The organism is Aureimonas sp. AU12 (assembly GCF_001463705.1).
Classification (GTDB): domain Bacteria; phylum Pseudomonadota; class Alphaproteobacteria; order Rhizobiales; family Rhizobiaceae; genus Aureimonas.
On record NZ_BBWH01000036.1, the window covers coordinates 1 to 56,440 of the forward strand.

Genomic DNA, 56,440 nt, shown 5'->3' on the forward strand with positions numbered 1-56,440 from the left:
GGTTGTTGGTCGTCGTGTTGCTGTCGAAGAGCGAAGCGTCCGTCGTATCCACCGCGATCGTGCCGATCGAGACGGCGCCGCTGGCGTCACGGGCGAAGGAGGCGACGATGCTCTTGGCGGACGAATAGTCGGACACGCCGGAATTGACCGACAGCCAGTTCTCGCCGGAGAAGACCGAGGAGGAGGCGATCGACTTGAGCTGCTTCTGCAGTTCGCCGATTTCCTGCTGGATCGTGTCGCGGTTGACGCCGTCCTGCGTGGCGGCGGTCAGCTTCGCCTTGATCTCGTCGAGGACGTCCTTCGCCTTGCTCAGGCCCTGATAGGCGACGTCGACGGTCGAGGCGCCGAGGTTGAGCGCGTCCTTGACGGTGGAGAGCGACTTGTTGTCGGACTTCAGCGTCGTGGAGATCGCCCAATACGCCGCGTTGTCCTTGGCTTCGCCGATCTTCAGCCCGGTCGAGATCCGGTTCTGCGTCATGTCGAGCGAATTGTTGGTCTGCTGGAGAGTGCGCAGCGCGGTAATCGCCGCTGCATTGGTGTTCACGCTTGCCATTGGCTATGTCCCATGAAGTCGTCGAGGGGGACATGCCGGGTCGTGCCGGCGCAGCGGGGCGGCCTCATGCCTTTGATCACCAGCGTGTGTCGATCAATCCGCTATGCACTCTTCTTTACGCGAAGGTGCTTAACGATCTGTAAAACGGATCAACTTCGCGCGATTGAACTTGTGGGTTGTCAAAGGCGTCAAAGAAACGACCGCACCAACGACCCCGTCAACATGTTCCAGCCGTCGATCAGGACGAAGAAGAGGATCTTGAACGGCAGTGAAATGATCGTCGGCGGCAGCATCATCATGCCCATCGACATGGTCAGCGTCGCCACGATCAAATCGATCACCAGAAACGGCAGGACGATGAGGAAGCCGATTTCGAAACCACGGCGCAGTTCGGAGATCATGAAGGCGGGAACGAGGATGCGGAAGTCAACGACCTGATCGTCGCCCGATCCCTGCTCGACTTCCGGCAGCCGGTCGCGGATCGAGGCCTCGTTGATGTTGTTGAAGAGCGCGAGATCCTGCTCGCGGACCTGATCGAGCATGAAGCCGCGGAACGGCTCGGCGATGCGCGGCAGCGCCTCTTCTTCCGTGATCTCGTTCTTCATCAGCGGCTGCAGGCCGTCGCGCCAGGCCTGGTCGAAGGTCGGCATCATCACGAAGAAGGTGATGAAGAGCGACAGCGAGATGAGGATCAGGTTGGCCGGGGTCGACTGCAGGCCGAGGCCGGTGCGCAGGATCGACAGCGCGATCACGACGCGGGTGAAGGCCGTGACCATGACGAGGAGGCCGGGCGCTACCGAGAGCACCGTGACGATGCCGAAGATCTGGACGATGCGCCCGGACACGGCGGCGTCGCCCGCGGGAATGAGGGAGGCGAGGTTGTTCGCCGCGCTGGACACGGCGTCCTGCGCCGAGGCGGGCGCGGCAAGCGTGAGAAGCGCAAGCGCGGCGACGGCGGCCAGGGATGCGCCGACCGGAAAGGCGGGCCGCATCACTTCACGACCAGCGAACGGACCATGATGTCGATCACGCCGGGCGAGCGCATCTTGGCGCGCTCCAGAAGATCCTCGCGAAGATGCAGCAGCCCCCGCGATCCCTCGACCTGCGCCAGTTCCAGCGTGCGCACGAAGACGATCATGTCGGCCTGGACCTGCGAGGCGAGCTGCGCCTGATCGCCGGCCTGTTCGGGCTTGACGATGAGGCTGGCCTCGAGCCGCAGCTGCGTGCCGGGCGGCGAGGCGATGTCGGTGAGAACGGGCTCGAGCGCCAGCACGACGTCGGCCGGAGCGTCGGGATTGGCGCTTTTGGCCAGCGGCGCCTCACTGTTCACGACGGGCGCCGGGGCGGGTTCGGCGGCGGGCGCAGCGGGCTGGGGCTTGCCCAGCATCATGCCGAGTGCGGTGCCGCCCGCGGCCGCGATGAGCGTCAGGCCGACCACCACGGCGACCGTCTGGACGAGACCGCCCTTCTTGGGCTTCGCGTCGGCGCCGGCCAGGATGGCGAGGGCCTCGGGGGTGAGGTCGGTCATGCGGCGGCGCTCCGGACGGGCCTTTGAAAAAGCTGTCGGGCCGCCGGCCGCTCATGCGAGCGCCGGGGCAGGCCCTGACGCTGAAGTGTTAAGAAATCGTGCTGTTCCGAGCCTGACGTCGCTGCCGCAGTGCAGGTGCCCGGACACGGCCAAGCCGCGCGGCACCTCCTGTCGGGAGCGCCACGCGGCCTTCGTGTCGTCGGGGTTCGCCGGCCGGCAGGCGTGCCGGTCGGCCCAGATCACTTGGCCAAGATCAGGTGGCCAAGATCAGTAGGGCAGCGCGTTGTCGAGCACCTGCTGGCCCCAGCCGGGCTGCTGCACTTCCGTGAGGCGGCCGCGGCCGCCGTAAGAGATGCGGGCTTCGGCGATCTTCTCGTAGGAGATCGTGTTGTTGGGCAGGATGTCGCCGGGCCGGATGATGCCGGCGATGGAGAGGACGCGCACCTCGAAATTGACGCGGATCTCCTGCTGGCCGGCAATGTAGAGATTGCCGTTCGGCAGGACCTGCGTGACCACGGCGGCGATCGAGACGTTGATCTCCTCCTGCCGGTCGACCGTGCCCTTGCCCGTCGTCTTCGTGCCGTTCTTGAGGCCGAGCGTCGCGCCGAGCGTGCCGAGCGAGAAGTCGCTGACGGCGCCCTCGAAGTCGGCGCCGACGCTGACGCCCGAATCGCGCGAGCGCTTGGTGTTGTTGTCGAGCTTGGCCTTGTCGTCGATCTTGATCTTCACCGTGACGATGTCGCCGACATTGAGAGCGCGCGTGTCGCGGAAGAAGTCTGCGTTGCGCCCGGTCCAGAGCGAGTTGACGTGGCGCACCGGCTCCTCGGCATAGGTCGCCGGCTGGACGATCGGCGGGTTCTGGGCAAGGCCCGTTCCCACCGGCGTCAGGATCGGCTCCTTCATCAGGTCCTCGCGCGTCGTGGTGCAGCCGGCCAGAAGCACGAGAGAGAGGATCGAGGCGATGGTTCTCACAGGCTTTGTCCCGTCGGGGCCGCGCCGGCCACGGCCGCGCGGTCGGTCTTCTGAACGATGAGGCGGCCGATCTCGGCGGCGACGGGCGCCGGCATCTCGGAGAGGATGGCGCTCGCCTGGCGCGACTTCAGCCGTGCCAGAAGCGCGGCGGCCACCGGGCGATCGAGCCCGGCGAGTTGCGCGGCCGCGGCATCCGGCTTCATCGCGGCGTAGATGTCGATCATCACCGAGGAGGTGGAATCCATGAAGGCCTTGCGCTCGACGAGCCAGTCTTGCACCTCGCGGCGCTTGGTCTCGAGCTCGTCGATCTTGGCGGTCACGAGGCCCTCGGCCTCCTTCAGCTTGACCATCTGCAGCGCGTTGCGCTGGTCGAGTGCGGGATCGGCGATGTTGCGGCAGTAGTTCTCGACGTCGGTCGCCGGCACTGCGGCCACCACCGGCGCCTGCCCGTCGGGACCGACGACGCGCACGGTCTGCGGCGGGAGCACCGGAGGGGCCTCCCCGCCCGGCTTCTCCTCGGCGCGTGCAGGGAACGCGGCGGCGAGCGCCAGGAGGGAGGCCGCCGCGAGGGCGAGAGGGAAACGCGGGATCGTCGTCATGGGATCTCTCACTGCACCACGAGGTCGGCCTGGAGGGCGCCGGCGGTCTTGATGGCCTGAAGGATAGCGATGATGCCGGTGGGCTTGAGGCCGAGGCGGTTGAGACCGCGCACCACGGCGTCGAGACTGGCGCCCTGGACGATAGCGAGATTGCCGCCGCCCTGCTCGGCGTTCACGACCGTGTCCTTCGTCACCACCGTCTGCCCGTCGCTGAAGGGCGCCGGCTGCGAAACGTTGGGAATGTCGGTGATGCGCACCGTCAGCGAGCCGTGCGTCACCGCCACCGTCGAGATCTGGACGTCCTGGCCGATCACGACGGTGCCCGTGCGCTCGTCGATCACCACCTTGGCGGCCTGGTCGGGCTGGATCTGGAGATCGCCGACGTCGGCGAGAAAGCGGGTCGAGGATATCTTGGCGGGCCGGGTCAGCGTGATGTTGCGGAAGTCCTGCTCGCGCGCCACCGGCTTGCCCCAGGTCTGGACGGCATAGGCGTTGATCGCGTCGACGACGCGGATCGCGGTGCGATAGTCGGGATTGCGCAGTTCCACGGTGATCGTCGGCGTGTCGACGGTGGCGCGCGGAACCTCGCGCTCGATGATCGCGCCGCCGGCGATGCGACCGGTGGTGGGGGTGCCCTGCGTCAGGCTCTCGTTCGTGCCCTCCGAGGAGAAGCCGGAGACGGCGAGCGCCCCCTGCCCGACCGCGTAGATCTCGCCGTCCGGCCCGTAGAGCGGGGTCATGACGAGCGTGCCGCCCATCAGCGAGGAGGCATCGCCCAGCGAGGAGACGGAAATGTCGATGCGCGCGCCGATGCCGGAAAAGGCCGGCAGGTCCGCCGTCACCACCACCGCGGCGACGTTGCGGGTGCGCGGGTTGGCCGAGCGCACGTTGACGCCCATGCGGTCGAGCATCGACTGCAGCGACTGTTCGGTGAAGGGCGAGTTGCGCAAACTGTCGCCGGTGCCCTGCAGGCCGATCACGAGACCGTAGCCGACGAGCTGGTTGTCGCGCACGCCCTTGACGGTGGTGACGTCCTTGATGCGCACGCCGCCCGAGGAGCGAACGCGCGGCACCACGGTGTTGAAGTTTTCGCGCGCGCCGATGCCGGCCTGGACGGCGCCGCCGCCCCCGCCATAGCCGGAATAGTCGGCCGCGCGGGCCGGCGCGAATGCGCCACCGAAGATCGTTGCGGCCAGGACCAGCGCCAGAATGCGGCTCATTTCGACGAAACCTCGATCGTGCCGTCCTCGGAGGCGATGCCGCTGATCGTCACGCCGCTGTCGACATTGCGAACCCGCACGGCCTGGCCCGGGCCGGCCGACTGGAGCGGCGTGCCCATGCCGGTGATGATCAGGCCGGACTCGCGATAGATCAGCGTCGTGGGAACGCCGGCCGTCACGGCGTCCGGCGACTTCAGGTCGGTGAGGAGGATCGGCTGGTTGGGCAGGAGCGTGCGGCGCGCGATCCGGTTCTCGAGCATTCCGTCTTCGACGACATAGGCCGCGAGCCGGTCGCCCGGCACGGTGAAGCGCATCTGCATCACGCCGCGGTCGAGGACGTTTTGGCCGGGATAGACCACGGCGGTCGGCACCGGCAGGTTGAGATCGGCGGCCAGCGCCGGGACCGGCGCGAGCGAGAGCAGCGCACCGAGGGCGAGAAGGACGGCCGGACCCGCCGCACGCAAGGCCGTACGGGTCCGTGGGCGACGGGAGGGGCGTGTCATGGCTTAGCGGATGCCCTTCGAGACGACGCTCGACATCTCGTCGGCGGCCTGGATCACCTTCGAGTTCATCTCGTAGGCGCGCTGCGCGGAGATCAGCTCGGAGATCTCCTTCACCGGATCGACGTTGGAGTTTTCGAGATAGCCCTGCTTGATGACGCCGTAGCCGGGATCGCCGGGCACGCCGGCGATCGGCGCGCCGGAGGCGGCGGTCTCGCGGAACAGGTTGCCGCCCTCGGCCGAGAGGCCGGGCTCGTTGGCGAAGTTGACGAGGGTCAGCTGGCCGACGAGCTGGTCGGCGCCGTCGACCTTGGCGTAGACCTCGCCGGTGTCGTTGACGGTGACCTGCGTGGTGTTCTGCGGGATGGTCAGGCCGGGATCGACGGTGAAGCCGTCGAGCGTCACGATCTGCCCGGTGTCGTTCTTGTTGAAGGCGCCGTCGCGCGTGTAGAGCGTCTCGCCGCCCGGCCCCTGAATCTGGAAGTAGCCCTGGCCGTTGATGGCGACGTCGAGATCGTTGCTGGTCTGCTCCAGCGCGCCCTGGATGTGGACGGAGCGGATGGCGGCGGTGCGCACGCCGAGGCCGATCTGCGCGCCCTCGGGCACGACGTTCTCGCCGCCGCGCGCCGGCACGCCGCCGGCCCGCTCGACCTGGTAGAGCAGGTCGGTGAACTCGGCGCGCGAGCGCTTGAAGCCGGTGGTGTTGATGTTCGCGATGTTGTTCGCGATGACTTCAACGTTGGTCTGCTGGGCGTTCATGCCGGTGGCGGCGATCGCAAGGGCTCGCATCGGTGTGGTTCCTTAGATCGACATGCGGGAAAGTTCGAGATAGGCGGAGACCACCTTGTCGCGCACGGCGATGGCGGTCTGCAGGGTGCGCTCGGCGCCCATCACGGCGTCCACGACGGCCTGCGTCGAGGTCTGGCCGTTGATGCCCTGGATCGAGGTGGTCTCGGCGCCCTTCAGCGTCTGCGCGGCGTCGCGCGCGGCGTCCGCCATGGCGGCCGCGAAGCTCTGGCCGCCGGCCGTGCCGGCCGATGCCGAGGCGGCGGTGCCGGCTGCGGGAGAGAGGGAGACGCCGTCGAGCTTGAGGGCGTCGAAGCGCGGCATCGCGGTTCCGATGGCGGGGATCATGGGCTCAGCCTCTCATGAGATCGATGGTGAGATTGATCAGCTCGCGCGCCTGCTTGATCACCTGCAGGTTGGCCTCGTAGGACCGGTTGGCTTCGCGCATGTCCGCCATCTCGACGAGCGAGTTGACGTTGGGCATCTTGACGTACCCGTCGGCATCGGCGGCGGGGTTGCCGGGATCGTGCTCGATCTTGAAGGCGGCGCGGTCGACGCCGACGTTCTTCACCTGCACGAGATCGGCGCCGGTCAACCGGTCGACCTCGCTGGTGAAGGAGACGGTCTTGCGCCGGTAGGGATCGGAGCCCGGCGTCTCGCCGGTGGAGCGGGCGTTGGCGACGTTCTCGGAGACGACGCGCAGGCGGGTGGACTGGGCCTCGAGGCCGCTGGCGGCGATCTTGAGCGCGGAGGAAATGGGGTCCAGCATCGGCTCAGCCCTTCAGCGTCGAGAGGTACATGCGGTGGAAGGCCTTGGCGATCGAGGTGTCGAGCGCGAAGTCGCGGGAGATCTCGCCCGACTTCATCATCTCCTGCTCGAGCGACACCGAATTGCCGGAATGGGTGACGTCCCAAGGCGTCTGGCGGCCCTCGTCGACCCCGAACTCGCGACCCGCCGACGCCACGAGATGACTCGGCGAGGAGCCGGTCATCTGCAGGCTCGTCGTGTCGAGGATTTCGGTGAAGGCCGAGACGTCCTTGGCGCGATAGCCGGGCGTGTTGGCGTTGGCGACGTTCTCGGCCACCACCGCCTGGCGCTGCGACAGCCATTCCGCGCGGTTGGAGCTGAGGCCGAAAAGGTAGAGCTGGCTCACGGGGGGTTCTTCCTCGAGATGGGGTCTCGCTGGACCACTCTTAGGAAGACGCACTTGTCCGAAACTGACTGAAAGATGAATGCTAAAGTATTAATGACTCGTTAGCACTGGTTAACGCTCGTTAATACTTGGAGGGTCGACAAGAAAAAGGCCCCGCTGGAGAGCGGGGCCTTCATGGCTCGAAGCACTGCGCGGGACCGGGCGCGGGATCGGCGCGCCCTTTCGGGGCCGCCCTCCGCGTTGTCTTCAGGCCCGCGGCGCGGTGCGAAGGCGCGCGTCGGCGACCGCGCCGGCCAGCCGTGCGGTGTTGATGTCGGGATCGGTGTCGGGCTCGGCGAAAGCGATGTAGTTGATGTGGACCGCAGCGGTGGTCGCCGACAGGGCGAGGCGGAAGTGGACGGTCACCTCCGGCGCGCGGAACTCCATGTCGAGATCGATCGTGGGCACCGTGCCCCAGCCCAGATGCACGTCGCCGCCATCGGCAAAGCGCAGCGCGCCGGGCCGCAGATACAGCTGCGCCGAGGATTCCACGAGATCGGCGATGTTGCCGAGCGCGTCCATGCGCAGGAAAGCCACGTAGTCCGCCACCTCGACGAGGCGAAGTTCCGCGACCACCTCCTTGATGCCGTCCGCCAGGACCTTTTCCCGGTCCGCTGCGTGCTTGTTGCGAACGTTGAGCATGACGTGCGAACCCATGAAGAACCTTTAGGCGGGAGAATGAACGGGTGCGCACGCAAGAGGCGAACGCGCTCGGAGCCGAAGCCGCCGTATCAGGCGGTCCCGATCTCCATCCGCGATCCGTTGCGCGAGTGGAGGTAGTAGATGAGTTCCGCCACCGCCTTGAAGAACTGCGGGGGAATCATCTGGTCGACCTCGACATGATCGTACATCGACCTTGCCAAGAGCTTGTCCTCGACGATGGGGATGTCGTGGGCCTCGCCGATTTCGCGGATCTTCAGCGCCACGAGATCGACGCCCTTGGCCACGACGACCGGCGCGCCGCCGTCCTCGCGCACGTAGCGCAGCGCGATGGCGTAGTGGGTGGGGTTGGCGATGATCACGGTGGCGCGCGGCACCGAGGCCATCATCCGCTTGCGATTGCGCTCGCGGGCGATCTGGCGCTGGCGCGCCTTGATCGCGGGATCGCCCTCGCTCTGCTTCATCTCGTCCTTGATCTCCTGCTTCGACATGCGCAGGTCGCGCCGCCACAGGATGCGCGAGAACAGGAGGTCGGCCGCGACCAGCACGATCGTGGCGATCGACACGGCCGCGAGCAGCCGCATCGACAGCCCGAGAATGGTTTCCGGAAGGAGGAGCGGATCGGAGAACATCGTCTTCAACAAAAGAGGCAGTTCGCTGGAAAGAATCCAGCCGACGATGATCGTAACAGCAAAGAACTTGAACAAGGCTTTACCGAATTCCGTGAATCCGCGCTTGCCGAACATCCGTCCCCAACCTTGCGACAGAGAGACGTTCGAAGCCTTGGGACGAATGCGCTCGAGATTGATCTGGGGCGGGTTCTGCAGCAGCGAGGCCAGGATGCCGGCCAGGAGGAAGAAGCCGGTCGCCGGCAGCACGAACCGGGCGCTCTGCAGCGTCACCACATGCAGGTACTGCAGGGCGTCGATGCCGTTGGCGAGCGACCACTGCGTCGGGTTCTCGAAATTGATCCGCAGGTTCTCGGCGAGCTCGGAGACGTTGGCGCGGGCCTGGAAGACCACGACGCCCATCGCGGCGAGGAGGGAGGCGAGGATCGGCGCTTCACGCGAGGCGGGCAGGTTGCCCTTCTCGATCGTGTCGCGGATCTTCTTCTCCGTCGGTTCCTCGGTTTGGGATTCCTTATCCGCGCCTTCCGACATCAGACGTGCCTCCCCCGGCCGCTCGCGGCGCGCGATCCCGCCGCACCCGGCCTGCCGGTGCGGCGCTGTCCATCATGGACTGACGTCCGGCAGCGCCCGCGAGGGGCCATGCTGCCGACTTGGGCGGCCCGAGCATCGGGCGGGCGATCGACGATCGGTCGATCGCGATCCCCCGCCGTCGCGGCGCCCGCAAGAGGACGCCGCAGCTTGGCTCAGGCCTCTTCCTTCTCCGCAAGGTCGAGCCGACCTTCGGCCGAGAGCCGGAGCGCGGCGGCGGCGATCTGGCGCCGCGCTGCGGTGACGACGTCGGCGGCGACGGCCTCGCCGCGCGCCAGTTCCGCCTCCACCATGCGGCGCGAGCGGGCGCCGAGGGCGGCGAGCACGGCTTCCTTCAACTCGTCCGAGGCGCCCGAGAGCGCCTGCGTGACCGTCTCGGTCGGGATCGCATCGAAGAGCAGCAGGCGCGACTTCTTCGGCAGGCCGGTGATGTCGTCGAAGGCGAAGAGCAGCTTGCGCAGCGCCACCGCCTCGTCCGGCTCGCTCTCCTCGATCGAGAGAAGCAGCTCGTCGGTCTGGCGCTTCTCCATCCGGTTGACGATCTCGGCGAGCGTCGCGTGACGCGCCTTGCGCTCGGCGCCGTTCGAACCGGCGACGAAGGCCTCGCGGAAACGGCCCTCGATCATCCGCGCCATCTGCTCGGTCGGCGGCTTGGCCGAGAGCATGCGGCGAACGACGTCGTTGCGCATGGGTGCCTCGAGCGAGGCGACGACGGCCGCGGCGAGCTCGGCCTTCAGGCGCTGGAGGGTATAGGCGATGACCTGCGGATGCTCCTTGAGGAGCAGCGCGGTCAGCGGCTGCGCGCCGAGCTGCTCGATCTCGTACCAGACCGGCAGCGCGTCGGCGTCCTCGGGGACGTCCTCGCCCTCGAAGACGAGCGCGAGCTCATCGGAGGACAGCGAGACGCGCAGCAGCTTGTTCAGCTCGCTGTCGAGCCCGGCCAGGCCCGGCCCGGCGCGGAAGGCGTCCTGGAACTCGGCGACGATCTCGTCGAGCTCCAGCGCCGTGACCGGCTGCTGCAGCGCGGCGCCCTGGCGGAGAACCTTGATCTCCTCGGCGCTGAAATGCTTGAGGAGCTTGGCAGCCCCCTCCCCGCCCATGGCGAGAAGCAGGATCGCGGCCCGGGCGGCGCCCGATTTCGGCGGCCCTTCGAGTTCCAGCGTTGAGTAGGATCCGAGCATCATGAGGCGTCAGACGGCTGCGGTCTTCGACCGGGGCTGGCGGGCGGTCGGGGAGACGATCTCGGTGAGGGTGATGCCGAAGCGCGAGTCCTCGTTCTCGAGGACGACCACCTCGCCGCGCGCCACGATCCGGCCATTGACGATGAGATCGACGGGGTCCGAAATGTTCGTGTCGAGCTTCACCACGGCGCCGCGGCCGAGCTTCATCAGGTTGGCGACCGGCATCACCGTCGAGCCCAGGACCACCTGCATGGTGACGGGGATGTTCATGATGACGTCGAGATTGGGGGTCACGTCGGCGGCGGGCGCGTCGGTGAACGCCTCGAAAGCCTGATGGGGCTCCTCGTCGGCAAAGCTCGTGTCCATGGCGCCGAAGTCGGCGGAGAAGGCGGTCTCGGTCTCGAGTTCCATCGTTTCGTCTTGCATCGGGCAGTCCTCAAGGGGGGCGGGTCCGGGAGGCCCCTGGTGTTAACGAATAGCGGCCGAGACTGTCGCGAAGCGGGAGTTCTCGTTGTCGACGCTGATCGGAGCGGTGCGGCGGCGCTCGTAGCTGTCGAGGAGGACGTCGAGGCGCTCGGTCAGTTCCTGCGCTTCGGCCGTGCGCTCTTCCAGGGCCTGCAGCGTGCGGATGCCCTCGCTCTTCAGGAGCACCACGGCGTTGGCGGCCCGGTTGATCGAGGCGTCGGCCTCTTCCAGAACCGTGCGCAGCGTCGACTCGTCGGAGCGCAGGCGCCGCAGTTCCTTGTACATCGCCCCGGTGCGCCAGCTCGTGAAGGCGAGCGCGCCGATGAGGATGGCGTCAATCAGCCAGGATGTCATCGATGAACTCCTCCGTCGGGTCGACGTTTTCCTCGATCTTGATCATGTAGCTGTCGCGCGAGCGGCCCATGTGGCCGCGGAACAGTCGCTGCCCCTCGCATTCCACGAGGACGAGGCTGTCCATCGTCACGTCGAGGGCAATCGTCTGGCCGATCTGGAAGGTGGCGAGCGCGCCCAGCGTCGTCTGCTGCTCGGCGAGAATGGCGCTGACCTTCATGTCGGCCTTCTGGAAGCCGGCCTCGAGGTCTCGCGCCCAGCTCTCGTCGACGATCGAGGGCGCTTCTTCCGGCAGCACCGAGAGCGCCCGCTTGTGCGGCGCCAGAACCTGCTCGGGGAAGGCGACCCGCAGCGCGGCCTCGCAGCGCCCGATCGTCACTTGGAAGCGGAACTCGACGAAGGCGCGCGCGTCCTCGTGGATCAGCGCGTCCAGCTTCTCGCCGATCGCCTCGGTGAGGAGGCGGTCGGTGGTCATCATCAGCGGCACGACGTCGGCGAAGGCGGCGTTGCCGGTCTCGACGAAGGCGCGCAGCGCGTTGTCGGAGAAGAACTTCCCGACGCTCGACAGCGGTCGGCCCGGCTCGATCAGGCCGCGCCCGTCGCCGCCGAAGGCCGCTTCCGCCACCGTGTCGGCAAAGCGCGCGTCGGCGGTGAGGAGCACGGTCTCGCGCCACTTGGGCGAGCGCGCGGTGAGCGCGATCTGGGTCTGCGAGGCCTCGAGCGCGCTGGCGCTGTAGGCGAAGGCCGAGATCGCGGCGAACTCGATGCGCAGCGGCGAGGCGTAGGTGGCGTTGAGCTTGGCGGCGACCGCCTCGGCCCATTTGGTGCCGATCAGCTTCAGCCGGGGGAAGCGGTCGGGGTCGAGGCGAGCGGCGGAGCGGAGGCGCTCGCCGATATTGCCGGGCTTGCGTTCGGTGATCACGTCCATCGCGTCCTCCTCAAGCCGCGGCCGGCGCCGGGCCGCCGATCGTCTCGGCCTCGACCTGGTCGATCGTCGGACGGTCGTAGGCGGAGATCGCCTTGCGGCCGTATTCGAGGGCGACCTGCGGCAGGGCGCCGTTCATGTAGGCGATGAGCGTCTGCTTCATGATGATGTACATGCGCATCTTCTTCTCGCGCACGCCCTTGATCTTCGTGGCCAGCGGCGCGAACACGCCGTAGGAGAAGAAGATGCCGGCAAACGTGCCGACCAGCGCGGCGCCGATGAGGTGGCCGAGGACTTCCGGGGACTGGTCGAGCGCGCCCATGGCGTGGACGATGCCCAGAACCGCCGCGACGATGCCGAGCGCGGGCAGGCCGTCGGCGACGTCCTGGATCGCATGCTTGGGCTTCAGCTGGTCACGCGCGACGGTCTGGATCTCCTCCTCCATCAGCGCCTCGATCTCGTGCGGCCGGGCGTTGCCGATGATGATGAGGCGGCAATAGTCGCAGATGAAGTTCGTCATCGCGGTGTTCTTCAGGATGTTCGGGAACGCGCTGAAGATCGCCGACTCCGACGGGTTGTCGACATGCGCCTCGACCTCGGAGCGCGACTTGGAGCGCATCTCGCGCATCAGCGAGTGGAGAAGGCTGAGGAGGTCGAGATAGTCCCGCTGCTTGGGCACCGAGTTCTTGAAGGCTTCGCCGATCGCCTTGCCCGTGTCCTTCACCACCTTCATGTTGTTGGACACGAGGAAGGTGCCGAGCGAGGCACCGAGGATGATGATGAGTTCGTAGGGCTGCCAGAGGACGTAGAGATGGCCGCCGCCCGCGACGTAGCCGCCGAGGACGCAGCCGATCGTCACCATGAGGCCGAGAAGAATACCCATCGCAAGTCCCTATCGATGCTGAAGTCGAGGTCGATGATTAGGGGGGTCGACTTGCGTGAGACTGTGCGCTGCCGCAGCGCGAAACCGGCCATGCCGGGTCAGCTTCGATCCATATGCGTCCGTCAGAATGGGGGCATCGGAGCTCCGTTCCCGCTTCCCGGGCACGGGCGGCTCCCGGCGGCTTCCCCGCCGCCGTCATGCCCCCGAACGCCCGGACCCCTCCCCCATGCAGACTTCGCTTCCCGTCGCCCTCTCCGCGCAGCTTGCGATGGAGAAGCGTCTCGACACGATCGCCAACAACCTCGCCAACACGCGCACGGCGGGCTTCCGCTCCGAGGAGGTGAAGTTCGAGACCTACATCTCGAACGCCGCCGCCCGGCCGGTGGCCTTCACCTCCGAGGGCGCCAGCTACATCTCGACCCGCTCGGGCGAGCTGACGCAGACCGGCAACTCGCTCGACCTCGCCGTCGCCGGCAACGCCTTCCTGGCCATCCAGGGCGCCAAGGGTACGGTCTACACGCGCGACGGGCGCATGCAGATGAAGGACACGGGCGAACTCCAGACGCTGAACGGCGAGCCGGTGCTCGACGTCGGCGGGGCGCCGATCCTGCTCGATCCCAATGGCGGCCCGATGAGCGTGGCGCGCGACGGCATGATCACGCAGAACGGCGTGCAGCTGGGCGCCGTCGGCCTCTTCACCATGCCGGCGGGTGCCAACCTGACGCGCGCCGGCACCTCCGGCGTGATCCCCGACAAGGCGGCGCAGCCGGTGGTCGAGTTCGAGGGCGTGCAGGTGGCGCAGGGCTATGTCGAGGGCTCCAACGTCAACCCGATTCTCGAGATGACCCGCCTCATCGCCGTGCAGCGCGCCTTCGAGCAGGCCGCGAACCTGACGCAGACCACCGAGTCCTCCCTGTCCAACGCGATCAGCATGCTGGGAGCGCCCAAGTGATCGCAGGCCCGCTGGCCGCGATCCGGCGCCTGAGCGCGATCCCCGGAGCGCCCGATGCGTAGTCCCGTGGTGGTGGCGACGTCGAACCGGGACGCGCCCGCGCGCCGACCCGTGGCCGATCTCTCGGCGCTCGCCGAACCGCGCATCCGCATCAGCGGCCACGTCGTCGATGTCGCGCCGCAGTCCTTCCGCGTTGCGGGACTCAGCCCCTTCGTGCGGCTCGGCGACTGCATCGTCTGCGACGGGCCGCAGGGCGAGGAGCTCGGCGAGGTCGTGCGCGTCGAGGAGCATGCCGCCACGGTGAAGCCCTTCGCGGTGCGCTTCCAGAGCGGCGTGCGCACGCTCGCGTGGAAGACCGGCCCGGTCACGGTGTCGCCGGCGCGAAGCTGGAAGGGCCGCACGATCGACGCGTTCGGGCGCCCCTGCGACGATCTCGGACCGATCGAGACCGGCCCCGTCGCCTATCTCACCGACACGTTGCCGGAGGCCGCGATGCGACGCGGCCGGATAAAGGATCCGGTGGCGACGCAGGTGAAGGCGATCGACATCTTCACGCCGCTGGTGCGCGGCCAGCGCATGGGCATCTTCGCGGGCTCGGGCGTCGGCAAGTCGACGCTGATGGGCATGCTGGCGCGTGCCGAAGGTTTCGACACGGTGGTGGTGGCGCTCGTCGGCGAGCGCGGCCGCGAGGTGCGCGAGTTCCTGGAAGAAACGATGCGCGGCGAGCTTTCGCGCGTCGTCACGGTGGTGGCGACCGGCGACGAGAGCGCCATGATGCGCCGGCTGGCGCCCAAGACGGCGATGACCGTCGCCGAGTATTTCCGCGACCAGGGCGACCACGTGCTCCTCATCGTCGATTCGGTGACGCGCCTTGCCCACGCCGCCCGCGACGTGGCGCTCGCTGCCGGCGAGCCGCCGGTGGCGCGCGGCTATCCGCCGTCGGTCTTTTCCGAACTGCCGAGGCTTCTGGAGCGCGCGGGTCCGGGCGCGGAGGGCGCGGGCACGATCACCGGCCTCTTCGCCGTGCTCGTCGACGGAGACGACCACAACGAGCCGGTGGCCGACGCCATCCGCGGCACGCTGGACGGGCATATCGTGCTCGACCGCGCGATCGCCGAGGAAGGCCGCTTCCCCGCGATCGACGTGCTGAAATCCATCTCGCGCCTCGCCGACCTCGCCTGGACGCCGGAGGAGCGCGAGCTCGTCACCCGCCTTCGCTCGATGATCGCGCGTTTCGAGGACACGCGCGATCTGCGCCTCCTGGGCGGCTACGGCCGCGGCGCCGACGCCACGCTCGACCAGGCGGTGGACCTCGTGCCCCATGTCTACGGCTGCCTCATCCAGCACCCCGGCGACGAGCCGGTGCCCAAGCCCTTCGACGAACTGTCGCGGCGCCTGAAGGCGGGGATGTCGGGAGGCTGAACGCGGAACGGGGTGGGGTCTGGGTCGAAGCGTGCGGGGAGGCTCGGGAAGCGAGCTTCTGGCTTCTGGCTTCTGGCTTCTGGCTTCTGGCTTCTGGCTTCTGGCTTCTGGCTTCTGGCTTCTGGCTTCTGGCTTCTGGCTTCTGGCTTCTGGCTTGAACTGCAGACTGAGACCGAAGCTTACAACACGTTGGACGATATGTCCCGCGGTGCCCCAACCAACTGCCTGCGGCACCCATCCCACGCAACAACGTTCGTCATCCCGGCCTTGAGCCGGGATCCATGCCAAAGCGGCTGGACCAGCGAACACCGGGGGAGGACTGTCCCTCGGGCGTGGCGGCATGGATCCCGGGTCCCAGCCCGGGATGACGAGCGCATGAAGGGTTTGCGTCTGTGCGGTGCGACGGCCTGACGGCCAGTCGATTCGACGGTCCCAAAGCCCGACAAACCGATGGTCTGGATGGCTGGGTGGCTGAGTTCCCGACAGAACACCGCCCATGCGCTGGCAGCCCGCGCTGTCCCGCCAGACTGGGCGCCGTCCATCCACACCGTCTGGCATGCGCACCCTCAAGCCGGAAGGCGTATGGGCGGGATCTTCACCCCGCCCGCCACGCTTCCGCCCGCCACGCACCTGCCGACGCCAACATTGCCGACGATGACAATGTTGCCGCCACCGGCAATGCCGTCGCCTTTCCCGCTTACGGCAACGTCTTCATCTTGTCCGTCACCGCGCTCGTCCAGGCGCCGGCCGGGGTCTTGGTGATCACCGGGTCGGACCCGCCGCCCATCAGCACCGCCACCGTGCTCTCGGCCGCCTTCGTGTCGAGCGTCCCGTCGCTGTCGCCGACGAGCTTGACGACCTCGCCGACCATGCGCTTCTGGTGCTCTTCGGTCTGGGCGCCCGTCGTGTCGTTGTCGAGGACGATGGCGGCGGCTTCGTCCGGGTTGGCGGCGGCGTATTGCCAGCCCTTCATCGAGGCCTTCACGAAGCGTGCGAGCTTGTCCACCATCGCGGGGTCGGCGAGCTTGGCCTCGGTCGTGTAGAGCCCGTCCTCCAAGGTCGCGACGCCCTGGTCCTCGTACTTGAAGACCGTCAGCTGGTCGGCGGGGAGCCCGGCGTCGATCACCTGCCAGTATTCGTTGTAGGTCATGGTCGAGATGCAGTCGGCCTGCTTCTGGATCAGCGGATCGACGTTGAAGCCCTGCTTGATCACGGTGACGCCGTCCGCGCCGCCCTCGGTGGAGAGCTTCAGCTTCGACATCCAGGAGAGGAACGGATACTCGTTGCCCGAGAACCAGACGCCGAGCGTCTTGCCCTTGAAGTCGGCGGGCGCGGCGATGCCGGTTTCCTTGCGACAGGTCAGTTCCATGCCCGAGGCCTTGAACGGCTGGGCGATGTTGACGAGGGCTAAGCCCTTTTCGCGCGCGGCGAGCGCGGCGGGCATCCAGTCGACGATGACGTCGGCGCCCCCGCCCGCGATCACCTGCTCGGGTGCGACGTCCGGGCCGCCCGGCTTGATCGTCACGTCGAGGTCGGCCTCGTCGTAATAGCCCTTTTCCTTCGCGACGTAGTAGCCGGCGAACTGGCCCTGCGTGACCCATTTCAGCTGCAGCGTCAGCGCGTCGGCCGCGCCGGCGATGCCGGTGGAGGCGCCAAGCGCGATGAGGGCGCCGGCAAGGATGGTGGTCTTCATGCGCTGGGGTCTCCTGTTGGGGTGGACGATCATGGGTTCAGGCGCCCCGCATCGAGGGGTGCCAGAAGGTGACGAGGCGCTCGATCGCGGCAACGCCCGCGTAGAACAGCGAGCCGGCGATGGCGGCCACCACGATCTCGGCCCACACCATGTCGGTGTTCAGCCGGCCGATCTCGGCGGAGATGCGAAAGCCCATGCCGACGATCGGCGTGCCGAAGAACTCGGCGACGATTGCCCCGATCAGCGCCAGCGTCGAGTTGATCTTGAGGGCGTTGAAGACGAAGGGCATGGCGGCGGGCAGGCGCAGCTTGAGGAGCGTCGCCCCCGGCGAGGCGCCGTAGGTGCGCATCAGGTCGCGCTCCATGGCGCCGGCCGCCGCCAGCCCCGCCACGGTGTTCACCAGCATCGGGAAGAAGGTCATGACCACCACCACCGCCGCCTTCGACGGCCAGTCGAAGCCGAACCACATGACCATGATCGGCGCGACGCCGATGATCGGCAGGGCCGACACGAGATGGCCGATCGGCAGCAGGCCGCGCTGCAAGAAGCGTGAGCGGTCGATGAGGATGGCCGCGAGAAACCCCGCGCCGCAGCCCATCACATAGCCCGCGATCACGGCCTTCAGGAAGGTCTGCCGGAAGTCGGCCCAGAGGATCGGCAGCGATGCCATGAACCGCCCGGCGATCATCGAGGGCGCGGGCAGCAGCACCACGGGCACGTCGAGCCCGCGCACGGCGAGTTCCCAGAGCGCCAGAAGCGTCAGCCCGAACAGCGCGGGAACGGCGATCCCGAGCGCGCGGCGGGCGGCCGACCCAGCGGGATCGAGGGCGGCGAGCGTGGCGGTGAGCCGCCACGCGGCCAGCCAGAAGAGGAACGCCGCCAGCGCGACGAGAAGACCGGACGCTCCCGCTCCGATCAGCGCGAAGGCCGCAGCCAGCGCGACCAGAGCCAGGCCGGTGGTCAGCACGATCCTCGATCCGGCCTGTCGGTCTGGGAGCGATGCGACGCGGCTCATCGCCGCTCCCCCATGCGCCGGCGGGCCGCGGTCTCGGCCAAGCCGATGAGCGCCACGAGGATCGCCGCGAGCGCGGAGGCCATGACCAGCGCCGACCAGATCTGGATCGTCTGGCCGTAGTAGGAGCCGGCGAGGAGCCGCGCGCCGAGGCCCGCCACCGCACCGGTCGGCAGTTCCCCGACGATGGCGCCGACGAGCGCGGCGGCCACCGCGATCTTCATCGAAGCGAACAGGAAGGGCAGCGAGGCCGGCAGCCGCAGCTTGGCGAGGACCTGGGGCCCCGTCGCGCCATAGGTGCGCATGAGGTCGAGATGCATGCCGTCGGGCGAGCGCAGACCCTTCACCATGCCGACCGCGACGGGGAAGAACGACAGATAGGTCGAGATGATCGCCTTCGGCACGAGGCCGGAGACGCCCACTGCATTGAGCACGACGATGATCATCGGTGCGATGGCGAGGATCGGGATCGTCTGCGAGGCGATCACCCAGGGCATCAGCGAGCGGTCGAGAGTGCGCGAATGGAGGATGCCGACGGCGATGGCGATGCCGAGGAGCGAGCCCATCGCGAAGCCGAGCAGCGTCGAGGCGAGCGTCACCTGCGCGTGGAAGATCAGCGAGCGCGGCGAGGTCGGCCGCACCTCGACGGTGGTCTTCCAGATCTCGGCCACGATCTGGTGCGGCGCCGGCAGGATCGGCCGCTCGGCGCTCCAGGTGGCGGCGATGTGCGCTCCCAGGCCGAAGGACTGGCCGGCCCGCACCAGCTTGTCGCCCTCGGTCTGCCAGTTCATGACGACGGCGGCGCCATACCAGAGCGCGAGGATGGCGAGAACGACGGTGAGGACCGGCACACCGCGGGCCTGCCCCAGCCGCGCGCGAAGGCGGATGGGTGCCGAGAGCCCGATGCCGGCGCCGGGCTCGGCCAGTGGGGCGGCGCTCATGGCTGCCCCCTCATGCGCCCCGTCGGCGCAACGTCGCTTCGCAGAGGCGTGGGAGAGCCCGCGTTCGTCCACGAACCGGCTCCGCCGCCAACCGAACAGGGCATCGCCCCTCGATTCTTCGGGGAGGGCGTGGCCGCGAGCGCCAGCGCGCGGCCGGATGAGGGGCCCGCCGCCGCGTCAGTCATAGGAATGCCCCGCCTTCAGCCCCTCGCGCACCCGGTGGGCGATTTTGAGGAAGCGCGGCGTCTCGCGGATCTCCAGCGGGCGGTCGGGACCGAGGTCGCAGTCGACGATGTCGTGGATGCGGCCCGGGCGCGGGCTCATCACCACGATGCATGTCGACAGGAACACGGCCTCGGGAATGGAATGGGTGACGAAGACCACGGTCTTGCGGGTCTTGGCCCAGAGCTTCAGCAGCTCCTCGTTCAGCCGGTCACGCACGATCTCGTCGAGCGCGCCGAAGGGCTCGTCCATGAGGAGCAGATCGGGATCGAAGGAGAGCGCCCGCGCGATCGAGGCGCGCTGCTGCATGCCGCCCGAAAGCTGCCAGGGAAACTTGCGCCCGAACCCGGTGAGGCCGACGAGGTCGAGGTTGCGAGCGACCCGCTCCCCGCGCTCGGCCTTCGGCACGTCCATCACCTCGAGCGGCAGCGCGACGTTCTTCTCGATCGTGCGCCATGGATAGAGCGCGGCGGCCTGGAACACGTAGCCATAGGCCCGCCCGAGGCGCGCCGCCTCCGGCGTCAGTCCATTGACGGTGATGGTGCCCGCCGTCGGCCGTTCGAGATCGGCGATCACCCGCAGCAGCGTCGTCTTCCCGCAGCCGGACGGCCCGATGAAGGACACGAACTCGCCGCGCCCGATCGTCAGGTCGATGTCCTTCAGCGCATGGACGGGCCCGTCGCCGGTCGCGAAGGTCAGCGAGAGATGGCGCGCCTCGATCACCGCGCTCGACGGGGTCATCAAAGTCGACGGCGGAGCGAGCGGTGCAGGGCCAAGCGACATCTGGGGATCACACCCCCGCCGGAATACCGGAGCGCTCGACGCGGCGCGGGGCCGTCAGTTCCTTCCACTCCGAAAGCGCCCTGGCGACCGGCGGGTTGGCGGGGCGCTCGACGAAACGGCCCTCGCCCGTGCCGGCGACGACCTGCCCGTCGCGATAGGCGACCTTGCCGCGCGAGAGCGTGACGGCGGGCAGGCCCGTCACCTCGAAGCCTTCGAAGACGTTGTAGTCGATCGCCGATTTCTGCCCCTTGGCCGAGATCGTCTTGGTGGCGGCGGGGTCCCACACCACGAGATCGGCGTCGGCGCCGGGCAGGATCGCGCCCTTGCGCGGATAGACGTTGAGGATCTTGGCGATGTTGGTGGAGGTGGCCGCGACGAACTCGTTCATCGTCAGGCGACCGGTGCGCACGCCCTTCGTCCAGAGGACGGCGAGCCGGTCTTCGAGCCCGCCGGTTCCGTTGGGGATCTTGGTGAAATCGCCGAGCCCGGTGCGCTTCTGCTGCGTGGTGAAGGCGCAGTGGTCGGTCGCCACGACCTGCAGCGAGCCCGACTGAAGGCCGGCCCAGAGCGAATCCTGATGCAGCCTGTTGCGGAAGGGCGGGCTCATGACGCGGCGCGCCGCGTAGTCCCAGTCGGGGTTCAGGTACTCGCCCTCGTCCAGCGTCAGGTGCTGGATCAGCGGCTCGCCGAAGACCCGCATCCCCTTGGCGCGCGCCCGGCGGATGGCCTCGTGGCTCTGTTCGCAGGAAACGTGGACGACGTAGAGCGGCACGCCGGCCTGGTCGGCGATCATGATGGCGCGGTTCGTCGCCTCGCCCTCGACCTCCGGTGGGCGCGAATAGCCGTGCGCCTCCGGTCCGGTGTTGCCCTCGGCCATGAGCTTGGCCTGCAGGAAGGCCACAACGTCGCCGTTCTCGGCATGGACGAGCGGCATCGCGCCGATCTCGGCGCAGCGCGAGAACGAGGCGAACATCTCGTCGTCGTTTACCATCAGGGCGCCCTTGTAGGCCATGAAGTGCTTGAACGTGTTGATGCCCTCGGCCACCACCTTGGGCATTTCGGCGAAGACGCGTTCGCCCCACCAGGTGATCGCCATGTGGAAGGAGTAGTCGGTGCGCGCCTTGCCGGCCTTCTGGTGCCATTCCTGCAGCGCCTCGATCAGCCCCTGGTTCGGCGCCGGCAGGCAGAAATCCACCACCATCGTCGTGCCGCCCGCGAGCGCGGCGGCGGTGCCGGTGTCGAAATCGTCGGCCGAATGGGTGCCCATGAACGGCATTTCGAGATGCGTGTGCGGGTCGATCCCGCCCGGCATGACGAAGGCGCCGGACGCATCGATCGTCTCGTCGCCGGACAGATCCGGCCCGATCTCCGCGATCCGGCCGCCCTTGATCAGGATGTCGGCGCGGGTGGTCAGATCGGCGGTAACGATCGTGCCGCCCTTGATCGCGATGGTCATGACTGAAAGCCTTCCCTTGTCTGCGGCACCACGCCGTCGAATCCCGCCTCGGCGATGACGCCGCCTACCCCTCGCCCCTCCGGGGAGAGGGTGGCCGGAGCGAAGCGAAGGCCGGGTGAGGGGCTGCGGATCGCACCGCCGAGAACGGCGAGGATCGTGTCGAGGACCGCGCGGCGCTCGCGAAAGATGTCGTCGTTCCAGAAGCGAAGCACGGAGAAGCCGACAGCGTTCAACGCGCGTGTCCGCTCGGCATCGCGGCGCATCGCCGGCACCGAACCATGTTGCCCGCCGTCCAGTTCGACGACGAGCCGCTGCGGCCGACAAGCGAAATCGGCGATGAAGCCCTCGATCGGGAACTGGCGCACGAACTTGTGGCCGTTCAGCCGGCGATTTCGCAGATCGCTCCAGAGACGTGCTTCAGCATCGGTTTCGGCGAGCCGGAGTTGGCGCGCGTGTCGAGTGGCGTCGCTGGTGGTCATGATCGCGCCAAGACCCCTCACCCGCCGCTTCGCGGCACCCTCTCCCCGGAGGGGCGAGGGATCACGGACCTCTGCCCCCGTGAGATCGGCAAGACCTGAGTGTCGCGTATCATAAGATGAGGACACGAACGCATCATCACTAACCCACCACCCCCGCCGTCTCCACCACCGCCTGCAGCAGCACGTCGGCGCCGGCCTTGGCCCAGTCCCTGGTGATCGCCTCGGCCTCGTTGTGCGAAAGACCGCCCTCGCAGGGGCAGAAGATCATCGCGGTGGGGGCGACGCGGTTGATCCAGCAGGCGTCGTGGCCGGCGCCCGAGACGATGTCGCGGTGCGGGTAGCCGAGGCGTGTCGCCGCGCCCCGCACCGCCGCGACGCAAGAGGCGTCGAAGGCGACGGGATCGAAATGGCCGACGACCTCGATCGCCGCCTCCAGCCCGGTGGCATGGGCGATGTCGGCGATGCCGGTCTCGATGCGCGCCTTCATGCGGTCGAGCACCGCCTTGTCGGGCGAGCGGATGTCGATGGTGAAGACGACCTGTCCGGCGATGATGTTGCGCGAGTTCGGCGAGACCTCGACATGGCCGATCGCGCCGACCGCGTTCGGCTGGTAGCCCATCGCCACCGTGTGCACGAGCTCCGTGATGCGCCCGAGGCCGAGGACGGCGTCGCGGCGCTTGGGCATCGGCGTCGAACCGGTGTGGCTCTCGCGCCCGGTCAGCGTCACCTGCAGCCAGTAGAGCCCCTGCCCGTGGGTCACGACGCCGATCGTCTTCCCCTCGTCCTCGAGGATAGGCCCCTGTTCGATATGGAGTTCGAAGAAGGCCTTCATCGGCCGGCCGCCGACCGGCTCCTCGCCCTCCCAGCCGATGCGCTTCAACTCGTCGCCGAAGCGAAGCCCCTTCATGTCCTGGCGATCCTTCGCCCAGGCCTCGTCGAGGACGCCGGCGAAGACGCCGGAGGCGAGCATCGCCGGTGCGAAGCGGGCGCCCTCCTCGTTCGTCCAGTTGACGACGACGATCGGATGCCTCGTACGGATGTCGAGATCGTTCAGCGTGCGCACCACCTCCAGGGCACCGAGAACGCCGAGAACGCCGTCGTACTTGCCCCCCGTCGGCTGCGTATCGAGATGCGAGCCCATGTAGACCGGCGGCAGGTCCGGCTCGGTGCCCTCGCGCCGGAAGAACATCGTGCCCATCGTGTCCACCGACATCGTGGTGCCCGCGTCTTCTGCCCAGCGCCGGAAGAGATGACGCCCCTCGCCATCGGCATCGCTCAAGGTCTGCCGGTTGTTGCCCCCCGCGATGCCCGGGCCGATCTGGGCCATCTCTTCCAGCGCCTCCCAGAGCCGGTCGCCGTCGATCTGGAGATTGGAGATCAGGCTCATGCGATGCGGACCTTCGAAAGAACGGAGCGACGAAGAGGCCTTGGGCAGCCGGCTTCAGGCCAGGCGGCGGATCACGGCGCGAAGCCCGTCGACGATCTCGCCGATCTGGGCCTCCGAGACGATCAGCGGCGGCGACAGGGCGATGATGTCGCCGGTGGTGCGGATGAGGAGGTTGTGGTCGAAGGCGTCGAGGAAGGCGGCGAAGGCGCGCGCCGTCGGCTTGCCCGGGATCGGCTCCAGTTCCACCGCCCCGATGAGGCCGATGGTGCGGATGTCGATGACGTGCGGCTCGCCCTTCAGCGAATGGAGCGCGTCGGCGAAGACCGGCTCCAGCGCCTTGGCGCGCTCGAACAGGCCCTCTTCCTTGTAGGTCTCGAGCGTCGCCAGCCCCGCGGCGGCGGCGATCGGATTGCCCGAATAGGTGTAGCCGTGGGCGAACTCGATGAGGTTCTCGCCGCCGCCCATGAAGGCGTCGTAGATGGTGTCGCGCACATAGACCGCGCCCATCGGGATGACGCCGTTCGTCAAGCCCTTGGCGGTCACCATGATGTCGGGCGTCACGCCGAAATAGTCGGCGCCGAAGGCGGTGCCCATGCGCCCGTAGCCGGTGATCACCTCGTCGAAGATGAGGAGAATGCCGTGCTGGTCGCAGATCTCGCGCAGCCGCTGGAGATAGCCCACCGGCGGCGGCAGCACGCCCGTCGAGCCCGACACCGGCTCGACGATGACCGCGGCGATCGTCGAGGGGTCGTGGAGCGTGGCGATGCGCAGGAGATCGTCGGCGAGGTCCGCGCCGTGCTCGATGGCGCCGCGCGTGTAGCTGTTCTTCGAAAGATCGTGCGTGTGCCGCATGTGGTCGACGCCGGTCAGCAGCGTACCGAACATCTTGCGGTTGCCGACGATGCCGCCGACCGAGATGCCGCCGAAATTGACGCCGTGATAGCCGCGCTCGCGCCCGATCAGCCGGAAGCGCGACCCGTCACCCTTGGCCCGGTGATAGGCGAGCGCGATCTTCAGCGCGGTCTCGACCGACTCGGAGCCGGAATTGGTGAAGAAGACGTGGTCGAGCCCGGTCGGCGCGATTGCGGCGAGCTTGGCCGCGAGTTCGAACGCCTTCGGATGGCCCATCTGGAAGGCCGGGGCGTAGTCGAGCTCGCCCGCCTGGGTGGCGATCGCCTCGGTGATCTTCGGCCGGCAGTGCCCGGCATTGACGCACCAGAGGCCGGCGGTGGCGTCGAGCACCTGCCGCCCGTCGTCGGTCGTATAGTGCATGTCCTTGGCGCGCACGAACATGCGCGGCGCCTTCTTGAACTGCCGGTTGGCGGTGAAGGGCATCCAGAAGGCTTCGAGATTGTTCGTCTGGATCGGGGCGTTCTCGTTCATTAGCGGCCGTGTCTCGCGAGCCGGTCGAAACCGGGCTTCCGCGCCTTTCCCCGAATTCTTGACTGCGTGGTCAAAACCGAGGCTAAAAGGTCGGCGGGAACCGGTCAAGGCGATTTGCATGGTTCTAAAGCAGCATGCTGCAGCGCAAGATTTTCGGGCAGGGGGCTTGGCGATGGATGCGAAGGTGCCGCGGGACCCTGTCGACGAGCGCCAGCCGACGCGCATCCAAACCCGCAATCGCGAGATCATCCTCGAAGCCGCCCTCCCCGTCTTCTCGGCCTACGGCTTCCGAGGCTCGACGATCGACCAGATCGCCCGGCGGGCCGGCATGTCGAAGCCGAACCTCCTCTATTATTTCCGGCGCAAGGACGACATCTACGAGGCCGTGCTCGAGCGCACGCTGGCGCAATGGCTGGCGCCGCTGGAGGAGGTCGATCCCGCCGGCGACCCGGTGGAGGAGCTGCGCCGCTACATCACGCTGAAGCTGCAGATGTCGCGCGACAACCCGGACGCCTCCCGCCTCTTCGCCAACGAGGTGCTAAACGGGGCGCCGATCATCAAGCCCTTCCTCGAGACGCGGCTGCGCGAACTCGTGCAGGAGAAGGCGGCGGTCATTCGGGGCTGGGTGTCGCAGGGGCGGCTGGCCCCGGTGGATCCCGTGCACCTGATCTTCGTGATCTGGGCGACGACGCAGCATTACGCCGACTTCGCGGTGCAGATCCGCGCCATTCTCGGTGATCAGGTCGACAAGGCGGGCTTTGCCGAACAGACGGCTCAGGCGATCCTCAGCGTGGTGCTCAACGGCATCCGCCCGCGCGAGGGCGCGCACGCCCCGCCGGCCTGACGTCGCTCATCCGGCGCGGGCACTCTGCTCGGCCACCGCCGCGGCCGGCCGGAAGCGGCCTTCCGCAAAGCCGTTGCGCACCTGGACGAGCATCTTGGCGAGATCGGAGGCGGGGCGCGGGCGCGAGAAGAGGAAGCCCTGCATCTCGAAGCAGCCCTCGGCTTCCAGCACCGCCATCTGCTCGGGCGTCTCGACGCCCTCGGCGATGACCTTCATCGTCAGCGCGGTGCCGAGCCCCATCACGGCGCGCACGATCGCCATGTTCTCGGAGCGATCCATGTCGCGCACGAAGGACTGGTCGATCTTGATCTTGTCGAAGGGAAAGCGGCTGAGATAGCCGAGCGAGGAATAGCCGGTTCCGAAATCGTCCATCGAGATCACCGTGCCGAGGTCGCGCAGCTGCGTCAGCGTGTCGAGAACGGTGTTGGCATCGTCGAGGAAGAGCGACTCGGTGACCTCGAGCTGGAGCCGCGAGGGCTTGAGGCCGGACTTCAGCAGCGCCTGGCGGACATCGGGCACGAGCGTCGCGCTCTTCACCTGGATCGGCGAGAGATTGAGCGACAGCGCCAGATCGCCCGGCCAGCGCGCCGCATGCCGGCAGGCCTCCTGCATCACGAAGCGCCCGAGCTTCACGATGAGGCCGTTCTCCTCCATCACCGGAATGAAGAGCCCGGGGCTGACGAGGCCGCGCGTCGGCGAGTTCCAGCGCACCAGCGCCTCGAAGCCGGACACCGCCTCGCGCCGCAGGTCGACGATCGGCTGGAAGTAGAGCTCGAACTCGTCGCGATCGAGCGCATCGCGCAGGTCCGCCACCAGCCGCCGCCGGGCCTGCAGCTCCTCGCGGATCTCCGGCACGTAAAGCTTCACCTTGTTCAGTGGGTCGGACTTGGCCTGCTGCAGCGCCATCTCGCAATCCTGCATCACCGCATGGGCGTCCACCGCCGACTTGCGATCGGCCTGCAGCATCGGCACCATGCCGATGGCGACGCGCACCGCGAGCGGGCGTCCGGCCACCAGGACCGGCCGCTGCTGCAGATCGTCCTGGATGGCGCGGCAGAGCAGGAGGCCGGCGTCGGGCTGGCCGTTCAGCCGCTGGACGATGCCGAACTCGTCGCCATCGAGGCGGGCGATGAGATCGGCGGGCCCGAGAAGCGAGCCGAGGCGATCGCCGAGCTGGCGCAGGAGATCGTCGCCGGCCGCATGGCCGAGCGTCGTGTTGACGCTGTTGAAGCCCTCGACGTCGAGCGCGAGAATGGCGATGTCGGTCTCGCCGGTCGGATCGTTCAGCGCCTCGTCCAGCCGCTCGTAAAAGACGGTGCGGTTGGCGAGACCGGTGAGGAGATCCTGGCGCGACAGGCGCTCCAGCTCGCGATGGGCCAGCATCTGGTCGGTGATGTCGTCGAAGATGACGATCGTGCCGCCTTCGCGCCCGCCGTCGTGGCGGCGCATCTGCACGGAGCGTCCGTTCTGCATCTGGAACGTGGAACTGCCCTGCGCCGCCGCCGAGCCGAACAGCACGCAGAGATCGGCATGCTGGCGCAGCTTTTCGGCCCGCGCGCTGCTGCCGATGCCGGGAAACAGCTTGAAGAAGGGATCGTTGGCGGCGACGAGATTGCCGTCCTCGTCGAGCAGGCAGAAGGCCTGCGACATGTTGTTGAGCGCGGCGTCGAAGCGCCGGCGCTGGCGGTGTAGTTCGCTCTCGAAGCGCTTCTTCGTCTCCTTCGCATGGCGGCTGGAGGCCATGTCCTTCTGCTCGATTGCGGTCTCGACGAAACGGATCGCGGCGGCCAGATCCTTCATCGTGTCGCCGGTGGGCGGCAACGGTTCGGCCGGGGCGCCCCCGACCTCGCGCAGCGAGGCCGCGGCGCGGCGGATGGAATGGCCGATGCTGCGGCCGAGCAGCAGCATGACGAGCGCGCCGACGAGAAGCCCCGTCGCCAGACCGATCCAGGCGACGCGCTCGACCTCGTGGTTCTCGCCCGCCGCCACGCCCTTCATCGCAACGATGTCGGCGCGCAGCGAATTCAGGGCGTCGTCGAACTCGTCGACGATCGCCGACAGCTCCCGCCGCACGAGGCGATGCGAGACGTCGCCCTCGGCGACACGCAGGCGGTTGAGTCCGTAGGCCAGCGCTTCCAGCTTCGTCGCGGAGGTGCCGTCGGGAACGGAGATGGCGGCGGCCCGCAGGTCCGACAGAACGCCGGCGAGACCCGTCAGGAGTTCGGCACCGTCGGCGCTGCCGATCGGGCGGTCGGCGCCCTGGTCGACCGATTTTTCGAGAAAGCGCTGCTCCAGTTCATCGGCCCGCTGCGCGGCGATCTCCAGCCGGTCGAGCGGATCGACACCGCGCTCGAAGATCGCGGTCGTGGCGTCGAAGGCCAGATGGTTGCGATAGTGTAAGGCGAACGCGAAGGTTGCCCCCACGAATGCCAGCATGATCCCGCTGAGAAGAAGCTTGGCATTGATCGACATCGCTGATGCAAAGTCCCGGCGGGCGAGTGCGGTCCGGTACGGCCCGCGCCCATAGTTTTCTCACCCTCGGGACTGACCATCCCATGACCGTCTTATTGTTCCGTTACTGAAAGGCTGCGTGTGCTGCTGCAATTGTCGGCAAGGGCTGCCTCATTGTGCGGGTTCAGGCAGGCGAACGGGCTCGGGCGCGAACTGCATCGTTTCGCGGCGCATCGGGTTGTTGGCGTGGACCGTCCAGTTCGAGTATTCGGCGGGGATCGAACGGCCGGTGCGCGCATCAACACCCTGGACCCGTTCCATCGTGATGCAGCTCTCCACCGGACAGACATTGACGCAGAGATTGCAGCCGACGCACTCCTCGTCGATCACCTCGAACTTGCGGCGTCCGTCGACCATGGCGGTGATCGCCTGGTGCGAGGTGTCCTCGCAGGCGATGTGGCAGCGCCCGCAGGAGATGCAGAGATCCTGGTCGATCCGCGCCTTGGTGACGTAGGAGAGGTTGAGATACTGCCAGTCGGTGACGTTCGGCACGGCGCGCCCGCGGAAGTCCTCGATGCCCGCATAGCCCTTCTCGTCCATCCAGTCCGAGAGGCCCGAGGCCATCTCCTTCACCACCTTGAACCCGTAGGTCATCGCCGCCGTGCAGACCTGCACCGTGCCGCAGCCGAGCGCGATGAATTCGGCGGCGTCGCGCCAAGTCGTGATGCCGCCGATGCCCGACATGGGCATCCCCCGCGTCTCGGCGTCGCGCGCGATCTCGGCCACCATGTTGAGCGCGATCGGCTTCACCGCCGGGCCGCAATAGCCGCCATGCGAGCCCTTGCCGTCGATCGTCGGGGTGGGCGCGAAATTGTCGAGGTCGATCGAGACGATCGAGGAGATCGTGTTGATGAGCGACACCGCGTCCGCCCCGCCGCGGCGCGCGGCGCGGGCGGGATAGCGGATGTCGGTGATGTTGGGCGTCAGCTTGACGATGACGGGCAGGCGCGAGTGCTGCTTGCACCAGCGCGCCACCATCTCGATGTATTCGGGCACCTGCCCCACGGCCGAGCCCATGCCGCGCTCGCTCATGCCGTGCGGGCAGCCGAAGTTCAGCTCGACGCCGTCGGCGCCGGTCTGTTCCACGACCTTTAGGATGTCCTGCCAGCTCTTCTCCTCGCAGGGCACCATCAGCGAGACGATCATCGCGCGGTCGGGCCAGTTGCGCTTGACCCGCGCGATCTCCTCCAGGTTGATGTCGAGCGAGCGGTCGGTGATCAGCTCGATATTGTTGAGGCCGAGCAGCCGCCGGTCCGGCCCGTGGATGGCGCCGTAGCGCGGGCCGTTGACGTTGACGACGGGATCGCCCTCGCCGAGCGTCTTCCAGACGACGCCGCCCCAGCCCTGCTCGAAGGCGCGCTGGACATTGTACTCCTTGTCGGTCGGCGGCGCGGAGGCCAGCCAGAACGGGTTGGGGGACGAGATCCCGAGAAACTGCGTCGTGAGGTCGGCCATGTCCGTCGTCTCCCCTATCGAACCCATCCGGCGACGGCATCCGCCGCGCGGGCGAGAAGGCCGGGCGCGACGCCCAGCGCCTCGTGGATGCTCATCGCCGCGAGCTTGCCGTCCTCGACCGCGACCACGGTGAGGTCGGAGCCGTCGGCGATGCAGTCGCCGCCGGCCCAGACGCCGGACAGGCTGGTGCGGCGCTCGGCATCGACGCGGATGCGGCCGCGCTCCATCGCGATCCCCTGGCCCTCGCTCGCCAGCCCTTCACCGAGGGCCAGCCCCTCACCGAGGAAGGTCTGCCCGATCGCCTTGAACACTTGGTCGGCCTCGATCGTCACGGTCTCGCCGGTGAGTTCGAGCCGCCCGTCGACGCTGCGCGTGCGCTCAAGTTCGACCCCTGAGACATGGCCGCCGTCGGCGAGGATGCGCCTGGGCTGGAGATTGCAGCGGATGTGGACGCCGCGCGTCTGCGCGATCTCCTGCTCGTAGCGCGAGGCGTTCATCGCCTCGCGGCCGCGCCGGTAGACGAGCGTCACTTCCTCGGCGCCGAGCGCCTTGGCCTGCACCGCCGCATCCACCGCCGTCATGCCGCCGCCGACCACTACAACGCGCCGCCCGACGGGCAGCTGCGACAGGTCGAGCGTCTGGCGAAGCTCGGCGATCCAGGCGACCGCATCGTGCGAGCCGCCGCTCGCCTCGCCCTCCGCGCCGAGCGCGTTGACGCCGGCAAGGCCAAGGCCGAGGAACACCGCGTCGTAGTCGGCGCGCAAGGTCTCGAGATGGAGGTCGCGGCCGAGCGCCCGGCCGGTCTGCAGGGTGATGCCGCCGATGGCGAGCACGAAATCCACCTCGGCCTGCGCGAAGCCGTTCGTCGCCTTGTAGGCGGCGATCCCGTATTCGTTAAGCCCGCCGGCCTTGGGGCGGGCGTCGAACAGCGTCACGTCGTGGCCGAGCATGGCGAGGCGATGGGCGCAGGAGAGGCCCGCCGGCCCGGCGCCGACCACCGCGATCGTCTTGCCGGTGGCGGCGGCGCGCTCGAACGGATGCTCGCCGCGCTCGATCAGCCGGTCGGTCGCGAAGCGCTGCAGCAGGCCGATCTTCACCGGCTTGCCCTCGGCGACCTCGCGCACGCAGACCTCCTCGCAGAGCGTCTCGGTCGGACAGACGCGGGCGCACATGCCGCCGAGAATGTTCGATTCCAGGATGGTCTTGGCCGCCCCGATCGGATTGCCGGACTGGATCTCTCGAATGAAGAGCGGGATGTCGATCGAGGTCGGGCAGGCCTGCATGCAGGGCGCGTCGTAGCAGAAGTAGCAGCGGTCGGACTCGACGAGCGCCTCGTGCCGCTCGAGCGGCGGATGGATGTCGGCAAAGCCCTTGGCGAGGACATCCGGTCCCAAGCGCGCCGGCGCCACGTCGCCCCGGATCGGTCGGTGTTCTCTCATGGCAGGCCCCCGGCTCGGTGGGGCGTCGGCTCTCGTCCGGCCCGGCCGGAGACGCCCGCGAACGCCCGCGTTGCAGCACCCCGGCCCGCGTGGCCGGACCCTTGCGGGATCGCCAGTTTCGAACCGTTCCAGATGAGAATGATCCGAGATTTCAGGGTCGTCAAATATTTTTATCGTTTGGTCAAATTCTGCCTCGCATGCTCAAGTTCGAGGCACCGGCTGCCCTCAAAGCACGCTGCGGATGGCGAAGGAGGAATTGATCCGAACGACGCCGGGCAGGCGCGACAGCACCTCCTTGTGAATGCGCTCGTAGTCGCCGGCTCCGCTCGCCTCGACGCGCAGGAGATAGTCCTCCTCGCCGGTCATCAGGTAGCACTCGCGGATCTCGGGATGGCGGCGCACCTCGGCCTCGAAGCGGTTGAGGATCTCCTCGGTCTGGCGCTCCAGACTGATGCGCACGATCACCACGTGGCCGTCGTCGGTGCCCGGCCCGGCGGTGAGAGCGGTGTAGCCGCGGATCGTGCCGCGGGTCTCCAGAAGCTGCACCCGGCGAAGGCAGGCCGAGGGCGAAAGGCCGACATCGGCGGCGAGCGCGACATTGGTGACGCGGGCGTTGCGGCGAAGCGCCGCCAGGATGCTGCGGTCGATCCGGTCGAGACGCTCCGCCATGGCCCCAGCTTTCGCATATCGTTGCGTGAACGCCGAAATATCCGCACATCCTGCGAAAGATCGCCAGTACATTCGTCGATCCTTCGGCGATGATCTCTCCTGCGCTCGGCCTTCCCGGCGGGCGCGCCGTCGTCCCCAGCCGGAGTCCCCCCGCATGAAGATCGCAGTCCTCGGCAGCGGCGTCATCGGGGTCACGTCGGCCTGGTATCTGGCGAAGGCGGGTCACGAGGTGGTGGTGATCGACCGGCAGGCGGGGCCGGCACTGGAGACGAGCTTCGCCAATGCCGGCGAGGTTTCCTTCGGCTACTGCAGCCCTTGGGCGGCGCCCGGCATTCCCCGCAAGGCGCTGAAATGGCTCCTCATGGAGCATCCGCCGCTGATCCTGCGGCCCCGGCCCGACCGGGCGATGCTGACCTGGATGGCGAAGATGCTCGCCAACTGCACGAGCGAGCGCTACGCGGTGAACAAGAGCCGCATGCTGCGCCTTTCCGACTACAGCCGCATCGCGCTGGCGGAGCTGCGCCGCGACACCAACATCGTCTACGACCAGCGCATGCAGGGCACGCTGCAGCTCTTCCGCACGCAGGCCCAGCTCGACGCCTCGGGCAAGGACGTGAAGGCGCTCGCCGCCGACGGCATTCCCTTCGAGCTGCTGGATCGCGAGGGCTGCATCCGCGTCGAGCCGGCGCTGGCGCACGCGCGCGACAAGATCGTCGGCGGCCTCCTGACGCCGAAGGACGAGACCGGCGACTGCTTCAAGTTCACCAACGCTTTGGCCGGAATGGCCGCCCATCTCGGCGTGCGCTTCGACTACGGGCGCACGATCCGCCGTCTGGCGGTGGAGGGCGGGCGCGTGTCCGGCGTCGAGACCGACACGGGCATCGAGCGCGCGGACGCCGTCGTGGTGGCGCTCGGCAGCCATTCGCCGGCGCTGCTCCGGCCGCACGGGATCGCGCTGCCGGTCTATCCGGTGAAGGGCTATTCGCTGACGATCCCGATCGTGAATGCGGCCCGCGCGCCCGAATCGACCGTGATGGACGAGACCTACAAGATCGCCATCACCCGGCTCGGCGACCGCATCCGCGTCGGCGGCATGGCCGAGATCTCCGGCTTCAACAACGACCTGCATCCCTCGCGCCGGCGCACGCTGGAGCATTCGGTCACCGACCTCTTTCCCGGCGGCGACCTGTCGAAAGGCCAGTTCTGGTCGGGGCTGCGGCCGATGACGCCGGACGGGACGCCGGTGATCGGGCCGACCCAGATTGCCGGCCTCTTCCTCAACACCGGCCACGGCACGCTCGGCTGGACGATGAGCTGCGGTTCGGCCCGGCTGCTGGCCGATCTCGTCGGCGGCCGTGCGCCCGAGATCGACGCCGCCGACCTCGCCATCCGGCGCTATGCCCGCGCCGCCTGAGGCAGCGGCGTGAAATCCAGCGCGGCGACCCAGAGATAGGCGCCGACCATGGCCGAGAGCGGTCGCGGCGCGCGCACGCCGCTCGCCAGCCGCGCCGGCAGGGCGGGATCGTGCAGCAGCCGGCGCAGCACGCCGGCCAGCGCTTCGGGGTCGCGCGGTTCGAAGAGCAGCCCGTCGATGCCGTCGCGCAGCTTTTCGCGGATGCCGCCGAGATCGGCGCCGATCACCGGCACGCCCGCAGCGAACGCCTCCTGGATCACGAGGGGCGAGTTCTCCCACCAGACCGAGGGCACGATCACCGCGTCGACACCGGCCATGCGCCCCGCCACCTCGCCGCGCCCATACGCGCCGCGAAAGGAGACGCAGCCCTGCGCCGCCAGCGGCTCGGCGAGGCGGGCCACCAGCGCCTGGAACCAGGGCTCCTGCGCCTCCAGCCGGCCGCCATGGATCTCGAGGTGGAGCGCGGCGCGCTCGCCCGCGGTCAGCCGGTGGAGCGCCGCGAGCGCGATGTCGAGCCCCTTGGCCTCGCGCAGCTGGCCGAAGACGGCGAGGCGCAGCGTCCCGTCGCCCTCGCGCGCCGGCACGGCTGACGCCATGGCCGGCCGCCGTTCCAGCCCGTTCTCGATCACCGCGATGCGCCGCGCCGGCAGGCCCCAGTCCATGTAGCGCGCGGCCAGGAACCGCGAGGGCGCGATGTAGCCGTCGGCGGCGGCGAGATGGGCGAGAAGCGCGCGGCGGCGGGCCACGAACGCCATCGGCGTCTCGCCGGGAAAACAGTTGTGGCAGGCTTGCGGTTCGGCGCGCTCGCACAAGGGGCCGCGCAGGCCGGTCTTCACCATCAGCCCGCCATTGCGGCAGATCGCGACGAAGTCGTGCAGCGTCAGGAGGATGCGGGCCGACGGCAGGGCGAGCCGCAGTTCGGTGAGGATCTCGACGCCGAGATGGACGTAGTGGTGGACGAAGACGACATCGGGCGCGAGCTGGCGCAGCAGCGCGGCGAGGGCTTCGCCCCCCGGCGCCTCGCGGCCCGCCGACAGGCGCATCGCGTCCGCCATGTCGCGGCGCCAGAGATAGTCTCCGGGCGCCGCTTCCACGATCGCGCCGGGGGCGAGATCCGCGCGCGCGGTGCGGGCAAGGAACGACACGGCCGAGACGGCGGCGTCCTCGCGCAGGCCGAGAACGAGATTGTAGGCGGCGACCTCCGCACCGCCCGGCCCTTCCATGGGGTGGCCGTGCGCCACCACGAGCACCCGCATCGTCAGCGCTCCCGCAGCGATTCTTCGAGGTTCTTCAGCACCGGCGCGATGAGATACTGCATCACCGTGCGGCCCTCGGTCGGGATGATGATCGAGGCCTCCATGCCGGCGACGAGCCGGGCGCGCATGTCCTCGGGCAGGCTGCCGGGGGCGAGCGTCACCTCGATCGCATAGGCCGGCGGCTGGTTGGGATTGGGGTCGGCGACGACGTCGCGCGAGACGAACGTCAGCGTGCCCGTCACCTTCTCGCGGCGATACTTCATGAGGGCGCCGGCATTGATCTCCACCGCCATGCCCTCGTGGACGCGGTCGATGTCGGCCGGCAGGATGCGCGCCTTGACGGTCATGTGGTCGCTGTCGGGCACGACATCGAGCAGCGGCTCGCCCGAGCGCACCACGCCGCCGACGGTGAAGACGCGCATGCCCTGCACGGTGCCTGCGACGGGCGAGCGGATCGCCGAGCGCACGAGCATGTCGAGCGCCACCTGCCGCTCCTGCCGATAGCTGGAAATCTGCCGGCCGACCTCGACGAGGGCGTTCGAGGCCTCCTGCCGGTAGTCCTTGCGCAGGGCCTCGCGGCGCAGCGCGATCTCGGCGATCTTGTCCTCGCCCTTCACCGCGTCGTTCCTCGCCTTCTTCAGCGCACCCTCGAACTGCACCTTCTGACGCTCCAGGCCCGTGACGCGGCTGAGCGCCACGAGACCCTTCTTGTAGAGCGGGCGCACGCTCGCCAGTTCCTCGCCGAGGCTCGTCAGCTGCTCGGCGGCGGACTGGGCGTCGAAGCGGGTCTGCGCGATCTCGTTGCGGATCTGCTTGACCTGCGCGTCGAGAAGTTCGAGCGAGCCCTCCAGCACCTGCCGGCGGCTCTCGAACTCGCGATGGTTGTCGTCGATCTCGCTCTGGTCGATGCCGCGCAGCAGCTGCGCGGCCTCCTCGGGCAGGATCATGTAGTCGGTCATGTCGCGCTGCGCGACGAGCCGCGCCTCGGTCGCCAGCGCATTGGCGAGGCCCTTGGCGGCGGCGGTGGCGGCGGCCTCCGAGCGCACCGTGTCGAGGCGGATGACCACCTGCCCCTCCTCCACCCGGTCGCCGTCGCGCACCAGGATCTCGTCGACGATGCCGCCTTCCAGATGCTGCACGGTCTGGCGGTAGGACTCCACCGCGAAGATGCCGGCCGCGACCACCGCCGAGTTGACGTGGGCGAGCGCCGCCCAGCTTCCGCAGAGGCCCACCGAGACGAAGAGCACGAGGTAGCCGAGCCGCAGCGCCGAGCGCCAGTCGGTGCGCGGCAGCGGCGCGGAGACGAGCGGCGGCGTGGAAGCGCCCGGCGCCGGTCCGAGGACGAGGAGGCTCATCCGCCGGTCCCCGTGCGCGCGAGGTCGAGCACCGGGGCCGGGCCCGAGGGCACGGGATCGCGGAAGCGCGGCAGGCGGCTGAAGATCTGCTCGCGCGCGCCGATCGCCTGCACCACGCCTTCGTTGAGGACGAGGAGATCGTCGCAGAAGCCGAGCAGGCTGACGCGATGCGAGACGACGATCACCGCCGCGCCGTCGTCGCGCAGGCGCTGCATCGTGCGCCCCAGAACCTGCTCGGCGCCGGCGTCGAGATTGGAGTTGGGCTCGTCCAGCACCACGAGGCGGGGGCTGCCGTAGACGGCGCGCGCGAGCGCCACGCGCTGGCGCTGGCCGCCCGACAGCGTGTGCCCGCCCGGGCCGCCGAGCCGCGTGGCGTAGCCGTCGGAGAGACCGCGCACGATGTCGTGGATGCCCGCCAGTTCCACCGCGGCGAGGATCTTCTCGCTCGTCGCAGCCGGGTCGAAGCGTGCGATGTTCTCGGCGAGCGTGCCCGGCAGGAACTCGACGTCCTGCGGCACGTAGCCGATGTGCCGGCCGAGCTCGTCGGGATCCCAGTGCAGAAGGTCCTGCTCGCCGAAGACGATCGTGCCGCGACGCACCTTCCAGATGCCGACGATGAGGCGCGACAGGCAGGACTTGCCGGCGCCGCTCGGGCCGACGATGCCGAGGATGCGGCCGGGCCGCAGGGTGAAGGAGACGTCGTTGACGACGGGCTTGTCCATGTCCGGCGGCCCGCCGACGAGGCGCGAGACGACGAGGGCGCCGGTGGGCGCGGGCAGCGCCATCGGGCGCGGCGTCGCCTCGATGCCGCGCAGCAGCGCGTCGAGCCGGCGCGCCGCCAGCCAGAAGGACTGGATCGAGCTCCAGTTGGCGATGATGTGCTGCAGCGGCCCCTGCGCGCGCATCATGATCATCAGCACCACGAAGAGCACCGAGAGGTGGATCTGCCCTTCGAGGAAGAGGACGCCGCCGAGCCCGTAGACGATCACCATCTGCCCGTTCTGCACCATGCGTGGCACGAGGCCGATCTGGGCGGCGCGGTGCTGAGCAAGGCCCCGCCAGCCCAGGCCGTCGCGATGGAGCTGGTACCAGCGCTCGGTGAGCCAGGGCAGCATGCCCATGACGCGCACGGTCTCGGCATTGCGCGACACGGCGAGGCCGAACTCGTTGGCCTCGCCGTCGAGCCGCTGCGCCGCCTTCAGGTGGTCGGCCACCCAGTAGTGCGTCGCCACCGACATGACCGCCGAGAAGGCGAGAAGGCCGAGGATGAGGAAGCCGAAAGCGGCGTTGATGAAGAACATCGCGATGACGAAGAGCGGCGACCAGAAGGCGTCGATGAGCGCCGAGAGCGAGGGGCCGCCGAGGAAGCGGCGCGTCGTCTGGAGATCGGCGAGCGCCTGCGTCGGCGAGCCGCCGGCATGCTTCTTTTCACGGTTGAAGGCGTCGAAGCAGATCTTCGTCAGCCGCTGGTCGATGACGGTGCCCATGCGCTCCAGCACCTGGGCCCGGATCACCTCCATCACCGTGTAGGTGGCGGTGACGACGAGCGCGATGATGACGAGCGTGGCGAGCGTCGAGGCATTGCGGCTGGTGCCGACGCGCTCGATGATGCCCATCGGGATCACCGACATGGCCATGAACAGGAAGGGAAAGAAGAAGCCGAAGGCGAAGAGGTTGAGATAGCCGAAGGAGAGCGAGCGCACGATGGCGAGCAGCGGCGAGGAGAGGACCGGGTTCATCGCGCGACCCTTGCCGCATCGAGTGGCGCGAACGGGCTCCGCCCCCGGCTCGCCCGGCGCCCTGCCCTCAAGGCCACTCCGGCTTGGCCGGCCTCGCGCATCCCTCGTCGTCCCTTCCGGCGTCCCGCCGCATCGCGCACGTCCGGGGCTTCAAGGTCCCCGTCCCGTCCGCCGTCCGTCCCGCCCGCGTCGTCGCGAAGGCGAGGGGACGGATGATCATGGACGCGAACTTTGCATGACCGAGGTAAAGCTCTGTTTAAGGACGCGGAGCGGCGGTTCGCGGTTCGCGCGAGGGAAACGAGACCGTTGCCATCCTGCCTCACGCCCGCGCCACCATCATTCCGCCGTGGAATGACGTTCGAACCAATCATCGCTTGGCAGGCCGCGCAGAAGCTTGGAAGACTGGTCGCCAGCTCGACAGGACCAGCGCGGCGACGCCATGCCGCAAGGGGGAGATCGCTCATGCCCACCGCCGCCTTTGCCAGCGCCGACGCCATCCGCATCCTGTTCTCGCGCGCCATGTCGGACATGTATCGCGAGGAGGTGCCGCAATACGGCGCGCTCCTCCGGCTCGTGGCCGACGTGAACGAGGCGACGCTGCGGGAGCACCCGAAGCTGCGGGAAAGCCTGGAGCGCGCCGGCGAGATCGAGCGCCTGTCGGACGAGCGCCACGGCGCGATCCGCCTCGGCACGGCCGGGGAGCTGGCCACCATCGCGCGCCTCTTCGCGGTGATGGGCATGCATCCGGTCGGCTATTACGACCTCTCGACCGCCGGGATCCCCGTCCACTCCACTGCCTTCCGCCCCATCGACGACGCGGCGCTGGCGACGAACCCGTTCCGCGTCTTCACCTCGCTTCTGCGGCTCGACCTCGTCGCCGATCCAGAGCTTCGGGCCGAGGCCGCCGCGATCCTCTCGCGCCGCTCGATCTTCACCCCCCGCGCCCTCGAACTGACCGAGAGCTTCGAGCGCAAGGGCGGGCTGACGCAGCCCGAGGCCGAGAGCTTCGTGCGCGAGGCGCTGGAGACCTTCCGCTGGCATTCGCAGGCGACCGTCGATCGCCAGACCTATGAGCGCCTCGCCGCCGCCCATCGCCTCGTCGCCGACGTCGTCTGCTTCAAGGGCCCCCACATCAACCACCTGACGCCCCGCACGCTCGACATCGAGGCGGTGCAGCGCGGGATGCCCGCGCGCGGCATCGACCCCAAGGCGGTGATCGAGGGACCGCCGGAGCGCGCCTGCCCGATCCTGCTGCGCCAGACCAGCTTCAAGGCGCTGGAAGAGCGCATCCTCTTCGTCGGCGAGACCGGGGCGCTGGAGGGCCGGCACTCGGCCCGCTTCGGCGAGATCGAGCAGCGCGGCGCGGCGCTGACGGCGAAGGGCCGCACGCTCTACGACGAACTTCTGGCGGGCACGCGCGGCGAAGTTCAGGTCGGCGCCGCCGGCGCGAAGGCGGGCGACTATGCCGGCGAACTGAGCGCCCGCTTTGCCGCCTTCCTCGACGACGCGACCGCGATGCGCGAGGCCGGCCTTGCCTGGTTCCGCTACGCGCCGACGCCGGCGGGGCTGGAAGCGGCGGCCGTCGGTGGGGCGCCGGACCGCTCGCTGGAGGCGCTCGTTGCCGCCGGCCATGTCGCCTTCGACCCGATCGTCTACGAGGATTTCCTGCCCGTCTCGGCCGCCGGCATCTTCCAGTCCAATCTCGGCACCGACGCCCAGTCGAACGCCGCGGCGAGCGGCCGGCAGGCGGCCTTCGAAGCGGCGCTCGGGCGGCCCGTCCACGACGAGATGGCCCTCTACGCGGCGGCGCAGGCCCGCTCGATCGAGCGCACGCTGGCAGCGCTGGAGCCCACGGCCCGCCGGGCCGTCGCCTGAGCCGTCCCGATATCCCGAGCACTGAGGGCTAGAGCCGGATCCATGCTGAACGACCCCCGATCCCATGGCCTCTGGGAGCGCACCGCGCCGCCGGCCGCCCCGACGCGGCGCCTGAGCGAGCCGGTGAGCGCCGATGTCGTGGTGGTCGGCGCCGGCTATACCGGCTGCTCGGCGGCGCTGCATCTGGCTGAAGGCGGCGCACGCGTCGTGGTGCTGGAAGGCGCCGAGATCGGCTTCGGCGGTTCGGGCCGCAATGTCGGCCTCGTCAATGCCGGGCTCTGGACGATGCCGGACGATCTGCCCGGCGTTCTTGGCCCCGTTCACGGCGAGCGGCTGCTCGATCTCCTCGGCAATGCGCCGCGCCTCGTCTTCGATCTCGTGGCCGCGCACGGCATCGACTGCGAGCTGGAAACCGCGGGCACGCTGCATTGCGGCGTCGGCGAGAGCGGCGCGCGGGAGCTCGCCGAGCGAGCCCGGCAGTGGCAGGCGCGCGGCGCCCCCGTCGAGCTTCTGGACGCGGCGCGCACGCAGGCGATGGTCGGCTCGCCCGCCTACGATGCCGCGCTTCTCGACCACCGCGCCGGCACGATCCAGCCGCTCGCCTACGTGCGGGGCCTCGCCCGCGCGGCGCAGGATGCGGGCGCCGCCATCTTCACCGCCAGCCCCGTCACGGCGTTCAGGCGCGAGGGCGCGCGGTGGCGGGTGGAGACGCCGGAGGGCTCCGTCACCGCCGACTGGATCGTGGTGGCCACCAACGCCTATACGAGCGCGCCGTGGCCCGGCATCCGCGAGGAGATCGTCCATCTCCCCTATTTCAACATCGCCACCCAGCCGCTCTCCTCCAACCTCGCCCGCTCGATCCTGCCGGGGCGGCAGGGCGCGTGGGACACGAAGGAGGTGCTCTCCTCCTTCCGCTTCGACCGCGCCGGGCGGCTGGTGGTGGGCAGCGTCGGCGCGCTGCGGGGCAGCGGCACGGCGATCCACCGGCGCTGGGCCCGGCGCAGCCTCCAGCGCCTGTTTCCCCAACTCGGCGCCATCGAGTTCGAGGCCGAATGGTACGGCCAGATCGGCATGACCGCCGACTCGGTGCCGCGCTTTCACCGGCTGGACGCCAACGTCGTCTCCTTCAGCGGCTATAACGGGCGCGGCATCGCGCCGGGCACGGTCTTCGGCCGCACGCTCGCCCAGCACATTCTCGGGCAACTCAGCGAGGACGAGCTGCCGCTGCCGGTGACGCTCCCCGTGCCCCAGCGCCTTCGCGGCTTGCGCGAAACCTATTACGAGGTCGGCGCACAGATCGCCCACCTCTCCTCCCGGCTCTAATCGAGGCCACGACATGACCCAGAACCCGCCCCTCGCCACCCCGGCCAGCCTGAAGGCCGAAACGGCCGCGATCCTCGCGACCCTCGGCATCGAGGCCGGTCGGCTCAGCGGCGGCGACCTCCCCGTGCGCTCGCCGGTCACCGGCGAGGAAATCGCCCGGCTGCAGACGGCTTCGGCCGCGCAGGCCGGCGCGGCGGTCGAGGCGGCCCATGCCGCGTTCCTCGAGTGGCGCGACGTGCCGGCGCCCAAGCGCGGCGAGCTCGTGCGCCTGCTCGGCGAGGAGCTGCGCGCGAGCAAGGACGCGCTCGGGCGCCTCGTCTCGATCGAGGTCGGCAAGGTCACCTCCGAGGGCCTCGGCGAGGTGCAGGAGATGATCGACATCTGCGACTTCGCGGTCGGCCTGTCGCGCCAGCTCTACGGCCTGACGATCGCCACCGAGCGCGGCGAGCACCGGATGATGGAGACCTGGCACCCGCTCGGCGTCGTCGCCATCATTTCGGCCTTCAACTTCCCCGTCGCCGTCTGGTCGTGGAACGCGGCGCTGGCGCTCGTCTGCGGCAATCCCTGCCTCTGGAAGCCCTCCGAGAAGACGCCGCTGACGGCGCTGGCCACGCAGGCGCTCTTCGAGCGGGCGCTGGCACGCTACCGCGACGACGGCGGCACCGCGCCGGACGCGCTCTCGACGCTTCTCATCGGCGGGCGCGAGGTCGGCGAAGCGCTCGTCGACCATCCCAAGGTGCCGCTCGTCTCGGCCACGGGCTCGACCGCGATGGGCCGCGCGGTGGGACCGCGCGTCGCGCAGCGCTTCGGCCGCTCGCTGCTCGAGCTCGGCGGCAACAATGCCGCGATCGTCTGCCCCACGGCCGATCTCGACCTGACGCTGCGCGGCGTCGCCTTCGCCGCGATGGGCACGGCCGGCCAGCGCTGCACGACGCTGCGCCGCCTCTTCGTCCATGACGACGTCTACGACACGCTCGTTCCCCGCCTGCAATCGGCCTATGGCTCAGTGAGCGTCGGCAATCCGCTCGTGGAGGGCCATCTCGTCGGCCCGCTGATCGACGAGGCGACGTTCACGGCGATGGGCCGGGCGATCGAGGCGGCGAAGGCCGCGGGCGGGCGCGTGACCGGGGGCGAGCGGATCGCCGTCGAGGGCGCGGCGGAGGCCTTCTACGTCCGCCCGGCGCTCATCGAGATGCCCGCGCAGACCGGGCCTGTCGCGGACGAGACCTTCGCGCCGATCCTCTACGTCATCCGCACGCGCTCCTTCGACGAGGCCCTGGCGCTGCAGAACGACGTGCCGCAGGGCCTCTCCTCCTCGATCTTCACCAACGACCTGCGCGAGGCCGAGACCTTCCTCTCGGCGCGTGGATCGGACTGCGGCATCGCCAACGTCAATATCGGCCCGTCCGGGGCCGAGATCGGCGGCGCGTTCGGCGGCGAGAAGGAGACCGGGGGCGGGCGCGAGAGCGGCTCGGATGCCTGGCGCGCCTACATGCGCCGCGCCACCAACACGATCAACTACGGCCGCACCCTGCCGCTGGCGCAGGGCGTCAAGTTCGACGTCGGGTAAGAGCCGACGGCCCGGCGCTTGAATCGCGGCGGCGGGCATGGTGGTCTCCGGGGCATTCGGCCCCGGAATGACCTGATGCAGATTCCCCGACGCTTCCTGCCCTCGATCGGGCTTCTCAGCGCCTTCGAGGCGGCCGCGCGCACCGCCAGCTTCACGGCGGCCGCGCGCGAGTTGAACCTGACGCAGAGCGCCATCAGCCGGCAGATCCGGGCGCTGGAGGAGCAGATCGGCGTCGCGCTCTTCCACCGCGAGCGCCAGACGGTGCGCCTGACGCCGGCGGGCGAGGCCTATGCCCGCGACATCCGCGACGCGCTGCGCCGCATCTCCACCGCCTCGCTCAACCTTCGCGCCAATCCGCAGGGCGGCACGCTCAATCTGGCGATCCTGCCGACCTTCGGCACGCGCTGGCTGGCGCCGCGCCTGCCCGACTTCCTCAGCCGCCATCCCGGCATCACCGTCAATCTCGCGACGCGGCTGGTGGAGTTCGACTTCCGCCTCGACACGATGGACGCCGCCATCCATTTCGGGGCGCCGGACTGGCCGGGCACCAACCACCTGATGCTGAGCACGGAAACGGTGATGCCGATGGCGAGCCCCGCCTTCCTCGCCGCCCATCCCGTGGACGGGGATCCGCAGGCGCTGCGCGCCCTGCCTCTCCTCCACATCACCTCGCGCCCCGACGCCTGGGAGCGCTGGCTGTCGGGCAACGGCGTCGCCGACCACGGCGTGACGGGCATGCTCTTCGACCAGTTCGCGACGATGGCCCAGGCGGCGATGTCGGGGCTCGGCGTCGCCCTCCTGCCGACCTTCCTCGTCGAGCGCGAGATCGAGCGCGGCGAGCTCGTGCCCGTGATCGACCGGCCGATGCGCAGCCGCGAGGCCTATCATCTCGTCTGGCCTGACGACCGCGAGCGCTATCCTCCGCTCACCGCGTTTCGAACCTGGCTTTCGGGAATCGTCGGTCCGGACATGCCGTCGGCCGAGGGGTCGCCGATCACATGCGCGTCGGCACGCCGTTCTTCTCGATGAAGGCCTTCATCCGGTCGTAGCGCTCGGCGAAGAGCTGGCTGAAGCGCTCGAAGCGCGAGGGCGCCAGCGCCTCGGCCAGCGTCTGCCGCTCGAAGGCCTCGGGGCTGTAGATCGGCAGGTCGAAGGTCTCGGCGAGTTCCCGCGAACGCGTGTCGTAGGAGAAGAGGACGCCGGGCACGCCCACCGCCACCGCAGGCAGCACGGCATGGACGCGGTAGCCGAGCGCGGCGTCGAACTGCGTCGCATAGACGTCGTAGTCGCCGGGCGCGCCGACATAGTAGAGCCGGCTCTCGTAGAGATGCTTGAGCAGCGCGCCCGTCGTTTCGTCGAACCAGCCTTCGGCGATCAGCTTGGCGGTGGCCTTGTCCATGTGGCGCGGCGACTTGAAGAAGAACGCCTTTTCCTCCGGCTCGCCGTGGCAGGAGAGGAAGAGGTCGGAGCCCAGATGCAGCTTGGCGATGATGCGCTTCTGCGTGGCGATGAAGGCCGCCGGATCCACGGCATAGGTCGAGCCGACCTCGCGGCGCAGGCTGAAGGTGACGCGCTTGGGGCCGTCCGGCGCATGACGCAGCACCATGTTGCGGTCGCGGGCCCGGAAGATCGACGGGCAACCGACGATTTCCAGATTGTGGATGCCGTTGCGGTGCAGCGTCTCGGCCGAGAAGGCGCCGCGCACGCCGATCGTGGCGCGCTCGGCGATCGCCTGCCAGACGCGGCGCCCTTCCGTCGGCAGGATGATCGGGCGCTCGGTCTCGGCCTGCGCGCCGACGCCGATGCACACCACCGGCATGTCCAGCGCCTCGATCCATTCGAGGAAATGGCCCCAGTCCATGTGCTCGTGGATGTAGTTGGAGCCGCGCAGCAGGATGAAGTCGCAATTGTCCTTGATGCGCCGGACCTCGGCCTCGTTCACCGGCTCGTCGATGTTGAGGAGATGCCCTTCCGAGTAGTTCACGAGGCGCAGGGTCGAATCGTAAACGCAGATGTCCCCGGTGTTGTAATAGTCCTCGAGGGTCTTGCGGAACGGCGTGTCGAACCAGACCGCCTCGTGGTTGTTCAGCCGGCGACCAGAATATTTGACCAGGGCAGCACGCATGGGAAGGGCGACCTTTACGGGACAGTCCGGGCTCGGCGACGGGCTCCATCATCGCTCTGAATGATTAAGGTTATATATGGGTATCGCCCGGCGTGACCGGTGCCTCTTCAGAGCATGCCGGGAAGCACCGCATCCGATGACGCCGGACCCGGCTCGTGCAGGATGCGCAAAGCCTGCGGCAGGCAGACGCTCGCCATGTCGTAGCGCTCCAGAATCGTGCGGCGTGCCTGGCTGCCGAGTTCGGCATGCGCATCGGGATCGGCGAGCGCCGCAATGAGCGCCTCGGCGAGGCGCTCAGACCGATGGAACGGCACGAGGATGCCGTTGCTGGCGTCGATCACCTCGCGCACCGGCGCCGTGTCGGAGGCCACCACCACGCAGCCCGCCGCCATCGCCTCCAGGCACGACCACGAGAGAACGAACGGATAGGTCAGATAGGCATGGGCGCGCGAGACCCTGAGGACGTCGAGATAGCGCGCGAACGGAACATGGCCGAGGAAGTGGACGCGGCTCGTGTCGAGCAACGGCGCCACCTCGTCGAGGAAGATGCGGTGCCAGGTCTCGCCCGGCGGCGGGCGCTGCCCGTAGGAGACGCCGAAGCCGCCGACGATGAGCACCCGCGCCTGCGGACGGGCGCGCAGGATCTCGGGCAGCGCCCGCATGAAGACGTGGTAGCCGCGCAGCGGCTCGAGATTGCGTGCGACGAAGGTGACGACCTCGTCGCCGGCCCGGATCAGCGTCCCGTCGTCGAGGCGGATCGAGGCGGCGGGATCGGGCGCCACGATCCGCGTGTCGATGCCCTCGTGGACGGTGCGGATCTTGGCGTGGAACTCGGCCGGAAAGGTCGAGCGCTGCCACTCAGTCGGTGCGATCGCGAAGTCGCAGTCGACGAGCGCCAGAAGATTGGCGGCGTTTCGCGCGTGGAGGCCGACGATCCCGTCGACGCCGAGCGCGGGAAACTCCGGGTCGAAGTTCACGTCGGAGCCCGTCGAGCGATAGAAATACTCGCAATAGGCGACGAGCCGCGCCTCCGGAAACACGGCGCGCAGCGGCATCGCCTCGCCCCAGCCGCTATGGGCGACGACGATGTCGGGTCGGAAGCCCGTCGCCCGCAGCATGGTCGCGACATAGAGCGCCTGCTCGGCCCGCCGGCTCTCGCCATCGAAGCGCCGCGCGAACGGATGCGTGCCCCCGACCGAGCCCGGCGGCAGCGTGTAGCGGTGCAGCACGACGCCCGGCAGCGGGCGCGAGCCGTCGGCCCCGATGGCGCGCACCTCGTTGCGCGGGTCGCTCGCCAGATGCACTGCCAGATGGCGGAACTGTGCCGGGAAGTTGTTGTGGACGAAGAGATACTTCATGCCACGGCGCGGGCGGCGGCGGCCCGGCCCGGCGCCTGCACTCCCTCGGCGGCGGATAGCTCCAACTCCGATTCCGGCAGGGGCGCTGCGAAATCCGCGAGGTCGCCGGCGCCGAAGAGGTCGAAGAGGTCGCTGGCGTCGAGCGCGAAGTTCATCGATTCGAGGTTGGCGAGGACGATGTCCATCGGGTCGCCCCGCGCGACGCTCCCCTCCTCCGCCGCGACGGCGGCGGCGGCCGGACGGCGCTCGGGCGCAGGCAGGCGCTCGGGATGGAGATGCCGGCGCGAGAAGAGGATGGCGGTGGCGAGATCCAGCGGCAGGAAGGAGCGGCTGGCGAGTGCGGCCACCGCGCCGGCGTCGAGCGCCCCCAGGCGTGCGGCATCCACCGTGCAGTCGGCCGCCTCCTGCCCGCGCGGGTCGCGCAGCGGCACGAGCACGTTGGAGATGCGCAGGAGATCGAGCGCGCCGGAGAGGCGGAGCGCGCCGGCGCGCGTCATCGTCAGCGTGTTGCGGATGGCCGCCAGCTCCGGCGACAGGGTGCCCGCCGCCGGGTCCAGTGCCACCGGCATGCCCCAAGGCCCGACGAGGCCGGCCTCGGCCACGACGTCGATCTCGTCGATCGGCCGCCCGCCGGTGCGGTTCGAGAGGAGAAACGGATAGGTGCGCAGCGCCAGCGGCAGGTAGCCGCCGCGCCAGCGCCCCTCGGCGTCCACCGCCGGGCGCTGGAGGAAGGCGGGATGAACGAGGGCGCCGAGGCGCGGCACGCCGCCGAGCGTTCGCACCGCCAGCGGCAGGTGGTGGGCGGTCAGGTGGAACTCGGTGTCGTTCACCGGGATCCAGGCAAGCTGCGCGGCAAAGCCGAAATGCTCGGGCGGGCGGAACTTCGCGTCCGCCATCGCAGCGAGCGGCTTCAGCGTCATCATGGCCGCGCCCCAGCGGTGACCGCGGCACGCGCCGCCGAGAGGAGCGCGGCGGCGCGAAACAGCGACAGGCGGTGATGGCCGAGAAGGCGCGCCGCCGCGATACCGAAGCGCGCGACGACCGGCGCGAGACGCGGCGTGTCGAAGGCGCCGGCCGGCACCACCGCAAGCCCGCCGACGTCGCAGGAGCGCCCAAAGCCGAGGTCGAAACGCAGAGGCCAGGGCTCGAGCAGGCCGAGTTCGCCAAGCGCCCGGCCGATCGCCAGGGTCCGCTCGTGATCGCGTTCGAAGAGGTCGAGGGCGCGCAGCCGCAGCTCCGCCCCGTGCGAGAGCCGCCCGTCGGCGGTGGTGATCGGCGCGCCGGCATCGGTCGGCAGGTCGGCGCCGGCCACATCGATCAGCCGGGTGTTGCCCGCCGCCTTCAGCGGCCCGGCGGGAAACACGAAGGGATAGGCCTGGAAGAGCAGCGGCAGCAGCGCCAGCGAACGCTCGGTGCCCGGCGGAAAGCCGGTGCCGTCGTCGAGCAGGGACCTGAGGACGCAAAGCCGCGGCCCGTCCTCGCCGCGCTGCCAGACCACCGGAAAGCTCGCCGCGAAGCGCTCGGCCTCGGCGGCGGCGATGGGCACGACGGGGGTGCGGCGCGGCAGCGGATAGGCGAAGGGCGAATAGATGCGCGAGGCCATCCGCTCGCCCCGCAGCGCCTCGGCGGTTTCGAAGATCATCGCGACGCCTCGGGGCGCGAGGGCACGAAGGCGGCGAAGGGCGCGGGCGCATCGCCGGCCCGGAAGGCGATGGCGCCATCGAGGTCGAGAAGCAGCAGCGTGCGGCGACCAAAGGCGTATTCGACGCCGCCGCCCGCCTCCAGTGGCTGGTCGCGCAGGTGCGATCCCTCGACGAGTTCGAGATGGCGCTCGTCCGTCGACCAGAGGCCGATCACCGGCGGTACGAAGGGAAAGGCCGCACGCACCTCGCGGCGGATGGCGGCGAGATCGGCGGGCCGCACGCCCTCGCGGATCTCGACGTCGATCGCCGTGTGCATGTGGAGTTCGATGAGTTCGGCCGCGTGCAGCGCCACCTCGTCGCAGACCGCGGCGGGATCGCGCCCCTGCATCGGCATGCGCATCGCCAGCGGGTGGACGCCGAACTGGGCGAGGCCTCGCAGCGCGTCGTAATGGGGCTGCGTCAGCCACCCGCGCGCCAGCATCCACGACAGCGCGGCGGGGTCGCGCCCCTGCCGGCGGCGGTCTTCGCCCAGCGTCTCGCGCGGCACGAAGGCGCAGGCGCCCTGCTTCAAGAGCATCGTGCCGCCGTCGAGCCGCACTTCGAGCACGCGCGGATCGTGGCCCGGCCCGAGCGCCACGGGAAAGCCGAAGCCGACGACGCCGTCGCCCAGGCCCGCATCGGCGAGATCCTGCCGGAAGAGGTCCACCGTGCCGCCGCCGACGCAGGTCTCGTCGTGGAAGGCGAGGACATGGCTGCCGGTCAGCGGCACCCGATCGCAATGGATCCAGCCCTCGACGCGCTGGCGCGAGGCGAGGTCGATATGGCCGCGGATCATTCGGCCGGCACCGGCTGGAGGGGCGGCATCTCGATCGCGGAAGCCTCGAACTCAGGCGTCTCGGCGATGGGCATCTCGGCGAAGGACGCGTTGAACTCGGGCAGCAGAAGCGCCGGCTCGGGCAGCAACGCCGGAGCCTCCATCCCGATGCCGGCGGCCGCCGGAACCTCCATCCCGACGCCGGCGGCCGCCGGAACCTCCATCCCGACGCTGGCGGCCGCCGGGCCGGCGAAGACGGCGCAATACTGGCGCGCCATCTCGGCGGCCGAGATCACCGGCGGGATGCCGGCGCGCAGGATTGCGGCATTGGCGGGATCGGCGGCTGTGCGCATCGCGCGCAGGAAGTCGGCGGCGTCGCCCAGCCGGAAATGCAGGCCGGACACCCCGTCCGGCACCTTCTCGGCCATGCCGCCGATGCCCGTGCAGATGACCGGGGCGCCGGCGCCGTAGGCCTCCTGGATCACGACGGGAGAATTTTCCCACCATTTGGAGGGGATCACCACGTAGTCGCACTCGCTCATCAGGCGGTGGACCGAGTTGTTGTTGTAGGCACCGGCATAGGTGAGGAAGGCATGGGCCTTGAGGCTGGCCTCGAAGCGCTCGGTGAACTCCTTGGTCTGGCCGATCAGGTTGCCGTGGATGCGCAGGCGCACGCGCTTGGCCAGCGCCTTGTCCTCGGCGATCAGCTCGGCGGCGTCGAGCAGCACGTCGACGCCCTTGAACGGGTTGATCTGGCCGAAGAAGCCGAAGGTCCAGCTCGCGTCGGTCTTCGGCGGGCGTGGGGCGTGGCCACTGGGCGCCAAGAGGCCATTCTCGACGACGCTCATGCGGGCGGGGTCGAGGCCCCAGTCGGTGAAGCGCCCCGCAAGGAAGCGGCTCGGCGAGACGAAGCCGTCGAAATCGCCGAAGGCGTCGAGCATCGTCTCACGGCGCATCGCGAACTGGGTGCGCAGGTGCTCGGGAAAGCAGGTGGCGCAGCTCTCGTTCGAGGCGCCCTCGCACAGGATCTGCGCCTGGCGCGTGATCATCTGCCCGTGGTTCTGGCAGATCGCCAGGAACTCGTGGATCGTCAGGAAGGAGCGCATGCCCGGCAGCGCCTTGACGGCGCGCAGCGCATTCAGCCCAAGATTGAAGAAGTGGTGGAAGTTGGAGAGCCCGACGCCCTCGCGCTTGAGGATCGCCACCAGCTGCTCGGCGACGCCCGCGGGCGCCAGATGATAGAAGTGATCGTAGCGCTCGCCCTCGTAGATCACCGCGAATTCGTGCTCGTCGGCAAAGGCCAGCCGGCCGCGGTCAGCGGCGTTGCAGGCGCCGATATAGATGGCGTCGACGCCGATCTGACGCAGGCCCCGGAACAGCGCATAGGCGGAGATCTCGGCGCCGCCCTTCGAGAGCGAGGGATGGCTGTGCGAGATGACGGCGATCTTCGGCAGGATCGCGCCGGACAGGGCCTCTGCGGAAAAGCCGGTTTCGAAGATCACGACGGCCTCCCTCCCCGTCCCGCCAGGAGATCGGCGTCGATCATGTCGGCGAGACGCGAGGGCACGGCGCGCTCGATCCGCATGGCGCAGGCTCTCAGCACGCGGTCGCGGCCGGGGGCGGACGGCAGGCCGTTGTCGTTGAAGAGGCCGCGCGTCAGCGGCGGCGTCGCGGCAGTGAAGGCGAGGAACGCCGCCGTGCTCCAGCCGAAGCACGCCGCGCCGAGCGCCCCGTCGACGCGGTCGGGATGGCCGGCATCGTCGAGGATCTCGAAGCGCTCGATCCCGTGGCCCCGGCGCGCGACGCTCAAAGCCGCCTCGCGCCAGCCGCGCGCGTTGAGGACGACGCCGCGTCCGACATGGACGAAGCGCTCCGCGCCGAGGCGCGCGAGAAGGGCCGGGAGTTCGGCCAGCACGTCGCCGGGGTGATGGGCGGCAAAGAGCGACAGCGGCGCGTCGGTGCCGGCCCGCAGCTCCTCGAAGCGCAGCAGCGCCTCGGCCCGCCCCCGGCCCTGATCGGCGACGACCGCGACGCCCGTTCCTGGCCCGAGATCGGGAAGGTGGCGGGCGATGCGATCGAAGACGAGGTTGATATTGCCGGGCTCGGCCGGCAGCCGCAGCACCACAAGCTGCTTCGCCGGCGCCTCGCGAAGGGCCGCGGGCTCGCGCGAGGCACCGGCGAGGTTGCGGCGGATCGCGGCGAGGAAGGCGTCGTAGAAGGGCTCGAAGCGCAACGACGGATAGAGCCGCAGCACCTCGTCGCTGTCGGCGACGGGATCGAGACGGCGCAGGACCTTCGGCTCGACGCGCTGCACGGCGCTCGTGCCGTCGTCGTGGACGATGCGTAGCAGCGGCGCGCCGGCGGCATTGGCCGGCAGGCCGCCGCGCAGGACGGCGGCAAAGCCGGCGCGCGCCGTCACCCCGCCACCGCCGCCGAAGACGGAGGCGAGGTCCGGTCGCGCCCGGAACGAGGTGGCAGCCTCGTCGGCGACGAGGACGCAGTCGCCGATCTTCATGTGGAAGGTCTCGACGCGCTTGGCCGGACTCACCGCCCAGCCCTCCGCGAGGCATCCGAAGCCCGGCACCATCAGCAGCCGGTCGATGCCGCCCTCGGCCGCGATGCCGGCGGCGGCGGCGTTGCCTGCGATCCAGTTGGAGCCGGATTGCAGCACCGAGGCGAGCGCGTCGGCATGGCCGCCGACCGCCACGGGCTGGGCCTGCGCGAAGGCGGCGAGGAACGCGTCGGCCCGCAGCAGCCGCGTGAAGGCGCCGTAGCGCAGGTGGAACTCGGCGGCACGCCCGAGATAGACGAACCCGTCGCGCATCACCGGCGGCGGGGTCCAGCCGGTGTCGAGAAGGCCGACGACGCCGACGCAGGTCGAGTTGAGGTCGGGGCGCTCGTACTGCATCACCGCACCGCCGGCCGGCAGCTTCTCGCGGTCCACGATGACGGCCGAGAATTCGGGATCGACGCCCCGCTTGATCCAGCCCACGAACCAAAGCTGCCCCTCAGTGGACGGATAGACCGCGTCGATCTGGCCGACATCGTTGTCCGAGAGCGGACGCAGCGCCCGCTCTCGGAGCGCCTCGGCCTCGCTGCGCAGCCCCGCGAGGCGCGCCAGCAGCCGGTCGCCCTTCGTGGAGGCTTCGACGGGCGGGAAGAGGCCGGCGAGAACGGCGCTCTCCCAGGCCTCGACGAGATCGCAGACGGCCGGGTCGCGCCCGGTCGGCGGGCGCAGGCGCGTCGGCGTGCCGGCGATGCGCACGGAGACCGGCAGCCGGCTGCGGTGAGGTCCGAGCCGGGCCAGCCGGGCGAAGATCTCCGGGCCGAAGCGGAAGCCGGCGCACGTCTCGAAGCCGAGCTGGCGGTCGACCGCCGCATGGGGATACGCGGTCTCGGCGATGGCGAGCGCGGCGTCGCCCACCACGAGTTCGAGCTCCGTCGCGGCGGCGGGCGCGTCGATCGCCAGCGCCCAGCCCTCGATGCCGCCGAGCGGATCGAAGCGCTCCACGCGGCCACACCACCGGCCCATCGCGAGCTCGGTCAGGTCCGGCGCGGCATAGTCGCTGGGGGAGAGGACGTGCAGCATGACGGTCTTTCAACCGGACGGAGACGCCCGGTAGCGGCCTCCGCGCGCGACGCGCCGGAGCCGGGGCGGTCTCGCGGGGCCGGTCAGGACAAAGCGGGCTCGGCGAACATGATCGTCAGCGTGCCGCCGTCGGCCATCGCCAATTCGGCGGTGGCGCGGGCGTCGAGCATCACGAGGTTGTCCCCTGCCAACGGATAGTCGACGAAGGGCGCCGAACGGGCCGCGTCCGACGCGCCCTCGTCGACATGCGAGCCTTCGAGCACCCGCAGCGTGGCGCGGTCGCGGGTGTGGAGCGCGATCACGGGCGCGCCGTCGCCCTTGGCGGCGATGCGGGCGATCTCGGCGGCGAACTCGATCGGCGAGCGCACGAGCGTCGCGCCGAGGCGCGCGTCGGTTCCGAGATAGGACTCGAGCAAGGCGGCGGCGACCGCGGCGGGCTGGTCGGTCACGACGGCCTCGTCGCCGGCATTGCGCCGCACGAGACCACGCTCGTAGACGCCGAAGGACCAGAGGATGCGCAGGAAGTCGAAATCGCCCTGCCCGATGCGGCCGTGCTTCAGCGCCCATTTGAGCGCCGCCAGCCGCTCGCGGACATCGGAGCGCGACAGGCCGGCGACGGGAGCCGCGCCGGTGGTGACGAAGGCGCCGCCCTGCACGATCATGGCGTCGCTGCCCTCCAGCTTCAGGACCACCGAGCCGACCTGGTCGGAGGGAACCGAGATGGGAAAGCTGAAGCCCAGGTGCCCGTCGCCGATGCCGGCATCGGCGAGATCGCCGCGGAACGTATCGACCTTGCCGGCGCCGACGCAGAGATCGCCCCGGAAGGCCAGCAGCGTGCGATCGCGGATCCGGCCATCCTCGGTGTAGATCCATCCCTGAATGAGATCTGCAGTGACGAACTCGATGCTTCCGCGGATCATGCGCGTCGGTTCCTTCCAACGATTTATAACTGTAGAATATGTTTAATATCTTACATAACTGTATACGGCGGGCCGCATGGGTGGATCTGTTTCGAAGCTCCCGACGCCGTGGCGGCACGGCGATCCGCCAGCGGCTGAAGGCCCTTGGGTCGGCGGCCGCAGGATCGCGCACCTTTCTTCGACTTGATGCCGTTCCAGCAACGCCTCGTTAATGTTGACACAACCTGAAGTGCTTCAGGGCACGCCTTAAGTCGTCGTTTGCCTCGATCACTCGATTATGTCTCATTAACTTGCAATCCCCCCTTGAACATCGTGTCCTGCACCTGACGAAAACTCTGGAGCAGCCCGTGATCGCAGCCGAACGCAAGGTCATTCTGAAGGTGGAACGGGGTCTCTCGATCCTGCGCTACCGCACCGACGCCGCGTTCGCCCTGTCCGGGGCCGCCGCGCCGCAGGTCGTGGTGGCTGGCGCCTCGCCCGGCATCTCCCTCGTCTGCGCCCCCGGCGAGCCCTTCGGCGAACTCCCCGCTCCCGGTCGCACGCTCATCGCCGTGGCGGAGGCCGACGGCGTCCTCGAGATCCTTGTGCGGGCCGCGGGCCCCGGCGGCAGCCTCGCTGCCGAGCTCGAACTGACCCATCTCCAGGCCGCAGCCCCCGCATTGCCGATCGAGACCCCGCTGCGGCCCGACCTGCCGCCCGGCGGCGCCGAGTTCGTGATCCGCGCCCATGTCTCGCTGCGCGGCGACGTGGCCGCGCCGCGCGGCCACTGGATCTGCGGGCCCGACGCACCCGGCCGCATCGAGGGCATCGAGATGCGCGGCGTCGCCGCCGACCTGCCGCTCGAATATCAGGTGGCGACCGCCGGCCGCGCCGCCGGCTGGTCGCCCTGGACCCCCGCGGGAACCTATGCGGGATCGCGCGGCAAGGCGCTGCCGCTGATCGGCCTGCGCGTTCGCCTGACCGATGGCGCGGCCCCCGATCTGGTGCTGCGCGGCGACGGCGTGTTCCTCGGCTCGGCCGTCGTCACGCAGCGCGGCCGCGAGATCGAGCTCGTCGGCGCCTCGCCGCTCGATCCGCTCGTCGGCATCCGCCTCGACTTCGCCTCCGTTGCCAGCGCCCCGGCGCCGCGCATCGACACGGCGCCCGCGCGCCAGCCGAGCCGCCTGCGCGTCTTCCGGCGCACCGCGCCCCGCGAAGCCGAGGCCGCCTGACCACCCGCCCCGCCCATGGTTCGCATGTCGAAAGGGCACCGGCGCTGACGTCGGTTCCGGCCCCGGGGCGCGAGCATGGCTGAGATCTACACCAGCTCGGAAGTCGCAACCCTCGGACGCCTGTCGCAGGAGGCCAGCGACCACATCAACCGCGTGCTCGCCGATCTCGGCCTCTCCGGCACCTCCGCCGTGACCGTCCAGTCCAGCGATGCATCGTCCGTCACCGCCGACGCGGGCGACCACATCGTCGTGGCCTCGACCGGCGGCGGTCCTGTCAGCGTCGACGACGGCGGCCAGTCGGTGGCCGTCATCCTCGCCGATAGCGGTTCGGTGACGCTGGTCGGCTCCGGCAACGACACGGTCTTCGCCAGCACCGGCGGCAACACGATCGTGGCGGGTGCGAGTGACGCCACGATCCACGGCGGCGCAGGCGCCGACAGCCTCTCGGGCGGCACCGCGGGCGGCAACCACGCGCTCTTCGCCTCGGGCGGGCACGACACGCTGGGCGGGGGCCTCGGCATGGACACGCTCTGGGGCAGCGAGCAGGGCGCCTCGCTTCTCGTCGGCGGCAGCAACGGGCACACCGCCCTCCATTCGGGCGGGGCCGGCGACACGATCCAGTCCTCTGGCGGGCTCGACACGATCTACGGCGGCAACGCCACGATCTTCGCCTCCGGCCATTCCACGACGATCCACACCGACGGCGACGTGGTGCGCACGGCGGGCGACCACAACCTCATCGACGGCTCGGCCTCGACCCACGCCTCGCAGGTCGACAGCTTCGGCAGCTTCACCACCATTCTCGGCGGCGCCGGCAACGACACGATCATGCTGCACGACGCCCCGCACGGCGCCAACGCCGTGTTCGCGGGCGCCGGCAACGATTCGCTCACCGGCTCGCTCGGCGGCCACGACACGCTGTCGGGCGGCGCGGGCGACGACTACTTCCTCTCCTACGGCCTCACCGACAGCGTGGTGGGCGGCGACGGCTCGGATTATTTCGCGGTCCTCCACCACGGCACGGGCTGGGACACGCTCGATGGCGGCGCCGGCAACGACACTGCCTATTTCGAGGATCGCTCCTATGCCGACGCCCATGTCACCCATTCCGGCGCGACGACGCTCGTCACCTTCGACGACGGCTACCGCGCCTCGCTGACCGGCATCGAGTCGCTGCATTTCCGCGACACCGTGCTGTCGAGCTGAGAGATCGGGCACGTGGGCGCTTCGTGAGCCCCGTTTAACGATTTGCCGTCATGCTGGGGGCGAACCCGGCGCCCGGCTCATCGCGCGCGCCGCCCGGACACTGCCGCGATGCCCGTTCCCCCAGCTGCCGCCAGCGGAGACGACCCGCGCCGCCTCGCCCTGGCCAAGCGGGCGGCAGGCGACCATGCGGGCGCGCTTCTGGCCTTCGAGGCGGCGGGCCCCGACCCCTGGAGCCGCAACGACGCCGCGATCGAGCGACTGGCGCTCGGCCGGATCGGGGAGGCCGAAGACGCGGCGCGGGCGCTCCTGCGCGACGTCGAGGGCTTCGCGCCGGCCTGGCGCACGCTCGGCCTCGCGGCGCGACGGCGCGGCGACCACGAGGCGGCGCTCGACGCGTTCCGCCAGGCTGCGGCCCTCGCCCCGCACGATCTCTGGAACCGGCAGGACGAGGCGGGCGCCTTGCGCGCCCTCGGCCGGCTGGCGGAGGCGGAAGCCGCCTATCGCGCGCTCGCCGCCGGCACGCCGCTGCCCCATGCCGTGCGGGGGCTCGGCCTCGTCGCGCGCGAACGCGGCGACCACGAAGGCGCACTCGGGCATTTCCGCATCGCCGCCGAGCTGGACCCGAGCGATCCCTGGTTCGGGCTCGACGTCGCCCGCGAACTCGTCGCCCTCGGCCGCGAGGAGGCCGCGGACGAGGTGCTGGCCGGGCTTGCGAGCGCGCATCCGGGGTTCATCGAGGGACATCGCGAGCGGGCAAGGCTCGCCCGCCGACGCGGCGACCGGGCCGGCGAACTCGCCCACTGGCGGACGGCGGCCGCGCTCGACCCGAGCGACGCCGGCGCGACGCTGGATCTCGCCGACGCGCTGCTCGCGCAGGGCATGAGCGAAGAGGCCGAGACGATCGCAGCGCGCTGCCTCGTGCGCGCGCCCGGCCTCGTGCGGGCCTACGCGCTCCTTGCCGCCGCCGCGCGCCGGGGCGGCCAAGGCGCGCTGGCCCTCGCCCATTCCGCCACTGCTGCCCGTCTCGCGCCGGACGTCGCCGACCGGCAGGCCGATCTCGCGGCCGACCTCCTGTCCGTCGGCCGGGCGACGGACGCCGAAGCGGCGGCGCTGGCAGTGCTGGCGCTCGACCGGGAGCACGAGGGCGCCCACCGCGTGCGCCGGCTCCAGCGGCAGGCATCGGGTGACGCCGCCGGCGCCATGGCGCTGGCAAGCGGGCGCTGGCGCGGCGGCGAAGGGCCGAGCCGCGCCGGCTTCGATCTCGCCGCCGATCATCGCGCCGCCGGCGAATGGGACGCGGCGGACGCCGTGCTGGCCATGCTGGCGGCGCGCCCGGATGCCGCCGTCGAGGCTCGGCTGGA

General features: G+C 69.6%; 51 protein-coding genes and 1 pseudogene (1 of these 52 cut by a window edge). 11 read left to right on the forward strand and 41 right to left on the reverse strand.

What is annotated here, in order from left to right; genetic code table 11:
* From AUL33_RS14730 to motA, 18 genes and pseudogenes are all read right to left on the reverse strand, one after another.
* A pseudogene (locus tag AUL33_RS14730) lies at positions 1-553 on the reverse strand (flagellin C); the annotation flags it as partial.
* A 188-nt stretch (positions 554-741) separates the two neighbouring features.
* Entirely contained in the window at positions 742-1,545 is an 804-nt protein-coding gene (gene fliP / locus AUL33_RS14735) for a flagellar type III secretion system pore protein FliP (protein WP_062209642.1), read from the reverse strand.
* Entirely contained in the window at positions 1,545-2,081 is a 537-nt protein-coding gene (locus AUL33_RS14740; RefSeq protein ID WP_062209645.1) for a flagellar basal body-associated FliL family protein, read from the reverse strand. Before AUL33_RS14740 ends, fliP begins: the two co-directional genes overlap by 1 nt.
* Positions 2,082-2,348: 267 nt before the next feature.
* Entirely contained in the window at positions 2,349-3,053 is a 705-nt protein-coding gene (gene flgH, locus AUL33_RS14745; RefSeq protein WP_062209648.1) for a flagellar basal body L-ring protein FlgH, read from the reverse strand.
* A complete protein-coding gene (locus AUL33_RS14750) occupies positions 3,050-3,652 on the reverse strand; it encodes a MotE family protein (RefSeq protein ID WP_062209651.1) in 603 nt (200 codons plus the stop codon). Before AUL33_RS14750 ends, flgH begins: the two co-directional genes overlap by 4 nt.
* Before the next feature lie 8 nt (positions 3,653-3,660).
* Positions 3,661-4,872, reverse strand: coding sequence for a flagellar basal body P-ring protein FlgI (locus AUL33_RS14755; RefSeq protein WP_082652612.1), 1,212 nt, complete (start codon positions 4,870-4,872; stop codon positions 3,661-3,663).
* Positions 4,869-5,375: a flagellar basal body P-ring formation chaperone FlgA gene (gene flgA / locus AUL33_RS14760; protein WP_062209654.1), complete on the reverse strand. Its 507-nt coding sequence runs from the start codon at positions 5,373-5,375 to the stop codon at positions 4,869-4,871. The genes AUL33_RS14755 and flgA overlap by 4 nt, the downstream gene beginning before the upstream one ends.
* Before the next feature lie 3 nt (positions 5,376-5,378).
* Positions 5,379-6,161: a flagellar basal-body rod protein FlgG gene (gene flgG / locus AUL33_RS14765; protein ID WP_062209657.1), complete on the reverse strand. Its 783-nt coding sequence runs from the start codon at positions 6,159-6,161 to the stop codon at positions 5,379-5,381.
* A 12-nt stretch (positions 6,162-6,173) separates the two neighbouring features.
* Entirely contained in the window at positions 6,174-6,482 is a 309-nt protein-coding gene (locus AUL33_RS14770) for a flagellar hook-basal body complex protein FliE (protein ID WP_062209894.1), read from the reverse strand.
* Positions 6,483-6,510: 28 nt separating this feature from the next.
* Positions 6,511-6,924 (reverse strand): flagellar basal body rod protein FlgC, encoded by a 414-nt coding sequence (gene flgC / locus AUL33_RS14775; RefSeq protein WP_062209897.1) that lies wholly within the window; start codon positions 6,922-6,924, stop codon positions 6,511-6,513.
* Between the two features lie 7 nt (positions 6,925-6,931).
* Entirely contained in the window at positions 6,932-7,312 is a 381-nt protein-coding gene (gene flgB, locus AUL33_RS14780) for a flagellar basal body rod protein FlgB (RefSeq protein ID WP_062209660.1), read from the reverse strand.
* A 246-nt stretch (positions 7,313-7,558) separates the two neighbouring features.
* On the reverse strand, positions 7,559-8,008 hold the full coding sequence (locus AUL33_RS14785) for a hypothetical protein (protein ID WP_062209663.1): 450 nt from the start codon (positions 8,006-8,008) through the stop codon (positions 7,559-7,561).
* Positions 8,009-8,082: 74 nt separating this feature from the next.
* Positions 8,083-9,171 (reverse strand): flagellar biosynthesis protein FlhB, encoded by a 1,089-nt coding sequence (flhB, locus tag AUL33_RS14790; protein WP_062209666.1) that lies wholly within the window; start codon positions 9,169-9,171, stop codon positions 8,083-8,085.
* Between the two features lie 212 nt (positions 9,172-9,383).
* On the reverse strand, positions 9,384-10,412 hold the full coding sequence (locus AUL33_RS14795; RefSeq protein ID WP_062209669.1) for a FliG C-terminal domain-containing protein: 1,029 nt from the start codon (positions 10,410-10,412) through the stop codon (positions 9,384-9,386).
* A gap of 6 nt (positions 10,413-10,418) precedes the next feature.
* Positions 10,419-10,835, reverse strand: coding sequence for a flagellar motor switch protein FliN (fliN, locus tag AUL33_RS14800; protein ID WP_244492263.1), 417 nt, complete (start codon positions 10,833-10,835; stop codon positions 10,419-10,421).
* Positions 10,836-10,877: 42 nt separating this feature from the next.
* On the reverse strand, positions 10,878-11,228 hold the full coding sequence (locus AUL33_RS14805; RefSeq protein WP_062209673.1) for a hypothetical protein: 351 nt from the start codon (positions 11,226-11,228) through the stop codon (positions 10,878-10,880).
* Entirely contained in the window at positions 11,209-12,153 is a 945-nt protein-coding gene (locus AUL33_RS14810) for a FliM/FliN family flagellar motor switch protein (RefSeq protein WP_062209677.1), read from the reverse strand. Before AUL33_RS14810 ends, AUL33_RS14805 begins: the two co-directional genes overlap by 20 nt.
* A gap of 10 nt (positions 12,154-12,163) precedes the next feature.
* Positions 12,164-13,033: a flagellar motor stator protein MotA gene (gene motA / locus AUL33_RS14815; RefSeq protein WP_062209679.1), complete on the reverse strand. Its 870-nt coding sequence runs from the start codon at positions 13,031-13,033 to the stop codon at positions 12,164-12,166.
* 226 nt (positions 13,034-13,259) lie between these two features.
* Here motA and flgF point away from each other — a divergent pair, with 226 nt between their 5' ends.
* Together flgF and AUL33_RS14825 are read left to right on the forward strand one after the other, a co-directional pair.
* A complete protein-coding gene (gene flgF, locus AUL33_RS14820) occupies positions 13,260-13,985 on the forward strand; it encodes a flagellar basal-body rod protein FlgF (RefSeq protein WP_062209681.1) in 726 nt (241 codons plus the stop codon).
* Positions 13,986-14,039: 54 nt separating this feature from the next.
* On the forward strand, positions 14,040-15,407 hold the full coding sequence (locus AUL33_RS14825; RefSeq protein WP_062209684.1) for a FliI/YscN family ATPase: 1,368 nt from the start codon (positions 14,040-14,042) through the stop codon (positions 15,405-15,407).
* A gap of 697 nt (positions 15,408-16,104) precedes the next feature.
* Here AUL33_RS14825 and AUL33_RS14830 read toward each other — a convergent pair.
* From AUL33_RS14830 to AUL33_RS14865, 8 genes are all read right to left on the reverse strand, one after another.
* Entirely contained in the window at positions 16,105-17,100 is a 996-nt protein-coding gene (locus tag AUL33_RS14830; RefSeq protein WP_062209687.1) for an ABC transporter substrate-binding protein, read from the reverse strand.
* A gap of 37 nt (positions 17,101-17,137) precedes the next feature.
* Positions 17,138-18,115 carry an ABC transporter permease gene (locus AUL33_RS14835; protein WP_082652615.1) on the reverse strand — a complete coding sequence of 326 codons (978 nt, stop codon included), beginning with the start codon at positions 18,113-18,115 and terminating at the stop codon, positions 17,138-17,140.
* Positions 18,112-19,053 carry an ABC transporter permease gene (locus tag AUL33_RS14840; RefSeq protein WP_082652616.1) on the reverse strand — a complete coding sequence of 314 codons (942 nt, stop codon included), beginning with the start codon at positions 19,051-19,053 and terminating at the stop codon, positions 18,112-18,114. The genes AUL33_RS14835 and AUL33_RS14840 overlap by 4 nt, the downstream gene beginning before the upstream one ends.
* A 177-nt stretch (positions 19,054-19,230) precedes the next feature.
* Positions 19,231-20,016 (reverse strand): ABC transporter ATP-binding protein, encoded by a 786-nt coding sequence (locus AUL33_RS14845; RefSeq protein ID WP_062209690.1) that lies wholly within the window; start codon positions 20,014-20,016, stop codon positions 19,231-19,233.
* A gap of 49 nt (positions 20,017-20,065) precedes the next feature.
* Complete coding sequence (gene hydA, locus AUL33_RS14850) at positions 20,066-21,514, reverse strand: dihydropyrimidinase (protein WP_062209693.1); 1,449 nt, start codon at positions 21,512-21,514, stop codon at positions 20,066-20,068.
* Complete coding sequence (locus tag AUL33_RS14855; RefSeq protein ID WP_082652618.1) at positions 21,511-21,993, reverse strand: endonuclease domain-containing protein; 483 nt, start codon at positions 21,991-21,993, stop codon at positions 21,511-21,513. Before AUL33_RS14855 ends, hydA begins: the two co-directional genes overlap by 4 nt.
* A gap of 139 nt (positions 21,994-22,132) precedes the next feature.
* The gene (locus tag AUL33_RS14860; protein WP_062209696.1) at positions 22,133-23,380 is read right to left on the reverse strand and encodes a Zn-dependent hydrolase; all 1,248 of its coding nucleotides are present in this window, start codon (positions 23,378-23,380) and stop codon (positions 22,133-22,135) included.
* 54 nt (positions 23,381-23,434) lie between these two features.
* Positions 23,435-24,763: an aspartate aminotransferase family protein gene (locus AUL33_RS14865; protein WP_062209699.1), complete on the reverse strand. Its 1,329-nt coding sequence runs from the start codon at positions 24,761-24,763 to the stop codon at positions 23,435-23,437.
* 172 nt (positions 24,764-24,935) lie between these two features.
* On the opposite strand from AUL33_RS14865, the gene AUL33_RS14870 reads away from it, so the two are divergent.
* Positions 24,936-25,607 carry a TetR family transcriptional regulator C-terminal domain-containing protein gene (locus AUL33_RS14870; RefSeq protein ID WP_062209702.1) on the forward strand — a complete coding sequence of 224 codons (672 nt, stop codon included), beginning with the start codon at positions 24,936-24,938 and terminating at the stop codon, positions 25,605-25,607.
* Between the two features lie 6 nt (positions 25,608-25,613).
* On the opposite strand, the gene AUL33_RS14875 is transcribed toward AUL33_RS14870, so the two are convergent.
* The 4 genes from AUL33_RS14875 to AUL33_RS14890 all read right to left on the reverse strand — a co-directional run bounded on the left by AUL33_RS14875 (position 25,614) and on the right by AUL33_RS14890 (position 31,681).
* Positions 25,614-28,079: a bifunctional diguanylate cyclase/phosphodiesterase gene (locus tag AUL33_RS14875; protein ID WP_062209706.1), complete on the reverse strand. Its 2,466-nt coding sequence runs from the start codon at positions 28,077-28,079 to the stop codon at positions 25,614-25,616.
* A 150-nt stretch (positions 28,080-28,229) separates the two neighbouring features.
* The gene (gene preA / locus AUL33_RS14880) at positions 28,230-29,573 is read right to left on the reverse strand and encodes an NAD-dependent dihydropyrimidine dehydrogenase subunit PreA (RefSeq protein WP_062209709.1); all 1,344 of its coding nucleotides are present in this window, start codon (positions 29,571-29,573) and stop codon (positions 28,230-28,232) included.
* A gap of 14 nt (positions 29,574-29,587) precedes the next feature.
* Positions 29,588-31,012 carry an NAD(P)-dependent oxidoreductase gene (locus tag AUL33_RS14885; protein WP_062209712.1) on the reverse strand — a complete coding sequence of 475 codons (1,425 nt, stop codon included), beginning with the start codon at positions 31,010-31,012 and terminating at the stop codon, positions 29,588-29,590.
* A gap of 225 nt (positions 31,013-31,237) precedes the next feature.
* The gene (locus AUL33_RS14890; protein ID WP_062209715.1) at positions 31,238-31,681 is read right to left on the reverse strand and encodes an Lrp/AsnC family transcriptional regulator; all 444 of its coding nucleotides are present in this window, start codon (positions 31,679-31,681) and stop codon (positions 31,238-31,240) included.
* A 154-nt stretch (positions 31,682-31,835) separates the two neighbouring features.
* On the opposite strand from AUL33_RS14890, the gene AUL33_RS14895 reads away from it, so the two are divergent.
* A complete protein-coding gene (locus AUL33_RS14895; RefSeq protein WP_062209719.1) occupies positions 31,836-33,095 on the forward strand; it encodes a D-amino acid dehydrogenase in 1,260 nt (419 codons plus the stop codon).
* Here the strand turns inward: AUL33_RS14895 and AUL33_RS14900 are convergent.
* The 3 genes from AUL33_RS14900 to AUL33_RS14910 are packed head-to-tail and all read right to left on the reverse strand — an operon-like array spanning position 33,077 to position 37,445.
* A complete protein-coding gene (locus AUL33_RS14900; protein WP_062209722.1) occupies positions 33,077-34,351 on the reverse strand; it encodes a glycosyltransferase in 1,275 nt (424 codons plus the stop codon). The genes AUL33_RS14895 and AUL33_RS14900 overlap by 19 nt on opposite strands.
* A 2-nt stretch (positions 34,352-34,353) precedes the next feature.
* On the reverse strand, positions 34,354-35,706 hold the full coding sequence (locus tag AUL33_RS14905) for an HlyD family type I secretion periplasmic adaptor subunit (protein WP_062209725.1): 1,353 nt from the start codon (positions 35,704-35,706) through the stop codon (positions 34,354-34,356).
* On the reverse strand, positions 35,703-37,445 hold the full coding sequence (locus AUL33_RS14910; protein ID WP_062209728.1) for a type I secretion system permease/ATPase: 1,743 nt from the start codon (positions 37,443-37,445) through the stop codon (positions 35,703-35,705). Before AUL33_RS14910 ends, AUL33_RS14905 begins: the two co-directional genes overlap by 4 nt.
* Positions 37,446-37,907: 462 nt before the next feature.
* Here AUL33_RS14910 and AUL33_RS14915 point away from each other — a divergent pair, with 462 nt between their 5' ends.
* The 4 genes from AUL33_RS14915 (at position 37,908) to AUL33_RS14930 (ending at position 43,242) form a co-directional block, all read left to right on the forward strand.
* Positions 37,908-39,320: a VOC family protein gene (locus tag AUL33_RS14915; RefSeq protein ID WP_062209731.1), complete on the forward strand. Its 1,413-nt coding sequence runs from the start codon at positions 37,908-37,910 to the stop codon at positions 39,318-39,320.
* A 42-nt stretch (positions 39,321-39,362) separates the two neighbouring features.
* Complete coding sequence (locus AUL33_RS14920; RefSeq protein WP_062209733.1) at positions 39,363-40,643, forward strand: FAD-binding oxidoreductase; 1,281 nt, start codon at positions 39,363-39,365, stop codon at positions 40,641-40,643.
* 13 nt (positions 40,644-40,656) lie between these two features.
* A complete protein-coding gene (locus tag AUL33_RS14925) occupies positions 40,657-42,213 on the forward strand; it encodes an aldehyde dehydrogenase family protein (RefSeq protein WP_062209734.1) in 1,557 nt (518 codons plus the stop codon).
* 75 nt (positions 42,214-42,288) lie between these two features.
* Positions 42,289-43,242, forward strand: coding sequence for a LysR family transcriptional regulator (locus AUL33_RS14930; protein WP_082652619.1), 954 nt, complete (start codon positions 42,289-42,291; stop codon positions 43,240-43,242).
* Here AUL33_RS14930 and AUL33_RS14935 read toward each other — a convergent pair.
* The 8 genes from AUL33_RS14935 to AUL33_RS14970 all read right to left on the reverse strand — a co-directional run bounded on the left by AUL33_RS14935 (position 43,208) and on the right by AUL33_RS14970 (position 52,662).
* Positions 43,208-44,338 carry a polysaccharide pyruvyl transferase family protein gene (locus AUL33_RS14935; RefSeq protein ID WP_062209737.1) on the reverse strand — a complete coding sequence of 377 codons (1,131 nt, stop codon included), beginning with the start codon at positions 44,336-44,338 and terminating at the stop codon, positions 43,208-43,210. The two genes, AUL33_RS14930 and AUL33_RS14935, sit on opposite strands and share 35 nt — an antisense overlap.
* Positions 44,339-44,445: 107 nt before the next feature.
* The gene (locus AUL33_RS14940; RefSeq protein WP_062209740.1) at positions 44,446-45,696 is read right to left on the reverse strand and encodes a glycosyltransferase; all 1,251 of its coding nucleotides are present in this window, start codon (positions 45,694-45,696) and stop codon (positions 44,446-44,448) included.
* Complete coding sequence (locus AUL33_RS14945) at positions 45,693-46,619, reverse strand: SapC family protein (RefSeq protein ID WP_082652620.1); 927 nt, start codon at positions 46,617-46,619, stop codon at positions 45,693-45,695. Before AUL33_RS14945 ends, AUL33_RS14940 begins: the two co-directional genes overlap by 4 nt.
* Complete coding sequence (locus AUL33_RS14950) at positions 46,616-47,338, reverse strand: SapC family protein (protein WP_062209746.1); 723 nt, start codon at positions 47,336-47,338, stop codon at positions 46,616-46,618. The genes AUL33_RS14945 and AUL33_RS14950 overlap by 4 nt, the downstream gene beginning before the upstream one ends.
* Positions 47,335-48,174, reverse strand: a complete 840-nt coding sequence (locus AUL33_RS14955; protein WP_062209749.1) for a hypothetical protein — start codon at positions 48,172-48,174, stop codon at positions 47,335-47,337. Before AUL33_RS14955 ends, AUL33_RS14950 begins: the two co-directional genes overlap by 4 nt.
* Positions 48,171-49,655, reverse strand: coding sequence for a glycosyltransferase family 4 protein (locus AUL33_RS22820; protein ID WP_244492267.1), 1,485 nt, complete (start codon positions 49,653-49,655; stop codon positions 48,171-48,173). The genes AUL33_RS14955 and AUL33_RS22820 overlap by 4 nt, the downstream gene beginning before the upstream one ends.
* Positions 49,652-51,742 carry a hypothetical protein gene (locus tag AUL33_RS22825; RefSeq protein ID WP_062209752.1) on the reverse strand — a complete coding sequence of 697 codons (2,091 nt, stop codon included), beginning with the start codon at positions 51,740-51,742 and terminating at the stop codon, positions 49,652-49,654. The genes AUL33_RS22820 and AUL33_RS22825 overlap by 4 nt, the downstream gene beginning before the upstream one ends.
* Positions 51,743-51,825: 83 nt before the next feature.
* Positions 51,826-52,662: a hypothetical protein gene (locus AUL33_RS14970; protein ID WP_062209756.1), complete on the reverse strand. Its 837-nt coding sequence runs from the start codon at positions 52,660-52,662 to the stop codon at positions 51,826-51,828.
* 347 nt (positions 52,663-53,009) lie between these two features.
* Between AUL33_RS14970 and AUL33_RS14975 the strand changes: the two genes are divergently transcribed.
* The 3 genes from AUL33_RS14975 to AUL33_RS14985 all read left to right on the forward strand — a co-directional run.
* A complete protein-coding gene (locus tag AUL33_RS14975; RefSeq protein ID WP_062209759.1) occupies positions 53,010-53,873 on the forward strand; it encodes a hypothetical protein in 864 nt (287 codons plus the stop codon).
* Positions 53,874-53,948: 75 nt separating this feature from the next.
* On the forward strand, positions 53,949-55,079 hold the full coding sequence (locus AUL33_RS14980; RefSeq protein WP_062209762.1) for a calcium-binding protein: 1,131 nt from the start codon (positions 53,949-53,951) through the stop codon (positions 55,077-55,079).
* A 108-nt stretch (positions 55,080-55,187) separates the two neighbouring features.
* Positions 55,188-56,440, forward strand: partial view of a tetratricopeptide repeat protein gene (locus AUL33_RS14985; RefSeq protein WP_062209764.1) — the 5' end (the start) only. The gene runs 2,149 nt beyond the window's last position; the window shows 1,253 of its 3,402 coding nt (coding positions 1-1,253); its start codon is at positions 55,188-55,190; the stop codon falls past the right edge of the window.

Coding starts and splice junctions, on each gene's coding strand:
- fliP (WP_062209642.1), bottom strand. CDS start 1,545: ATGCGGCCCGCCTTTCCGGTCGGCGCATCCCTGGCCGCCGTCGCCGCG.
- AUL33_RS14740 (WP_062209645.1), bottom strand. CDS start 2,081: ATGACCGACCTCACCCCCGAGGCCCTCGCCATCCTGGCCGGCGCCGAC.
- AUL33_RS14750 (WP_062209651.1), bottom strand. CDS start 3,652: ATGACGACGATCCCGCGTTTCCCTCTCGCCCTCGCGGCGGCCTCCCTC.
- AUL33_RS14755 (WP_082652612.1), bottom strand. CDS start 4,872: ATGAGCCGCATTCTGGCGCTGGTCCTGGCCGCAACGATCTTCGGTGGC.
- flgA (WP_062209654.1), bottom strand. CDS start 5,375: ATGACACGCCCCTCCCGTCGCCCACGGACCCGTACGGCCTTGCGTGCG.
- flgG (WP_062209657.1), bottom strand. CDS start 6,161: ATGCGAGCCCTTGCGATCGCCGCCACCGGCATGAACGCCCAGCAGACC.
- AUL33_RS14770 (WP_062209894.1), bottom strand. CDS start 6,482: ATGCCGCGCTTCGACGCCCTCAAGCTCGACGGCGTCTCCCTCTCTCCC.
- AUL33_RS14785 (WP_062209663.1), bottom strand. CDS start 8,008: ATGGGTTCGCACGTCATGCTCAACGTTCGCAACAAGCACGCAGCGGAC.
- flhB (WP_062209666.1), bottom strand. CDS start 9,171: ATGTCGGAAGGCGCGGATAAGGAATCCCAAACCGAGGAACCGACGGAG.
- AUL33_RS14795 (WP_062209669.1), bottom strand. CDS start 10,412: ATGATGCTCGGATCCTACTCAACGCTGGAACTCGAAGGGCCGCCGAAA.
- fliN (WP_244492263.1), bottom strand. CDS start 10,835: ATGCAAGACGAAACGATGGAACTCGAGACCGAGACCGCCTTCTCCGCC.
- AUL33_RS14805 (WP_062209673.1), bottom strand. CDS start 11,228: ATGACATCCTGGCTGATTGACGCCATCCTCATCGGCGCGCTCGCCTTC.
- AUL33_RS14810 (WP_062209677.1), bottom strand. CDS start 12,153: ATGGACGTGATCACCGAACGCAAGCCCGGCAATATCGGCGAGCGCCTC.
- motA (WP_062209679.1), bottom strand. CDS start 13,033: ATGGGTATTCTTCTCGGCCTCATGGTGACGATCGGCTGCGTCCTCGGC.
- flgF (WP_062209681.1), top strand. CDS start 13,260: ATGCAGACTTCGCTTCCCGTCGCCCTCTCCGCGCAGCTTGCGATGGAG.
- AUL33_RS14825 (WP_062209684.1), top strand. CDS start 14,040: ATGCGTAGTCCCGTGGTGGTGGCGACGTCGAACCGGGACGCGCCCGCG.
- AUL33_RS14830 (WP_062209687.1), bottom strand. CDS start 17,100: ATGAAGACCACCATCCTTGCCGGCGCCCTCATCGCGCTTGGCGCCTCC.
- AUL33_RS14835 (WP_082652615.1), bottom strand. CDS start 18,115: ATGAGCCGCGTCGCATCGCTCCCAGACCGACAGGCCGGATCGAGGATC.
- AUL33_RS14840 (WP_082652616.1), bottom strand. CDS start 19,053: ATGAGCGCCGCCCCACTGGCCGAGCCCGGCGCCGGCATCGGGCTCTCG.
- AUL33_RS14845 (WP_062209690.1), bottom strand. CDS start 20,016: ATGACCCCGTCGAGCGCGGTGATCGAGGCGCGCCATCTCTCGCTGACC.
- hydA (WP_062209693.1), bottom strand. CDS start 21,514: ATGACCATCGCGATCAAGGGCGGCACGATCGTTACCGCCGATCTGACC.
- AUL33_RS14855 (WP_082652618.1), bottom strand. CDS start 21,993: ATGACCACCAGCGACGCCACTCGACACGCGCGCCAACTCCGGCTCGCC.
- AUL33_RS14860 (WP_062209696.1), bottom strand. CDS start 23,380: ATGAGCCTGATCTCCAATCTCCAGATCGACGGCGACCGGCTCTGGGAG.
- AUL33_RS14865 (WP_062209699.1), bottom strand. CDS start 24,763: ATGAACGAGAACGCCCCGATCCAGACGAACAATCTCGAAGCCTTCTGG.
- AUL33_RS14870 (WP_062209702.1), top strand. CDS start 24,936: ATGGATGCGAAGGTGCCGCGGGACCCTGTCGACGAGCGCCAGCCGACG.
- AUL33_RS14875 (WP_062209706.1), bottom strand. CDS start 28,079: ATGTCGATCAATGCCAAGCTTCTTCTCAGCGGGATCATGCTGGCATTC.
- preA (WP_062209709.1), bottom strand. CDS start 29,573: ATGGCCGACCTCACGACGCAGTTTCTCGGGATCTCGTCCCCCAACCCG.
- AUL33_RS14885 (WP_062209712.1), bottom strand. CDS start 31,012: ATGAGAGAACACCGACCGATCCGGGGCGACGTGGCGCCGGCGCGCTTG.
- AUL33_RS14890 (WP_062209715.1), bottom strand. CDS start 31,681: ATGGCGGAGCGTCTCGACCGGATCGACCGCAGCATCCTGGCGGCGCTT.
- AUL33_RS14895 (WP_062209719.1), top strand. CDS start 31,836: ATGAAGATCGCAGTCCTCGGCAGCGGCGTCATCGGGGTCACGTCGGCC.
- AUL33_RS14900 (WP_062209722.1), bottom strand. CDS start 34,351: ATGCGGGTGCTCGTGGTGGCGCACGGCCACCCCATGGAAGGGCCGGGC.
- AUL33_RS14905 (WP_062209725.1), bottom strand. CDS start 35,706: ATGAGCCTCCTCGTCCTCGGACCGGCGCCGGGCGCTTCCACGCCGCCG.
- AUL33_RS14910 (WP_062209728.1), bottom strand. CDS start 37,445: ATGAACCCGGTCCTCTCCTCGCCGCTGCTCGCCATCGTGCGCTCGCTC.
- AUL33_RS14915 (WP_062209731.1), top strand. CDS start 37,908: ATGCCCACCGCCGCCTTTGCCAGCGCCGACGCCATCCGCATCCTGTTC.
- AUL33_RS14920 (WP_062209733.1), top strand. CDS start 39,363: ATGCTGAACGACCCCCGATCCCATGGCCTCTGGGAGCGCACCGCGCCG.
- AUL33_RS14925 (WP_062209734.1), top strand. CDS start 40,657: ATGACCCAGAACCCGCCCCTCGCCACCCCGGCCAGCCTGAAGGCCGAA.
- AUL33_RS14930 (WP_082652619.1), top strand. CDS start 42,289: ATGCAGATTCCCCGACGCTTCCTGCCCTCGATCGGGCTTCTCAGCGCC.
- AUL33_RS14935 (WP_062209737.1), bottom strand. CDS start 44,338: ATGCGTGCTGCCCTGGTCAAATATTCTGGTCGCCGGCTGAACAACCAC.
- AUL33_RS14940 (WP_062209740.1), bottom strand. CDS start 45,696: ATGAAGTATCTCTTCGTCCACAACAACTTCCCGGCACAGTTCCGCCAT.
- AUL33_RS14945 (WP_082652620.1), bottom strand. CDS start 46,619: ATGATGACGCTGAAGCCGCTCGCTGCGATGGCGGACGCGAAGTTCCGC.
- AUL33_RS14950 (WP_062209746.1), bottom strand. CDS start 47,338: ATGATCTTCGAAACCGCCGAGGCGCTGCGGGGCGAGCGGATGGCCTCG.
- AUL33_RS14955 (WP_062209749.1), bottom strand. CDS start 48,174: ATGATCCGCGGCCATATCGACCTCGCCTCGCGCCAGCGCGTCGAGGGC.
- AUL33_RS22825 (WP_062209752.1), bottom strand. CDS start 51,742: ATGCTGCACGTCCTCTCCCCCAGCGACTATGCCGCGCCGGACCTGACC.
- AUL33_RS14970 (WP_062209756.1), bottom strand. CDS start 52,662: ATGATCCGCGGAAGCATCGAGTTCGTCACTGCAGATCTCATTCAGGGA.
- AUL33_RS14980 (WP_062209762.1), top strand. CDS start 53,949: ATGGCTGAGATCTACACCAGCTCGGAAGTCGCAACCCTCGGACGCCTG.